At 59.3% G+C, this 40,519-nt stretch carries 39 protein-coding genes; 30 read left to right on the forward strand and 9 right to left on the reverse strand.

Translation table 11 applies throughout. The annotated features are described in order from the left end of the window. Positions 1–126 precede the first annotated feature (126 nt). The 6 genes from ASE71_RS04385 to ASE71_RS04410 all read left to right on the forward strand — a co-directional run bounded on the left by ASE71_RS04385 (position 127) and on the right by ASE71_RS04410 (position 3,197). Positions 127–729 (forward strand): amino acid synthesis family protein, encoded by a 603-nt coding sequence (locus ASE71_RS04385; RefSeq protein ID WP_060519031.1) that lies wholly within the window; start codon positions 127–129, stop codon positions 727–729. Between the two features lie 16 nt (positions 730–745). After that, the gene (locus ASE71_RS04390) at positions 746–1,243 is read left to right on the forward strand and encodes an Lrp/AsnC family transcriptional regulator (RefSeq protein ID WP_060519190.1); all 498 of its coding nucleotides are present in this window, start codon (positions 746–748) and stop codon (positions 1,241–1,243) included. 554 nt (positions 1,244–1,797) lie between these two features. Further along, complete coding sequence (locus tag ASE71_RS04395) at positions 1,798–1,980, forward strand: hypothetical protein (protein ID WP_034799928.1); 183 nt, start codon at positions 1,798–1,800, stop codon at positions 1,978–1,980. A 26-nt stretch (positions 1,981–2,006) separates the two neighbouring features. Beyond that, entirely contained in the window at positions 2,007–2,264 is a 258-nt protein-coding gene (locus ASE71_RS34795) for a hypothetical protein (RefSeq protein WP_034799927.1), read from the forward strand. Positions 2,265–2,365: 101 nt separating this feature from the next. Continuing rightward, the gene (locus tag ASE71_RS04405) at positions 2,366–2,626 is read left to right on the forward strand and encodes a hypothetical protein (RefSeq protein WP_234798879.1); all 261 of its coding nucleotides are present in this window, start codon (positions 2,366–2,368) and stop codon (positions 2,624–2,626) included. Between the two features lie 328 nt (positions 2,627–2,954). Further along, the gene (locus ASE71_RS04410) at positions 2,955–3,197 is read left to right on the forward strand and encodes a hypothetical protein (RefSeq protein ID WP_034799922.1); all 243 of its coding nucleotides are present in this window, start codon (positions 2,955–2,957) and stop codon (positions 3,195–3,197) included. Between the two features lie 88 nt (positions 3,198–3,285). On the opposite strand, the gene ASE71_RS37315 is transcribed toward ASE71_RS04410, so the two are convergent. Then, on the reverse strand, positions 3,286–3,414 hold the full coding sequence (locus ASE71_RS37315) for a hypothetical protein (protein ID WP_255382115.1): 129 nt from the start codon (positions 3,412–3,414) through the stop codon (positions 3,286–3,288). A gap of 221 nt (positions 3,415–3,635) precedes the next feature. Here ASE71_RS37315 and ASE71_RS04415 point away from each other — a divergent pair, with 221 nt between their 5' ends. The 3 genes from ASE71_RS04415 (at position 3,636) to ASE71_RS35570 (ending at position 5,196) form a co-directional block, all read left to right on the forward strand. Beyond that, positions 3,636–4,019 (forward strand): hypothetical protein, encoded by a 384-nt coding sequence (locus tag ASE71_RS04415; RefSeq protein WP_060519029.1) that lies wholly within the window; start codon positions 3,636–3,638, stop codon positions 4,017–4,019. Between the two features lie 91 nt (positions 4,020–4,110). After that, positions 4,111–4,632 (forward strand): hypothetical protein, encoded by a 522-nt coding sequence (locus ASE71_RS04420; protein WP_127890335.1) that lies wholly within the window; start codon positions 4,111–4,113, stop codon positions 4,630–4,632. Positions 4,633–4,671: 39 nt separating this feature from the next. After that, positions 4,672–5,196, forward strand: a complete 525-nt coding sequence (locus ASE71_RS35570; RefSeq protein ID WP_127890334.1) for a hypothetical protein — start codon at positions 4,672–4,674, stop codon at positions 5,194–5,196. Between the two features lie 527 nt (positions 5,197–5,723). Here the strand turns inward: ASE71_RS35570 and ASE71_RS04425 are convergent. Together ASE71_RS04425 and ASE71_RS04430 are read right to left on the reverse strand one after the other, a co-directional pair. Next, the gene (locus ASE71_RS04425; protein WP_034799920.1) at positions 5,724–5,915 is read right to left on the reverse strand and encodes a hypothetical protein; all 192 of its coding nucleotides are present in this window, start codon (positions 5,913–5,915) and stop codon (positions 5,724–5,726) included. A gap of 367 nt (positions 5,916–6,282) precedes the next feature. Further along, the gene (locus ASE71_RS04430; RefSeq protein WP_244496854.1) at positions 6,283–8,361 is read right to left on the reverse strand and encodes a methyl-accepting chemotaxis protein; all 2,079 of its coding nucleotides are present in this window, start codon (positions 8,359–8,361) and stop codon (positions 6,283–6,285) included. 708 nt (positions 8,362–9,069) lie between these two features. Here ASE71_RS04430 and ASE71_RS04435 point away from each other — a divergent pair. The 3 genes from ASE71_RS04435 to ASE71_RS04450 all read left to right on the forward strand — a co-directional run bounded on the left by ASE71_RS04435 (position 9,070) and on the right by ASE71_RS04450 (position 13,528). Next, positions 9,070–9,717, forward strand: a complete 648-nt coding sequence (locus tag ASE71_RS04435; protein ID WP_060519025.1) for an MOSC domain-containing protein — start codon at positions 9,070–9,072, stop codon at positions 9,715–9,717. Positions 9,718–11,019: 1,302 nt separating this feature from the next. Further along, entirely contained in the window at positions 11,020–11,322 is a 303-nt protein-coding gene (locus ASE71_RS34805; protein WP_082566340.1) for a DUF982 domain-containing protein, read from the forward strand. A gap of 463 nt (positions 11,323–11,785) precedes the next feature. After that, positions 11,786–13,528: an adenylate/guanylate cyclase domain-containing protein gene (locus ASE71_RS04450; RefSeq protein WP_060519021.1), complete on the forward strand. Its 1,743-nt coding sequence runs from the start codon at positions 11,786–11,788 to the stop codon at positions 13,526–13,528. Positions 13,529–13,917: 389 nt separating this feature from the next. Here the strand turns inward: ASE71_RS04450 and ASE71_RS04455 are convergent, their stop codons facing one another. The 3 genes from ASE71_RS04455 to ASE71_RS04465 all read right to left on the reverse strand — a co-directional run bounded on the left by ASE71_RS04455 (position 13,918) and on the right by ASE71_RS04465 (position 15,780). Continuing rightward, positions 13,918–14,325: an MgtC/SapB family protein gene (locus tag ASE71_RS04455; protein ID WP_210333294.1), complete on the reverse strand. Its 408-nt coding sequence runs from the start codon at positions 14,323–14,325 to the stop codon at positions 13,918–13,920. A gap of 334 nt (positions 14,326–14,659) precedes the next feature. Further along, positions 14,660–15,142 carry a pyridoxamine 5'-phosphate oxidase family protein gene (locus ASE71_RS04460; RefSeq protein WP_060519017.1) on the reverse strand — a complete coding sequence of 161 codons (483 nt, stop codon included), beginning with the start codon at positions 15,140–15,142 and terminating at the stop codon, positions 14,660–14,662. 143 nt (positions 15,143–15,285) lie between these two features. Next, on the reverse strand, positions 15,286–15,780 hold the full coding sequence (locus ASE71_RS04465; protein WP_034799916.1) for a ferritin-like domain-containing protein: 495 nt from the start codon (positions 15,778–15,780) through the stop codon (positions 15,286–15,288). 443 nt (positions 15,781–16,223) lie between these two features. Between ASE71_RS04465 and ASE71_RS04470 the strand changes: the two genes are divergently transcribed. The 3 genes from ASE71_RS04470 (at position 16,224) to ASE71_RS04480 (ending at position 21,383) form a co-directional block, all read left to right on the forward strand. Beyond that, positions 16,224–16,691 carry a low affinity iron permease family protein gene (locus ASE71_RS04470; protein WP_060519015.1) on the forward strand — a complete coding sequence of 156 codons (468 nt, stop codon included), beginning with the start codon at positions 16,224–16,226 and terminating at the stop codon, positions 16,689–16,691. Positions 16,692–17,385: 694 nt separating this feature from the next. Next, on the forward strand, positions 17,386–18,462 hold the full coding sequence (locus tag ASE71_RS04475; RefSeq protein WP_060519188.1) for a GSU2403 family nucleotidyltransferase fold protein: 1,077 nt from the start codon (positions 17,386–17,388) through the stop codon (positions 18,460–18,462). A gap of 1,838 nt (positions 18,463–20,300) precedes the next feature. Continuing rightward, positions 20,301–21,383 carry a fatty acid desaturase gene (locus ASE71_RS04480; protein ID WP_060519013.1) on the forward strand — a complete coding sequence of 361 codons (1,083 nt, stop codon included), beginning with the start codon at positions 20,301–20,303 and terminating at the stop codon, positions 21,381–21,383. A 310-nt stretch (positions 21,384–21,693) separates the two neighbouring features. On the opposite strand, the gene ASE71_RS04490 is transcribed toward ASE71_RS04480, so the two are convergent. After that, on the reverse strand, positions 21,694–22,560 hold the full coding sequence (locus tag ASE71_RS04490) for an NAD(P)-dependent oxidoreductase (protein WP_060519009.1): 867 nt from the start codon (positions 22,558–22,560) through the stop codon (positions 21,694–21,696). A gap of 70 nt (positions 22,561–22,630) precedes the next feature. Here ASE71_RS04490 and ASE71_RS04495 point away from each other — a divergent pair, with 70 nt between their 5' ends. The 10 genes from ASE71_RS04495 (at position 22,631) to ASE71_RS04540 (ending at position 31,376) form a co-directional block, all read left to right on the forward strand. Next, on the forward strand, positions 22,631–23,215 hold the full coding sequence (locus ASE71_RS04495) for a TetR/AcrR family transcriptional regulator (protein WP_234852818.1): 585 nt from the start codon (positions 22,631–22,633) through the stop codon (positions 23,213–23,215). A 496-nt stretch (positions 23,216–23,711) separates the two neighbouring features. Beyond that, on the forward strand, positions 23,712–24,065 hold the full coding sequence (locus ASE71_RS34815) for a hypothetical protein (RefSeq protein WP_060539234.1): 354 nt from the start codon (positions 23,712–23,714) through the stop codon (positions 24,063–24,065). A gap of 422 nt (positions 24,066–24,487) precedes the next feature. Then, on the forward strand, positions 24,488–25,501 hold the full coding sequence (locus ASE71_RS04505) for a methyltransferase (RefSeq protein ID WP_034803348.1): 1,014 nt from the start codon (positions 24,488–24,490) through the stop codon (positions 25,499–25,501). Between the two features lie 286 nt (positions 25,502–25,787). Next, entirely contained in the window at positions 25,788–26,714 is a 927-nt protein-coding gene (locus tag ASE71_RS04510; protein WP_034803346.1) for an amino acid ABC transporter permease, read from the forward strand. Then, positions 26,711–27,475 (forward strand): amino acid ABC transporter ATP-binding protein, encoded by a 765-nt coding sequence (locus ASE71_RS04515; protein ID WP_060519003.1) that lies wholly within the window; start codon positions 26,711–26,713, stop codon positions 27,473–27,475. The genes ASE71_RS04510 and ASE71_RS04515 overlap by 4 nt, the downstream gene beginning before the upstream one ends. Positions 27,476–27,506: 31 nt before the next feature. Then, on the forward strand, positions 27,507–28,367 hold the full coding sequence (locus tag ASE71_RS04520; RefSeq protein WP_060519001.1) for an ABC transporter substrate-binding protein: 861 nt from the start codon (positions 27,507–27,509) through the stop codon (positions 28,365–28,367). Positions 28,368–28,389: 22 nt separating this feature from the next. Next, a complete protein-coding gene (locus ASE71_RS04525) occupies positions 28,390–29,190 on the forward strand; it encodes a GntR family transcriptional regulator (RefSeq protein WP_127890328.1) in 801 nt (266 codons plus the stop codon). Position 29,191: 1 nt separating this feature from the next. Further along, positions 29,192–29,932, forward strand: a complete 741-nt coding sequence (locus tag ASE71_RS04530; protein ID WP_034803342.1) for a BtpA/SgcQ family protein — start codon at positions 29,192–29,194, stop codon at positions 29,930–29,932. After that, complete coding sequence (locus ASE71_RS04535; RefSeq protein WP_051659646.1) at positions 29,929–30,438, forward strand: ureidoglycolate lyase; 510 nt, start codon at positions 29,929–29,931, stop codon at positions 30,436–30,438. The genes ASE71_RS04530 and ASE71_RS04535 overlap by 4 nt, the downstream gene beginning before the upstream one ends. Next, positions 30,435–31,376, forward strand: a complete 942-nt coding sequence (locus tag ASE71_RS04540; protein ID WP_060518997.1) for a carbohydrate kinase family protein — start codon at positions 30,435–30,437, stop codon at positions 31,374–31,376. Before ASE71_RS04535 ends, ASE71_RS04540 begins: the two co-directional genes overlap by 4 nt. Positions 31,377–31,634: 258 nt before the next feature. On the opposite strand, the gene ASE71_RS04545 is transcribed toward ASE71_RS04540, so the two are convergent. Next, a complete protein-coding gene (locus tag ASE71_RS04545; RefSeq protein WP_060518995.1) occupies positions 31,635–32,963 on the reverse strand; it encodes an aminotransferase class III-fold pyridoxal phosphate-dependent enzyme in 1,329 nt (442 codons plus the stop codon). A 57-nt stretch (positions 32,964–33,020) separates the two neighbouring features. After that, positions 33,021–34,139, reverse strand: coding sequence for a C45 family autoproteolytic acyltransferase/hydolase (locus ASE71_RS04550; RefSeq protein WP_060518993.1), 1,119 nt, complete (start codon positions 34,137–34,139; stop codon positions 33,021–33,023). 131 nt (positions 34,140–34,270) lie between these two features. Between ASE71_RS04550 and ASE71_RS04555 the strand changes: the two genes are divergently transcribed. The 5 genes from ASE71_RS04555 to ASE71_RS04575 all read left to right on the forward strand — a co-directional run bounded on the left by ASE71_RS04555 (position 34,271) and on the right by ASE71_RS04575 (position 40,267). Continuing rightward, positions 34,271–35,182 carry a GntR family transcriptional regulator gene (locus ASE71_RS04555; protein ID WP_060518991.1) on the forward strand — a complete coding sequence of 304 codons (912 nt, stop codon included), beginning with the start codon at positions 34,271–34,273 and terminating at the stop codon, positions 35,180–35,182. A 137-nt stretch (positions 35,183–35,319) separates the two neighbouring features. Next, positions 35,320–36,879: an ABC transporter substrate-binding protein gene (locus tag ASE71_RS04560; protein WP_060518989.1), complete on the forward strand. Its 1,560-nt coding sequence runs from the start codon at positions 35,320–35,322 to the stop codon at positions 36,877–36,879. A 15-nt stretch (positions 36,880–36,894) separates the two neighbouring features. Beyond that, positions 36,895–37,839 (forward strand): ABC transporter permease, encoded by a 945-nt coding sequence (locus ASE71_RS04565; RefSeq protein ID WP_034803329.1) that lies wholly within the window; start codon positions 36,895–36,897, stop codon positions 37,837–37,839. Beyond that, positions 37,836–38,654, forward strand: coding sequence for an ABC transporter permease (locus tag ASE71_RS04570; RefSeq protein ID WP_060518987.1), 819 nt, complete (start codon positions 37,836–37,838; stop codon positions 38,652–38,654). Before ASE71_RS04565 ends, ASE71_RS04570 begins: the two co-directional genes overlap by 4 nt. After that, the gene (locus ASE71_RS04575; RefSeq protein ID WP_060518984.1) at positions 38,651–40,267 is read left to right on the forward strand and encodes a dipeptide ABC transporter ATP-binding protein; all 1,617 of its coding nucleotides are present in this window, start codon (positions 38,651–38,653) and stop codon (positions 40,265–40,267) included. The genes ASE71_RS04570 and ASE71_RS04575 overlap by 4 nt, the downstream gene beginning before the upstream one ends. The last annotated feature ends 252 nt before the right edge of the window (positions 40,268–40,519 follow it).

The following is a 40,519-nucleotide window of genomic DNA, read 5'->3' on the forward strand; positions in this document are numbered from 1 at the left end:
GTCGTTCAACGCAGGGATCTCCTTGTTTTTGCAGGAACAACCGGTGCCCACTTCCTCGAAACAGAGGAAGAAATGCCCAGGCGAGCCGGTAAGTTGTCGCAAGTTTCCACTATCAGCGGCGTCCCAATGACCCTCGGCATCCGAAAAATTTGCACCTTCCTGGAAGAAACCCTTATCGAAGGCGGCAAGATAGCGCCGCGCCCGGTCAACGTCGTCTTGGTGGCTGCAGTGATCCAGAACCCCTGGGCAGGGCGAGGCTTTGTCGAAGATCTGCGGCCGGAAATCACTCGCATCGCCGGTGAACTTAGCCAGGAGATGACGGGCCGGCTGCTCCGCCAGATGCCTGCGGATAAGGTCGAGGCTTGCGGCAAGGCCGCGGCCGTCGGCATCGCCGGTGAGATCGAACATGCCTCGGCGATGATCCACACGCTGCGCTTCGGCAACCCCTTCCGCGAAGCGATCGGCGGCACGAACTACCTCGAATTTGCCAACACTCGTAATGCGCCGGGCGCTCTGTTGTCGCTGCCGATGATGCACAAGAGTGAAAACGGCAAACGATCGCACTTCCTTACCGCCAACTTCCAGATCGCCGACGCCCCCGGCCCCGACGAGATCATCGTTGCTATCGGCGCTGCCGATAGCGGTCGCGCGCACGCGCGCATCGCCGACCGTTTTCAAGACATCGCGGAAATGGAAGCAGAAAAGGCGGCATTGCTCGGAAGCGCTTGACGCAGACCAGAGCGCGATACCGCCTCAGGAGTTTGCCAGGAGACTTGACGCGATCGACCTACGCATCCTCGACGCCATCCAACGGGATGGCCGCATCACCAAGCTTGCACTCGCAGAAAAGGCGGGCCTTTCTGCCACGCCCTGCTGGATGCGGCTACGCAGATTGGAAAAGGCCGGCATCATCAGCGGATATCACGCGCGCCTATCTCTTCGACGGGTAGCCCCCGTCGCAAGCGCCATGGTCGAATTGACACTTGCCAGCCACCGCCAAGTCGACTTCGACAGATTCGAGCGGGTTGTTCGCGACATTCCCGAAATCGTCTGCTGCTGGTCAGTCGGCGGTGGCGTTGACTATGTCCTGAAGATCGTCGCTGCCGACATCGACGCCTACCAGCGCCTGATCGACACGCTTCTCGACTGGGAACTCGGAATCGCCCGCTACTTCACCTACGTCGTCACGAGGACCGTCAAGGAAGACCCAGTTGTGCCAGTGTCGCTTCTCGTGGCGACTTGACCCTTTTGCGAATTGACTTCGCCTTTGCGCCGGCGCCTTCACCTTTTCGGAACAAGACGTTTCCTGCACCTCGCTCGAGGCCATCTTTTCTTGCTGAGATCCCGGAACGATTTCGCGATGCGGGCGTTTCCACGTTGTCTTGATTCTGTTTCCCCAATCAGGGTCAGGCACAAGGCTTCACCAATGTCCCCCAGTGAAGTCTCTTCGATAAGAGCCTCTGGCCTCGTCGTGCCCCCGACGGGGCCATACTTTTTAAGACAGCTCTTTATCGGAAAGCGCTTTGATAGGGCGAGTGCGGCTTCCAGGCTTTGCGACGAAAATTGCAGAAAACGCGCATGGAAACGTAGGGTGCGGGAAAATGTTCCGCCATGGGACTTCAGTCTGATAATCCCTCCGCAATGGTCCTAATACCGTAGCTGCCAGCGCCAGCCGCCCTAGATTTTCTTTTAGCCCATGGCCAGCTCCCCTGCGCGCTGCGGGCGAACAACGACACCAGGGCGGCCTATCGTCCCTTCGGTTCGCCCTGGTGTCGCTGATGATCGAAGGAACTCAGGATGTACGAGCAATACCGCTATAACCAACCAGAGCGAAAATTCTCGACAGGGCTTCCGATCGGAGTGATGCTCCTGGCGATGGTCGTCATCGGCGGCTACCTGTTCGTGGGCAGCGCGCTCTCGAACACCCCTCGCCAGCAAGTCGCCACTGTCCTTCCAACGTCGGTCGCACCCTCGAATTAGGCTCTGGCGGAAACGGGGGACCAGCCATGAGACTCATGCACCTGGGACGAGCCCGCCTGGAGATGGCTTTACCCCGCCATCGCCCCCAGCTGCGCCTTGCGAAAGACCCTGATCTGCTCGATCTCTTCGAGGCTTACGCGCTCGCCGCCTCGGCTCTCGACGATCTTTTGCAGGAGTACCCGGCTCGCATCCAGCTGATCACCGAATATCAACAGATCTGCGCCGACTTGCAGACAGAGGTCGTGGTCCTGCTCACTCTCACGGATGAGCGACTGTTTCCATGATCGACCGCGGCCCAAGCCCATGCCTTTACGAAGGGACAGGGTTCTCCCTGTCGCACAAAGGGATCGAACCCTGACAAACGAGTACAGCGGAGGGTCGAGCCATGACCGAACGACGCCAGATGGACGCCAGCGAAATACCGGCATTTGTGTTCGACGTCCTCGAAGTAGGCTGCGACATTTGCGCTGTCGGCCACGACAGCTACGTAATTGGCGAAATCGACGAGCAGACCCAAGCGAGCAGAACCCTTGATCGGATACTAGAGAAATACGGAAACCGCGACCCTCTGAGATGGCAAATTGTTGCCTATCTTTGGTCAATCGGCCGCTTCGTGGAGCTTACGTCGGAGCCCACACGGCATTGATTGCACGTAGAGCCAACCACGCTGCCGGCATGTCCCAATGAAAACATGTATCGCCGCGGTCGGCTGGTCCGACCACAGCCCGGGGATAGCCGAGAGGGCGGCGTCCAAGCCGTATCCGTCAGGCAATCTCTTAGAACCACGTGCCGACAGCCGGTTCTTGCGCGAGAAGCTTCTCTTCGAATGGTTACCGCCGACGGATGCCGTCAATTGCTTCGCACCGACAAGAGTTCCGCTGTCGGGTAAATGAGCCGTTGGAGCAATTGTTCAACTCGGTGGGAACAGGCGCCATGAAAGCTCGTTATATCGGTGAGATACAGAGGAGTCTTTCATGTCCGGTTTCGCAGACCTGCCTCCCCTTGCTGATGACATCGAAGCCGGGCTCGCGGCCTACATGACCGACCCGGAGCTTTCACCGTCCCCTGCCGGTCGAGCCGCCGCAATTGAGACTATTTTGCGCGACTGGCTTGTCGCACATAGTTACATGGGCGCCCCCCCGGATCCCGCCCCCATTCGGTTAGATTCCGAAGGTGTGAATCGAGAAGAAGTCCAGTATCCAGGTTTTATCAAATAGCACCCTGACGCAGGTTCGCCTCCCGCCGGCCCAAGTCAAGCAATCGAGCCTAGTCCCGAGCAGGTCCAACTCGCTGGATGCATGCTCCTTACCAGGCGCTATCGAGGCGTTTGCGCACGCGCCAGCGATCGGGCAATGTCGACGATGTCTTTTCCACCACGCGAGGCGTCACATCCGGATCGCCCTTCTCGATAAGCGCGCCGATCTCATCAAGCACTGCAGAGCCCTAACCAGCGGATAGGCTCCCCACTCATGATTGACGGGCAGACTTGACTTCCTTCCGACAACGTCGCCACATCTTCGTCGCTGGCAAACTTGCCTCGGTCGGCCTCGCGCAATGTAGCACTGATATCGTTGATGTCTCGACCGCGGGTGGTGTGGCTGTCATATTTCGCGCGTCGGACAAATGCTTTCGATCCGCAGAGAGGAAATAGACTTATGGCAGATGAGGTCAAATTGGACGACAACCAGGTTACTGCGACCGCTCCGGCGGAAGTGGCAGCGCCTAAGAAGCGCGGACCACGAGCAAAAAAAGTGGACGCTGCCACGGCAGAGTCAAGCCCCGCACCGAGCGCCGGGAAAGGCCGGAAGCGCAAGGAAACTTCGGCCGAGGCGAAAACTGCAAGTCAACCGAAGCGCGCCGCAAGGGCAAACGCCGCAAGGAAGAACGACGACAAGAGGACGGCCGCGCAATCGCAAGTACATGACGAGATCGCGGATCTTCTTCAGCTGGAGAAAGAGAATTCGCGGCTTCGCCGGGAGCTCGGCGATAAGTTGCGGGCCGAGAATGCTGAGTTGCGCAAGCGGCTCGGGCTCAGCTGAGTGTTAATGAAAGACCGATCGTCTACGCGATCGGTCTTCGTCAAAGCATCCTTCGGAGATGGCATGGCGCAATCCTGGATGACGAGATATCATGAAATCACCATGGAAGTTCTTACTTGATCTGACCTCAAGAGGCAGAGCTGTCGAGCCCCGGGAATCTATATCGGAGCCCGTGAGCGAAAGCTCGGATGCGCCCTTGGCAGGAATGGATCCTCCTGCAAGCACTCAAACGACGGATGCGGTCACAAACGCTGCCGACCCGGAGCCGAGCGAAGTCAAAAACAATGTCCGGACCGGCGGAGCAAATGCGGTTGATTTCGAGACCGCCAGCCACAGCACAAACCTTTTGGGCGGTCAGGCGCCCGAGCAGGCGGATCGACCCGCACGCAAACCACACCGACGGCAAACAAGAGACAAGAGATCAAGCGCCTCCGTTGCGGTGGATCCTCGGGTCGAGTATGGCTCACCGAGCCTCCGTGCTCCCAAGCAGCCGATCTCTTTAGCCGATGACGTGGCCGCCCTGGATGAGGAAATAAGAATGCTAAGGCGTCAGCTTTCGGAGAAGCTGGTGCTACAGAACGCCCAACTCAAGAAGATGCTAGAGCGATTTTGACGCTTTACGCGCTGAACCAGCTTTGGTCCCTGGATATCGATGAAGCCACAACAGCGAAAGTTCATTGTCGAAGTGAAATCGGCGCGCCGACGTTCGACAGGTCGACCAGCCTCTATTTGGGGCGACACCGATCTGAAGGCATTTGTGCGTGAGGCGGAGGCCGAAGTCCCACATCTGTTTCTTGCTGAAGCTCGAATTGGTGACCAGCCACCGGAGGTTACGGAACCGCTCAATTCAGTGGCTGCGGCGGTCGATGATGCCCCAACAACCGCTAGTCAACCAGAAGTGCCAGAAGAGAGTGTCGTCCCCAAGACAAGCTCGGCAGATGCGTCAGCCAACGCCACCTTCCCGGTAAAGCCGCCCGAGCGTTCGAAGCGTCCTCGTTCGACGGGTTTGGCGCGGCGCGTGCCAACAAAGTCAGTGCACATTGCAATTGCAGTCACTGTTGACGAGCTGGCGTCACTCCAGGATGCAAACCTCCGGCTGAAAAAGCGTCTGGTTCGGAAGCTTCGACAGGAAAATGCGGTACTTCAGAGTATGCTGGATCGGTTTGAGGCGCATTAAATGCGAGCTGGATCGCCCCCATCTTGGTCCCGCTTTAAGGAGCGTCGCGATCGACATCTTGCGTCGGTTTAACGGCTTCCTATCTCTGTGGCGTCTTCGACATGGAGCCCCGAGATGAATCGACAGACAACCCGTGCCAGTTCTGACCGACAGATCGAAATTCTTCCGCCTGAACGCGAGCCACGAAACACGTCCGATACCGTAGTGTGCCTCTGTTGCCAACAGAAGCACCTCGCCTCACTGATGGATGTCGACGGTTGCGGCATTTGTGAGGACTGCCTCGCACCTCGTTAATCCTGAACCCCACTCGGCGACCTCTGTGCAAGTGGCTGGGAGGCAGGAAGTACTTCGCAGCGCTATTGGACGCGGCCCGTCAGAGGGCGACGTCCGCGGGCAGACTGCTCCAACTTCGATGTTGCAGCAATCCGGTGGAACGATGACGGCTTGCGAAGGGTCCAAAAGCTGATGGCGCCGATGCACCCTCAGCAACTGTTCCCGCGAAATGGCCGATGGGAAGCCATCGGCTCCTACTGCTGCTTGGCGAGCGCGTCGATCAACCCGATCTGAGAACGAACGCCTCTTCGATACTCGTTGATGAGGATTTTCGCTTCCGCTGTGGCGTCTTTTCGGCTGATCTTTTGATGACGGCACCATGCGTCAAGCACGCTTTGGAGCAGCGCAACGTCGTTCGGTGCGATGCTCGAATTCTCCAGGTTCATTTGTTGCTCTCCCAAGACGACAAATTGCCCCGAATGACGCCGCCCCCGGCATCAAGGCGATGATACTCATGGAGCAGCCGTTAGGAAGTAAACGATTGGTGAGGAGCAAACTAAATTCAGTGGCATCGGATCGCGGGTTTCCCGCAAGTCGATTTCCTGTGACTGAGCAGTGCTGCAGGTGCCCGCATGCGTTGTGTTCCGCCATACCGAGACCTAGCTGCGATCCAAATTGAACGACGTTGACCATGGATCCTGAAATGGTCAACGTCGCACCTTGGAACCACAGAAGGGCGCCAGCTAAAAGCAGCCAGCAAACCTGGCAAACTTGCCAGGCCCGTATTTCTACCTGCTTTGACGGCCGGGCGGCTCAGAACTCCTGCCAGTCGCTGCTGACATCGAGTGCTGCATTGCCGTGGTAGGCTGCCGTCCTACGCGTCGACCGATGCGGCTGAGAGCTGTCGTTTCTTGTGGTCGTTCGCCCGTTCGCCAAGGGACTCTGAGTTGCGCCTTGGAGTTTGAATTGGCTGACAAGTCCTCTGAGGCGCACCGCCTCATTCGCAAGTGTGTTGGAAGCCGCATTGGACTGCTCCACCATTGCCGCATTCTGCTGCGTCGTCTGATCCATCGCGTTAACTGCGGTGTTGACTTCGGCAAGCCCGGCGGACTGCTCTTTCGCAGATGTGGCGATCGATTCCATGTGGGTGTTGATTTCAACAATGAAGCCACTGATCGTTTTCAACGCAGAGCCTGCGTCACGGACGAGTTTCACACCGTTGTCCACCTCTGCGGAAGAGTTGTCGATCAGGCCTTTGATTTCCTTGGCAGCCTGTGCAGAACGCTGGGCGAGTTCTCGAACTTCCTGGGCAACGACCGCAAAGCCCTTGCCGGCTTCTCCCGCCCGGGCCGCCTCAACGCCGGCGTTGAGAGCGAGGAGGTTCGTCTGAAAAGCGATCTCGTCGATAACGCCGATGATGTTGGAAATCTGCTGTGAGCTTTCCTCGATCTTTCGCATGGCCTCTTCGGCGTGGGATACGACCTGGGCGGATTCGGCTGCCGAACGGTTGGCGCGGCTTGCAACCCCCTTTGCCTCCTCAGTTCGCTTGGAGGAATTGGCGACGTTGACTGTAATCTGGTCAAGCGCCGCCGCGGTCTCTTCGAGCGACGCAGCCTGTTGCTCGGTCCGTTTCGAAAGGTCGTCGGTTCCGACCGCGATCTCGCGCGTGCCGGTATCGAGGGTCGAAATTGACCCGGAAATCTGCACAAGGGTCGTGCCGAGTTGAGCAACGGACTGATTGAAATCGTGGCGAAGTGTCTCAAAATCCTGCGCGAAGGCATCGTTAATCTGGAAGGCCAGATCGCCTGATGCCAGTCTCTTGAGGCCGGCTGCAAGGCCCGACGTTGCGACGCGCAAGCGTTCAGCGGCATCATTTTCGGCCTTTTCCTGCATCGCAATGCGCTCGACTTCGGCGCGTTTGCGGCTTTCCTGAGCTTCCTGCTCAAGCCGCCGGTTGGTGATCGCGCCCTGGCGGAAGACTTCGAGGGCCTTGCCCATGTCGCCGATTTCGTCGGCATTGCGAGCAAGTTCGATCTGCGCGTCCAGTTGACCCTCAGCAACGAGGCCCATGGAAGTCCCAAGCTTGTACATGCCCCCGATAATTCGTTTGAAGGTGACGAATCCGACGATGAAAAGCATGAGCGCCAAAGCGGACATGGCGATGGTGATGAGCATCCAATAGAACGATGCCTTGACACTGGCCTCGTCGACGGCCGCTTGCGTGCGATGCTCCAGTTTCACATAGAAGGCATCCACCGGCTTCATGATCTCGGCCTTGAATCGGTGATAGTCCGGCGAGTTCAGCATTTTCGTCGCCTTGCTCTTGGCTTCGGGGCCAAGTTTGGCGGCGTTGTCAACGAGCGCCATCGCCTCGGTTTCAAGCTTGATCAGCGCATCAGAGCGCTTTCCCGCCTCGCCGAGGAGGGCGAATTCCTCTTTGGTGAAACCAGCCTGCTGCATCAGATCTTGCATAGAAACAGCCGTTGCGTCAGGACGCGGCTTTGCGTCCCCGCCTGCGACGAAATCCCAATAGATGCGGTGATAGTCTTCGGGCCGCGGTCGCGTTCCATTGCGGATTTCAACGACCGCATTGTATTGGTCCTTGAAGGAAGGGTCCCCCGTCTCGGCGTAGGTACGCACGAGGCGAGTCAAATCATCCGACGATTGCCGGAAGTTGTCAGCCAGCATGTACGAGTGATATTTCTGGTCGTAAGCCCGCGTAACATCAGCTGCTGCACCCGCGTAGCCCCAAAGACTGGTGATGAGGCCAGCCATGGTCATACCGGTGACCGATGCCAGAACGATAAATTGGCTCTTAATTCTCATGAAGACGATTCCTGATGTGGATATCGCTGCTGGCGTGCCGAACTCATTTCTATCGCCAGTGGCCATACCTCACATGAAAGCAGGTGGACCGGGCTGCATTGCCCGAAGCAAGTATCCTATAGAATAAATTGGTTATTGAACGGATAATGGGGTCACTGATACGAGACGGCATCAGCATAGTCAGCAACCTCACCTTTGAGTTGCAATAATTATCAAGTGAATTTGTAGTTTATTCGATTGTGTTAACCGGGACAATTTCCACCCACAAACGGCGAGGAACGCAGATTTTGGTTTCACCGATGGAAAATACAATTTTCGGGCGAGACCTTGTTCTTATGCCCCCCGCAAATATAAACTTGCGCAGCACCGCTCCCCTGGGGCGCCCGCAGGTCGTGGCGCCCATCTTCAAATCGCTCAATTCGAGCGCAAGCGAAGCCGAACGCTTACGCAACCGGCGGCACGCTCATTGCGAGGATAGGAACTGGCGGCGGTTCCAACTGTTTAGTGGAGCGAGCGAGAAACGTTCGCCTTTCGAAGACTGCGTCGTTCTCCCCCTCCCCTAGATTTGATACCGACCCTGCCGCCTTCGTGTAGAGATGAAGTGGGCGTCGCGCCAAACACTCGCCTACCTCGCTATGAGGATCGATGGTCGATGTTGCGCCCGTTGAAGAAAGGAGGTTCCATAACAACCGTGAAAGGTGGCAGGCACAAAGCGCGCTCGCGGATGAGGCACCGCTGGGAGAGCAAGCGCATCATTGAGGAGGTTGGCTGTACATGAAGGCCGCAACGCGAGATCTGAAGGTGTTGGCGGTGTGCATTGGCAAACCCGAAGAAAGACCCGGCAAGAAGATGAAAACCGGGATCAACAAGCACCCAACAGGCGAAACGGTCTTCGTTGGGTTCGAGGGTCTTGCAGACGACGCCGTTTGTAATGGAAAATACCACGGCGGTCCCGAGCAGGCGGTTTACGTTGAAGGAAACCTAACCCGCCTTTGGTGGCAAAGGGCGCTCAACAAGCCTATCAATCACGGGCTATTTGGCGAAAATCTGTGTATTGCAGGTTTGGACAACCAGATCGTGTCGGTGGGCGACCGTCTCCTAATAGGCGATCTCGTGATGGAAGTAACAGCGCCCCGGATGCCGTGCCGAGTACTTGCGGATAGAATGGGAGATCATGGCTTTCCCAAACTATACAAAAAGGTCGCTCGCCCCGGCTTTTACTGCCGTGTTATTCACCCCGGCTACGTCACCGCAGGAGCGCTCGTGCGGTACGTGCCTTACGCCGGAGAGCGCGTCTCGATGACAGAGATGGCAAGACACCATGGCAAGAGGGGGTCGCCAGAACTAATTGCCCTCTATCAGTCCGTGCCGGTGCACGCCAAGCTGCGGGCCTTTCTTTCGAACGGCCTGATCAAGTTTTAGGATGGTACGCAGTGTGGCCTGGTATCCGTCTCTTGGTCGCCCATAGTGCCGCCGGAGGCTCATCCACACTTGCCTCCGACCCCATCCCCCTCCGCTTAACGAGCGCCGGCGCGGTTGAGTCGTTCAGACGGAGCACTTGCTGATCGCGGTCGTCACACCGAACGATCGAGGACGTGGGCGACTTTTGACTACTTCTGGGCCTGAACGCGAAGCTCATTCATGTATGCGTCGAGCTTCGTCCGTGAGGGGCCTATGCGTTCCAGGATCTCGCGGGCTTCCAAAGGTTGTAACTTGTAGATGGCAATAAATTCCGTGAGATCGTAGTGGCCGTTGTAGACTGTCTCGAAAGGTTCGACTGAGCGCGCGCGAGTGGGTTTTGGAGTGACGCATGTTTTCCCAGCGATTGCCTCTTGATTGCCGTGTGTCATCGTTAACTACCGTCCTGCATGTGCTGGTCGCCTCACGCGTCCTATAAGGCCGTGGAAGCCGACGAATGTCGCTCAACGTCGAACAGGCAGCACTTGTTCCGAGAAAATGGCAACGTTGATCCGACAGATTTTTGAACACACCTGCCGCAGTCACGGCGTCTATCGATCCCGTGTTTATTTGGTCGTATTTCCACGGGTGGGGCAATGCGTGAGATGGAAACGGCCACCATCCGATCGCCTGACGAAAGGGGTGATCTGGTGCGGGCTCGCCGACGCAGAAAGACTGGCCGCCCATGTCCATCTGGCACTGTACAAGGGTCGTCGACCCTCATAATGCCGACGCGGGCGTTTTTTTTTACAGCGCTGAACGTGCTGAAGATTGCGCCCCAGTCCGGACGAGTACAGGAAAAAGAGTGGGGTACGCTGAGCCGCTGGAAGGGCCCAAGCAAATCCAGCTGTCGTACTACCTTTTGGACGGCTTCGGACATGGTTTGCCCGTGCGGTGGGACAGACCAAAAGGAACTCGGCCGACCCATCCGTCCGCAACGCCGGCATTTCAGGGCCGAATGAACTCATGCGTATCTGGGGGCTCAAGCGGGCGGCCAACTGACAGTGATGTCTCCGTGGAGGCCCCAGACGCCATAACTCTTTGTCTATCGATTTTGAGACGACGAAGGTGGCGCTTTGAAGGGCCCTTGGCCGGTAGCTGATACCTCCAGAACGGAGTTCTCGCCACCCCGTACGGCGAACGTACTAGGTTGCCGCCCGAGATGACTAGTGCATGGGCGTTGAAGAACGAAGCCCCTACCTGTATAGTGTCATCTATAGTTTATTTCTATTTTATCAAACTGTTAGGATACGGAAGGGGGACATCATGCGCCTTCCTGAGGTACTTTGGGCGGTTCCATTATCTGTTCGCTTACAGTCAGGAACGAACCGCCTATTCGCATCAGTTTACGACGCGCTGGATTTTCTAGAGCATGAATGGCCGATAAGGCACGGACAGGGCTATGAACGAGCCGTGACGACATGCCGGGGCGCGCTGAACCGTTCGGTTCCCTCTGCAGTCGCGCGCGAGGCCTTCATTGGTGCGTGCATGGAGGCTAATATGCAAACGTCAGGCGTCGCTGCCCACTATCATGCGCGTTCGGGACCTCACGGCAAGCCACTGGCCTGACCAGGAGTACCGCTTCGGAACTAGTTCCGCGAATCTCTGTAGGCGAGGTCCCGGACGATATCCCAGGTGAAAATCCCGGAGTCCACGGCATCCGTACCGGCGAGATCGACCACGAACGTGCGCTCTCCGCTTGCTTCATTGTGGGTCTTCGCCTCTACCCCTTGCAATCGCCCTCCCGAACTTGTCGCTCGTTTTTCTTCTCCGCGCAACTGTCGCTGAACGGGCCGACGCGGCCATTTGTTCGCCGGCTTGTCGCAAGAACACGCGATCAATAGGTGCAGCACATCCCTCCTCTGCGTCTTTGTCACGTGTTGCGGCTTGAAGAAGCCGGGCACGTCAGCATGCGCCTGTCGTGCCGATTGCAACAGGCGTATGCTTCCAAACGGGGTCATCGTGGCCGAAAATCTCAGGCCGCAAAGATAACCGCGTTGCACTTTGCAACTAGTGAGGAACCTTCTGCTCAATGGCCGAAAAACACATTCATCGCCGCCTCGCCGCTATCGTCGTCGCGGACGTTGTTGGCTACTCCCGATTGATGGAGGAGGATGAAATCGCCACGCTCGCAGCGCTGAAGGAGCGTCGGACGACAATCCTCCAGCCTATCGTAGGTGCGCATGGCGGCCGCATCGTCAAATTGATGGGTGACGGTGTTCTCATTGAGTTTCCAAGCGCGGTCAATGCCTTGGCCGGAGCGATTGAGTTGCAGCGGAAGATGCAGGCCGCCAATGCTGCCTTGCCCGAGACGCGCCATGTCGTCTTGCGCATCGGAATCAATCTCGGCGATGTCCTGATAGATGGCAGCGACCTTTATGGCGATGGCGTCAACATCGCCGCCCGGCTACAAAGCCTTGCCGACCCAGGCGCCATCTACCTGTCCGCGGCGATCCACGACCAAGTCAAGCGGAAGCTCGCGCTCAGCTTCGATGATCTCGGCCCGAAATCCCTGAAAAATATCGCCGAGGAAGTTCATGTATATCGTGTGCTCTACGACCCCGCAGCCTTGAAGGTCTACGGACAAGATACAGAGTTGTCTCTGCCTGCGCGGCCGTCCCTCGCCGTGCTACCGTTCACCAACTTCAGCGGTCAGCCCGAACAGGACGTGTTCACGGATGGTTTGACAGAAGACCTGATCACCGACCTTTCCAGAAATCCCGGCTTGTTCGTCATTGCCCGGCATTCGACGTTTGCTTACAAGGGAAAATCACCTGACGTTCGAGCAGTCGCACGCGAACTGGGTGTTCGCTACATCTTGGAAGGCAGCGCTCGTCGCGCCGGCGGTCGCGTGCGCATCAACGTCCAACTCATCGATGCCGCTTGCGGCGATCACATCTGGGCCGAACGTTTCGACCGAAATCTCGAAGACATTTTCGGTCTCCAGGACGAAGTCACAGACAAGATTGTCGAGGCCCTCGTTGGACGCTTGGCGCGACCACCGTCACGCAAACGTCCGAAGAGCTTGGAAGCATATGATCTTTGTGTCAGGGGGCGAATTCTGATCTCAGCGTTCAACAGTTCCCCAGAAGCGCTGCGCGAGGCCAAGATACTCTTGAACCACGCAGTCTCCATCGATGCCGAGTATGGAGAGGCATTTCGTTGTCTGGCTTTTGTTTATTGGCAATTATGGGCGCAAGGCATCGAACCCACCCAAGAGAACCGCTCAAGGGCCTTTGAGCTAGCTCACAAAGCAGTTGCGTTGGACGAAGGCGATGCTGCCAGTCACTGGTTCGTCGGATATCTATGGGCTTACGAAAAACGCTGGTCCGAATCTGATCAAGCCTTCGCAACCACCTTTACGCTGGAACCAAACAATGCAGATGCCCTAGCCATCCGTTCAGAACTTGTGGCCTTCGCTGGGCGCGGATCGGAAGCGGTCGAACTGGCCCAAAGGGCGCTTCGGCTCAACCCGCACCCGCCAGGCTGGTACTATTGGCAACTTGGATTCGCCCATTACGCTGCTTGCCAATATGAAGAAGCCGTCAAGATCTTGCGCATGGAGGCGATTTACCGCAGCCCCTCACGCCGCATACTGGCGGCCAGCCTTGCCCAACTCGGTCGCACAGACGAGGCAATGCGGGAAGCAGCACTTTTCATGGCAATGGCTCCGAAATTCACCATCTCCCACTGGGCCGCGGCCCAACCTGCTCGCGATCCACAAACAGTCCAGCGCTTTATCGAAGGCTATCGCATGGCCGGATTGCCAGAGTGAAGAAAGCCGAGGTTTCGCGGCGGATCGAGCGGCAAACACCGAACGTCGAGCATTACCAGGAGGAAGACCGGTGCGCGCGAGATTTGCGGTCGCCTGATCGAACGTGCGCCGCCTAGGCACAACGCTCTCGAGCCATGAGAGCGCGTCCGCAGCAGGTAACGTTAGTCAGACTATCTTGGCCGGTGCCAATAGCTTGGCTTGCTCCGGCCGCGCTGAGGTGGTCCAGCATTGCTTGCACGAGAGGTTGGGACGCGGGACGGTTGGATCGACCGTCCTAAACGCTTGCTCGTAGCCGCAGGAAATTCAGCCTCGCGCCGGTGGTAAGCTGGGAATCCGGACATGCGATGATTAGGGCTGGATCTCTCGTGCCATATGACAATGGCGCTAACTCAATCCTTTTCCCGCGGTGCCAGGGCTTCGTTTCTCGGTGACTTGAAATTTGTCATAACTTTCAACGTTGCGAACGTGACGATCGATAGAACGATGGCGGTATCGTAGGATCCGAGCCCCACGGCGACGCCGATTGCGCCGGTCGCCCAGATGCTCGCCGCCGTGGCGGTCCCGCGAGTGCCGAGCTTGCCGACAAGGATTGCGCCGCCACCGATGAAACCGACACCGTTGATCAGACCTTCAACCACGCGCGCGGTGGCCTCGGCGTTGCCAAGTATGACCGTCTCTGCAGCCTGTATAAACCCACATGCGGCGATGGCGACCAACGGAAATGTGCGAAGACCAGCGCTTCGTTCGTTTTGTTCGCGATCCCAGCCGATCGGCAGAGCAAGGATGTAGGCCACCATCAAAGCTGCCAGATGCGGAAAAATGTCGAGTTTCACACCAACAGATAAAAGCCAATCCGTCACACGTACTTCCCCTTAAATGTCGCAGCCGATCAATTGAAGCGCCGACGAGAATGGCCTGCGCAACGGCTGTTTTCGCCAGGTCTCGACCTGAGGTTCAATTGCCGTGGCGGCGGATAACGCCAGCAGCGCGTCTGGAATTATGAGGCGATCAGCGGAAAGACGTTTTCCTGCCCGTTGAAAAGATGAGCGATCGCGCCAAGCCGCCGCATCACCGATTTCATGAGGTAATCTCAGGCGACAAAGATGACAGGCCACGTCGGCCCGCCAATACCTACATCCGCACTTTGGCGTTTTCGCCCATGTCCGGTTTGGCGCTGGTGACGGCTGCCGCTACCATCTTGATGTAGCTGATCACAGTGCCGGGACTGTCCCAGTATTCTGCCGAGCTTGGCGTAACTTTGAGAATGCGAATGGAGGGATCGTCGGGGCTGTCCCACCATGCCTTGGCAGGAGTTGACCAGAGATCCCGGATCTTCTCGCGGTCGTTCTGTACCTCGGCTACGCCCGAAATCGACACATACTTTTGCTTCTTCGTGTCGGCGAAAGCCAGGCAGACATTTGGATGGCGCGCGACCTCGTCATCTTTGTGGCTCTTGACGTCGGTCAAGAAATACAGGGCGTTCTCAACCCGCTCGATGTAGGCCGACATTGGCCTGGCCTTAAGGTCCGCGCCGGATTGAGTGGTGAGCATGCAGAACCCGATCTTTTCGGCAAGGTCCCAGACCTCGCCGTTGTCGTCCTCGATGTAAGTCATACGCTTTTCTCCTTTGAGCCAAAGAAAACGACGGCTCTGGAATGACAATCCACGAAACCGGCTCACCTTGCCGGAGCGACAACTGCAGAGGTTGCGCCGCGGCCAGCCGCGCCGTTTTAAAGGGCGCGGCCGCCCCTTGGCGATTAGGCCGCCTTGGATCGCTTCGATGTTTTGTTGATCGACGTCACGGCGAGGTTGGTGAGCTTGTTGTTCGTAGCCTTCTCCTGGTCGAGAATCTCGCTCAGAAGTTTGTGCGCCTCATCATGACCAAGATCCTTGGCCCACTCACGAAGAGAGCCATAGCGCGCGATCTCGTAGTGCTCGACAGCTTGGCAAGCGGCCAGTAGTCCGGCATCGAGAGCTGTTCCTTCGGCCTCTTTCATCAAACCGTCGGCCTCCTTGATCAGCCCTTCGATGGCATCGCATTTTTCACCAGACGCCGTCTTGCCGATCGACTTGAAAACCTGCTCCAATTTCTTGATTTGGTCTTTGGTTTCCGAGAGGTGTTCTTCGGCCGCTTTTTTCAGTTCAGCGCTGTTGGCTGCCTTAGCAACCTTTGGAAGTGCCTTGGTGATGGCGTTCTCAGCGAAATAGATATCCTGCAGTGTATGCTCGAAAATTTCAGCCAGCGATTTCAATGGTTCTCTCCTTGGCAGGTGAATGCAGGAGAGAAAGCATTTTACGGAGGAATCGTTCCACTTCTCGTCGCCAAACCATACCATCCGTACGATCGGCACATTTAATCGCGGCGGGCGATCAGACGCCTCGACACCTACAAACTTGGAAAGAAGCACTGATGATGAGGGCTCACGCACGACCCTTTCAGAGCGCAAACCGCCGGGATCGTTCATGAGACGATGGGGTAGCGCAATTCGCTCACCTGGTCGGTAGGATAAATTCATGCCTTGGAGAACACTACGAACTCGGCGTGAAGAGTTCAGTTGTTCGCACCCGCAAAGACCAGAACACTGGAAGCAATTAAGAACATCTCAAATCTTCGCAGCATCGGGAACAAGCATGGCTGTGCCCCGTTTTGTCGTAAACCCGCTGTAGGCCAACGACATCGCACGCAGGCCTGACCATGGATCGTTTCTTTGCAAGGTTCGCCACCGCAACCGCACACGCAACAGGCAGCCCGCTTGCCTTCATCGTCTGTGTGATCACGGTTCTTGCTTGGGCACTGTCGGGCCCCTTCTTTGGCTTCTCCGAGACGTGGCAACTAGTGATAAACACGGGAACAACGATCGTCACGTTCCTCATGGTGTTTCTCATTCAAAATACCCAAAATCGAGATGGGGCGGCGCTGCAGGCCAAACTCGACGAAATCATATTGTTTACGGATGCCGAAAACGAATTCGTCGGTATCGAGAAACTGACGGACAAGGAGCTACAGGAGCTGCATGCTCGATGCGAGAAGGCTGCCCAGCGCTCGCATGCAATGCTTCAGAGCGCCCATGCCGAACGAAACGCAAGAGAAAATCGGTCGAAGCCGGCCTTCAATCGAGAGGATATCGAGAATCCGTCTCAAGCAAGCACCTCGGGTCGTTGATAAATGTGGCCCAGTGTCGGACGCCGACAGGCGCGAGTTGTTCTCCATGATCCATGGCGGTCGTAGATGTTCATCCAAGCGACCATTGCGAACGCGATAGCTATCGTGCGGAGGGCAGTAAATTCGGCTTGTTGATCATTATCCCGAAGCCGCCATCATCGTCTGAAAGGAACTCTAAGGAAAACCGATCACGACTATCTCGTTCGTTGTCAAAGGGGCAGAGGACGGCTTCTCAGTCCCGCAATATGCAGCCGTCTTCAGCTGCGAGCTAGACGGCCTCAAGGCCACCGAACCGGAACGAACGAAAATCTACTACCTGAATTGAGCAATCAGATGAAAACGTTAGCGATCACCACGGCCGCCATCCTGATGAGCGCTGCATCCAGCTTTGCGCAGTGCAAAGCGAAAGTCGGCACCACAGTCAGCATCGTCAGTGCTCGAAACAGAACACAACGTGCATCACTCTAACCCCGGTCTTCCGGGGTTTTTTCGTAGCAGCCAACCCGTTATAAGGTTTTGGCAAAGACTTATAACGTTGACAAAGCCGCGCATCGTTATAAGGTCTTGGCAGAGACTTATAACAGCGGTGTGAGATGAGCGAAGATTATTCATCAGCAGAAGGAAACGGAGCTTCGACCAAGTGATGGCCGAACTTGTCGCCGAGAGGGCCGCCGCACTCGAGAAGGAAACACCAATGATGAAAGAGATCGACATCAGCTATCGGACGATGTTCGCGGAGCTGGCGCAACGGACGCTCGATGCTCAATTCGTGGCGGACTTCCCCTTGGAGGGATGGTTCGTGAGCGTGACCGTCAAAGATCGCGATTACTGGTATTTTGATCTCCCTACCCCCGAGGGCAAAGACAAGCGAAGCTACGTCGGTCCCGCGAGCGACGAAGCGATCACGGAGCGGGTGAAGGCCCACAAGGAAATCAAGGACAATATCCGGGAGCGGAGGCGCATGGTGAGCACGCTGCGCCGCGCTGGCCTCCCCGGTCCCGATCAGTTTGCGGGCGACGTCACGAAAGCCCTAGCCGACGCCGGATTGTTTCGGTTGCGGGCCGTGCTTATCGGGTCAGTCGCATTCAGCACCTATGCGGGGATGCTAGGCGTCCGCCTTCCCTCGGCGGTTATGCAGACAGGCGACGCGGACTTCGCGCAGGACTTCGCAATCTCGGCTGGGGTCCAAGACAGCCTGCCGCCTATCCTCGAAATCCTCAAGTCGGTCGATCCCGACTTCCGAGCGGTTCCGCACCAGGCTGACAAAGCCAAGGTGGTGGCCTTCCAGAACGCCAAGGGTTATCGGGTGGAGTTCCCGACTGGAAACCGAGGATCGGACGAATATACTGGCAAGCCGTCGCCCATGCCCGCCCTCGGCGGCGCGTCGGCGGAAAACCTCCGGTTCTTGGACTATCTCATCTACGAGCCCGTCCGGACGGTGCTTCTCTTCCGCGAGGGCGTGAACGTCCTTGTCCCCGCTCCCGAGAGGTATGCCGTCCACAAGCTGATCGTGTCTTCGCGTAGGCTGACGGACACGCTAGGACGCGTGAAGGCGGACAAAGACCTGTCGCAGGCCGCCTTGCTCTTCGAAGCGCTTGTGGAGACGCGCCACGGGGACGAACTGGCCGATGCGTGGGAGGAAGCATGGGAACGTGGAGATGCGTGGAAAGAGGGCATTGTCAGCGGCCTATCGAGACTGCCCAAGAACGGAGTGAAAGCCCTCGAAAAGGTTCTCGGTCCCGAGGTGGTGGAAAGCCTGCTGAAAAGGTGATCGACAGATGAACGCGAACCTTAGCCCTTACGACCCCGGCCCTCGCCAGCGTTGCGGCAAGCCGTCGGAAGTCGTCCTGAAGGTCAGCCAGCAAGTCGTGAACGGCGAGGACAAGCATCTGCCGGATCGCCGGCTGTGCCTCGGTCTGCTGCGAGATCGAGAGGAAAGAGCTTTGGGAAGCGGGAGTAGGGCCTCGAGAACCTCTCAAGGCCGCCGACGCATGCGGGCGCGGTTTCGTACGACAGACAAAAGCACGGTTGATTGCCGGCGATGGTTCAGACCGCCTCATCATCCCTTGCCGTCAGAGTTTATCCCTTTTCAAGCAAGCGAGCTGTGCGGTTACGAGCAAAGACATTAGCGATCGGATGTGAGTTATCGGGATGGGCGAGAGTTGCTTGAGTTGCGAGATTACGTCGGGAAGACGAACAGTCCCTGGAGGCGCGGTCCAAGAAACACGCTTTTTCCATGCTCACCAGGACGTCGCCTATCCAATCCCCGGGCAAATCGTCGTCACCGCAAAGAGGCATTTTTGCTTTTTGACGGAAATGAGCTAAGCCGAAACATCGGAATTTCCGCCACTGGTCCAACGCATTAGACGTGAGCAGGAGCGCCAACTGGGTATCGAGCACGTGTATTACATCTACAATGAAGACACGACACACCACTTCCATCTTTGGATGGTGCCGCGCTACCCATGGATGGCACGTTTTGGAAAATCGATCGAGGCGGTGCGACCCGCCTTGCGCCACGCGCGTGAGCAAATGAGTTCTGAACACCACTTGGCCGCAGTAGCAGAAGCGGCCGCAAAGCTGAGGGAAAGCTTGGCCCGAGAGGTGGAAGGTGACTGACAAAGCGAACGACGCGCAGTTAGCCCCAACCGACGTGCGCCGTCCTTGGGCGGTCGTCAAGTTAGTCCCTTGGGATCAGAAACAGACGCCGACCTCACTCAACCAATCCCGATGGACACTATGACCGGTATTTAAGGCCTGAAACGACCGCTTCGGTCGCACGCGAAGCCCTTCCGCCACGTCATCGCTCCCAACCAAAATCCCGCACGTTTCCTAGATCGTCCGCAATCCAAGGATGTTTCTAATTCAGATATAGACAACCCCAGGTGCAGATGATTATATCTTTGAAGGTTGTATTCTTCGTTTTCTCTACTAATAGGAGCATTCTTTGGAAGATGCAAGTTTAATCATCAAGATCATATTGGGGTTCAGCGTGATAATAGCGGCGGTTCTGGTTCTCTTGATGCTAGCCCCTGCTTAAGCCCCTTCCCCAACGAATAGCGGCGTCGAAACCAAAATCCGACAACTTAAAAGCCGAGTTTCAGGTCAGGGTCCGCCGTTCCGCGGATTTTGCGAAAGGCAGACCCGAAATCGTCGTCGAGTGCGGAGACCTCGCATCGCGCTGCAGACAACGCGAACAACCGATTGACGCCTAGGTGAAGATATCGATAAAACGCCCCATCGAATTTGCTCGCTAGCTTTGGTTATAGCGCAATTGGCTTCGCGCTCTGAACGAACCTTCCTTTCAAAATCGCTATCAGGCCTCAAGTTTCGCGCGGAGGCTCCCAGTATCCTACGGAAGGGCTCGTCATGATTGCCGGCACAGTCAAATGCTCCAGATAAGGCCTTGGCGTCATCCAACATGCAACGGCGGCGTCGGCCGGTCTGCCGCTATTCCGCCGGCGAACGCGCTGCTATGAGCGATCACGTCGAAGGCCGAAACATGATTTCGAAGGCGAGCGAGATCTCGGCCCAAAATCCCAGTTTGCCTGTTGCGTCCATAGCAATGTCTCAAGGCGACTATGTCACACAATCAACTAGGAAGACGCCTTGAAGAATTCCAGAGTCAGCCCGCTTTCCGGCCACGGCGCGGCAGCAACCGTCGACCGTGAAAAAGCCTGGCTAAAGATCCTGTCCACCTATCGACAGCCGCATATCGGCCGCAGCACCTTCGAGCTGACGGCGACCCTTGTGCCATTTGTTCTGCTGTGGGCAGGAGCTTGGGTCTGTTTGCACTTCGAGTACTGGCTCGGCGTGGTCCTTATCGTCCCTGTTGCGGCGGGATTTCTCCTGCGCTTGTTCATGCTGCAACATGACTGCGGACATGGTTCGTTTTTCGGGCGGCGCAGCCTGGATGACTGGACGGGCCGAATGATCAGCGTTTTGACACTAACGCCTTATGACTACTGGCGCCGCGCCCATGCCGTACACCATGCTTCGGCAGGCAACCTCGACGAGCGAGGTGTCGGTGACATCACCACGCTTACCGTTGCCGAATACGACGCCCTCACGCCAGGAGGACGGGTTCGTTACCGCCTCTACCGGCATCCGCTCGTGATGTTCGGCATCGGTCCCGCCTGGCTCTTCCTGTTCAAGCAAAGGTTGCCGTTCGGAATGATGCGCTCTGGCGCTCTTCCGTGGGTTTCCACCATGGCAACGAATGTGGCGATTGCCGCACTCTCGGGCATTCTTATCTGGGCAGTGGGTGTCGCACCGTTCCTCCTGATCCATCTGCCGATCGTCCTTCTTGCTGGGGCTGCAGGTGTCTGGTTGTTTTATGTCCAGCACCAGTTCGAAGACACGCACTGGTCAAGGCCACCCGAGTGGACGTTCCAATACGCGGCCATGCATGGCGCCTCGCACTACGATCTGCCGCAGCCCTTGCGCTGGATCACCGGCAATATCGGCATGCACCATCTCCATCACCTGTCGAGCCGAGTTCCCTTCTACAGGCTTCCTGAGGTCATACGTGATCATCCTGAACTGGGAGATATGGGCCGCATCACCATCAGGCAAAGCCTGGGCTTGGTGAAGCTCGTCCTTTGGGACGAGGCCTCCCACCGACTGATATCATTTCGAGAAGCAGACGCGCGCGAAACTGTGGCACGATCGGCTTTGCCGACACCTGCTTGAGCGCACCAGGCGCCGGCCGCGGCACGCGGCCAGCCCCCGTTCTCCCCCGGCTTGACCCGTCAAAAGAGCCGCTCGCCAAGAGGTTCAGCGTAGCGCCCGCCAGCGTCCAGGAACGTTATCCAACTAGCCGCTCCGGTCGCTTTCATCGCACCATCGTCGCGCCCAGGCTCCATCGCCTGCTTGCAACGGGTCGACCTCACGGTTTTTTTGCTGATCGACAAAGCAAGACCGCTCGAAATGTTAATTTGGACAGCTCCGTCTAGCTGCACAGCGTATTGCGGCAGCACGCCTGCAGTTTAGAGAACCGTTTTCACCAAGCGCGGATCACTTTAACAATCGCACAATGCTCCTCGGCGCCGTACCCCGCGTCTGTAGCGTTGCGAAAGAGATCAGAGGCAAAGGCGGGAAACGCGGTGTTGATGTTCAAATCATCCGCTATCTCGACGAGCCGCGTGATATCCACGCCGACCGACCTGATGGTGCTTTGGGGATCAGCAAATCGGTTTCCTTCGATGGCTCGACCCATGTGGCGCAGGTCGTCCGCAAACATCGGTGACAGGCTAGCTATTGTTTCGCCAAATTCCGCGACATCCATTCCTTCCGCAGCACACATCGCCGCCCCGTGGCTGAAGCCAATCCAGTGCCCGGCAAAATAGGCAAGAGCCGCATTAAAGAGAACCTTTGCGCGGCTTATATCGTTTCCGACGTGAGTAAGATTTGGAGCGAGCAGCCTTAAGCTCGCTTCGAGCGAGGTGAAGACACTTTCTCGTCCGGCGATAACGATCGAGGCCTCAGGTCCACCGATCTGACTTGGCCAGGCAGAAATCGCGCCGTCAAGATAGCTTCCTCCGCGGTTCGCCACCCATTCTTCAAGCTGACGCGCTTGCTTCGGCGTGCCCGACGTGAGTTGCACGACGGTCTTTCCTTGGAGCAAGTCTGTCGCGCATGCGTCGAGGACCATCGAGGTTGCCGCGTAGTCTGACAGGCAGACGATAAGTGCGCTGCTGGCGGCAATAGCAGCGGACGGCGTTTCCGCCCTCGACGCGCCGAGGTGCTCCAAGGCCTCTGCCTTGCCTGGAGTTCGGTTCCAGACTGTAACGCTCCTTCCCGAAGTTATAAGCGCTTTGGCGAGCGCGCTGCCCATGCGCCCCAGCCCGATGACAGCTACTTCACTCATCACTTCACCCTTGACCGGTTAGTTACACTATGTAACTTACATATTGTAACTTTAGGTGCAAGGGGCAACCGTGAAGCTCAAGAAAGATATGCGTCGCGAACAAATGCTTGATGTCGCGATGCAAATTGTCCGGGATCAGGGCGCGGATGAACTGACGCTCGGGACCTTGGCTGCAAAAGCAGGGGTCAGTCGTCCGATCGCTTACGGACACTTTTCTACCCGGTCCGGACTTTTGCTGGCACTGTTCAAGCGGCTGGAGGAAAACTATGTCCACCGTCTCCGCTCCGCGCTTTGCGAAGCGCCAAAGGAGCTCACCGCCGTAGCTGACATTATCAGCAAAGCATACTTCAATTGCCTTGCCGATTTTGGCCCAGAAGGTCTCGCAATATCCGCGGCGCTCAAAGGGACAGAAGAGATGGCCGCGCAGCAACGGCTCATGATTCGCGCATACATAGATTTGATGTGTAATGCCCTTCGGCCATTCTCAGAGCTGGAAGTTGGCCATATCCATCCTGTGTGCGTCGGTCTGTTAGGTGCAGCGGAGGCGCTTGCTTCCGAAACGCAAACCGGCGCGATATCTGAGCGGGTCGCCACGGCCGTTCTGGCGGCGCTCATCATCAAAGGGGTCGCAAGTGAGCCGAGCAAGGTTGGGTGAATTTTACCCATGAGGCTTGAAGCCTCAAAATCCTAAACCGGCTGGCCGACGCAGGATGCATCGTCAGGCGTCAGCAGTCTTTCGCAGCCGCTACGGTCATACGGCCGATTGATGCACGACGGCTCGTATCATCCACCGAACCACCCGCGATTGCCCTCTACAGAAACGCTGCTTCGTCTATCAGCGAGCGGGTGCTGCGGCACAACAATCGACGCGGAAAGGCCAGCGTCAATAACGACTAAGCGAAGCCCCGCGCGACAGGTCGGCTGTGCACTTTTACGATGGAGCGCATGGCCCGTTGTGCATTTCCAAGGAAACCGCCCTCGCGACAGTACCCACCTTGTCCCTTGGTGTTTCCTTGGCCGTTGGTCCGAGGAGCATATTTCAGGTTTCACGCCAAGCACCCGGGAGTATGCTGACAACAGACAATTCGTACTTGCCAATCAGCAAGCAACCTCTCGGCGTTTTCGAAGGGCTGCCTCCAAGGAGGTGCACAATGAGAGCCGCGCCATCATCCATTTATCTGATTATTCTTGCGACAATCTCAGTCGGAGTCGTCCGAACGGACGCTCACCAGGCAAAGACCGGCTGGACCTATCCTCTGGCGTGCTGCAAGGCCCATGAGGCAGGTGGCGATTGTGCTGCCATCCCCGCGCCCGACATTTTGCGAGGGGCTCGTGGTTTTTCCGTTTTCTTGCATGCCGGCGACCACCACATGGCAAGACGACCGCACGTGTTCTTTATCCCCTATGGCGATGAGATCCCCTCGGGCGATGGGCAGTATCATATTTGCCTTCATCCGACGGAAGACGACGTGAACTGTTTCTTTGCCCCACCTGACAGCAGCTAATGCGAATACGCCACCCCGGAGTTCAACCGCTCGAGGTCGCCCGCGTCCGTCATTCGCGGGCGCGATATCGAGGCGGTCCTCGCTGCCGTGACCGAAACATCGATCCGAGGTTTCGGCAAATAAAGCGCGAGTATCGCAACCTCATAGCTCGTGCGACGATCAAGGTAGCTGCTGAAGTTGACTTCGTACCAGCAAGACCCAGGCTCATCACACGACGCGAACAATTCCACCTGAAGTCACGCAACGGGATCTTTGATTGCGGTCCTTGCTAGTGATTCTTGATTAATTGCACCCCATCGCAGAACGCAATATTTTATTGCGTCGATGAGACGGGACGTCCACGGCCAGCGCTGCCGAACAGTTTCGGGTTCCGCACCAATCCCAGATGCCGTTCGACGACACGATCCACGAGGAGACGAGCGATGGGCACAACGACACCGAACAACATCATGCAGGTCGGCATGGGGTTCTGGGCGTCCAAGGCCCTGCTCAGTGCGGTTGAACTCGGCGTCTTCACCGAGCTTGCGACTGGCCCGGCCGAACTGCCGGATCTGCAGGCCAGGCTGAAACTGCATCCCCGCTCGGCCCGCGACTTTCTCGACACCCTGGTCGCGCTGAAGCTGCTCGAACGCGAGGACGGCCGCTATCGTAATGCCCCTGACACGGACCTCTTCCTCGATAAGGCGAAGCCATCCTATATCGGCGGCATCCTCGAAATGGCCAATGCCCGGCTCTACGGTTTCTGGGGTTCGCTGACCGAAGCCCTGCACACCGGAGAACCACAGAACGAAGCCAAGCACAGCGAAGATTTCTTCGCCGCGATCTATGCGGAACCGGCACGGCTGCGCGGGTTCCTCGAGGCGATGAGCGGGATCAGCGCCGGCGCGGCGCAGGCGATCGCCGCCAGGTTCGACTGGTCGAAATACACGACCTTCGCCGATGTGGGCGCGGCGCAGGGGATGGTGCCGGTGGTGATCGCGCGAGCGCATCCGCATCTCAAGGCCATCGGCTTCGATCTGCCCGCCGTGCAGCCGATATTCGACGACTTCGTCGCCCGGCAGGGCCTTACCGACCGCATCACCTTCCAAAGCGGCAACTTCTTCGACGGCCCAATGCCCAATGCGGACGTGATCGTGATGGGGCACATCCTGCACGACTGGGATCTTGCCGAAAAAAGGAAGCTCTTGGAAAAAGCGTTCGCTGCGCTGCCGAAAGGCGGAGCCGTGATCGTCTACGACGCCGTCATTGACGACGAGCGCCGCTTGAACGCCTTCGGCCTGTTGATGAGCCTGAACATGCTGATCGAGACCCGCGGCGGTTTCGATTATACCGGCGCCGACTGCCAAGCCTGGATGCGCGACGCCGGTTTTGTGTCCACGCGCGTCGAGCCGTTGCTGGGGCCGGACTCGATGGTGATCGGCTTCAAGCCCGGTTGATCGGAAACCAAACCCCGACCGTTGTTCCGAAAGACCGACCACTGGAGCAATTTCGATTGCCGGCAGCTGACAACGCCGTTGCTCAATCTGACTTTTGAACAGTCGCCGCAAAAGCGCCGCTACCAGCAGCCGACGTTTCTTGAAGTGCCGTCGGGAAAACCGAACCGCCTGCGCAATTCCCCAAGCAGCTAAACATGCAAACCCTCAAATATACCCGAGGGGGCCGCTTGACTCCCTCAGGCCGCGCCAGTATCAAGTTGTAGGCCTAACCCTACAATTGGATGCCATGCACCAGTCTCAGTCAAAACCAAGTCCCGCACTGTCGTTGTCGGATCTTCCCGCTCCCGATGTCGTCATTCGCCGGCTGAAACACCCCGGACGCTGGATCAGTGGCGGTCTCGTCATCCTGCTTCTGGCGGTGATCGGACGCGCCTTCGCCGTCGGGCAGATCCAGTGGACGGTGGTCGGCGAGTTTCTGACGGCCGGTGTCATCATCACCGGTTTCGGCTGGACGCTGCTCATTTCGGCCTGCGCGCTGGTGCTCGGCGTGCTGCTCGGCTTTGCCTTCGGCATCATGCGGCTCTCGGAAAACCCGATCCTGCGTTTTGCCGCCTGGCTCTATGTCTGGATCTTCCGCGGTACACCGGTGCTGCTCCAGCTTCTCATCTGGTTCAACATCGCGCTGATCTTTCCGAAGCTCTACATCCCAGGTCTTATTGACGCCCGCATGGTCGATGTGGTGACACCCTTCGTCGCCGCGGTTCTCGGTCTCGGCGTCAATGAAGGGTCGTACCTCACGGAAGTCGTGCGCGGCGGTATCGGTTCGGTCGACAAGGGTCAGAAGGAGGCGGCCCACACTCTCGGCATGACGCCCGGGCAGACGATGCGGCGCATCATCCTGCCGCAGACCCTTCGGCTGATCCTGCCCGTGCTCGGCAACAGCGCGATCGGCATGCTGAAGTTCTCTTCGCTCGCCGCCACCATCGCCATGGGCGAGATGCTGAACGCGGCCCAGCGCATCTACTTCATCAACGGCGCCGTCATCGAACTGCTGTTTGTCTGCGCCGTCTGGTATCTGGCCGGAACCACGGTTCTGTCCATCGGCCAGTATTATCTCGAACGCCACTTCGGCCGCGATGCCGCAACGACAACCACCGAACGCCGCTGGTTCAAAGCCTGGGCGCGTCGTCCGGCCGTCACGGGTGAAGCATGACACTTGCAGTTAAAGCGGTCGGTATCCGCAAGAGTTTTGGCAATCACGAGGTGCTGAAGGGTCTCGACCTGGACGTCGCCTATGGCGAGGTTCTCTGCATCCTCGGACCCTCGGGCAGCGGCAAGAGCACGTTCCTGCGCTGCATCAATCACCTGGAAACACCGAATGGCGGCTACGTGTGGGTGGACGGCGCGATCATGGGCTACGAGCTCAACCGCGGCGCGCTGCAGGAATTGCCGGTCAAGCGACTGCGCGCCCAGCAGAGCCAGCTCGGCATGGTGTTCCAGCACTTCAATCTGTTTGCGCACCGCACCGTGCTCGGCAACGTCACCGAGGGACCGATGGTGGTGCGCGGTCTCAGCCGCGCCGAGGCCGAAGCCCGCGCCATGGCCCTGCTCGAGCAGGTCGGCATGGCGGCCAAGGCATCGAGCTACCCGTCGCAGCTTTCCGGTGGCCAAAAACAGCGCGTGGCAATCGCGCGGGCGCTCGCCATGGAACCGCGCGTCATGCTCTTCGACGAGCCGACCAGCGCGCTCGATCCGGAGCTCGTCGGTGAGGTGCTGGAGGTGATGCGCAATCTGGCGCGCGGCGGCACGACGATGATCGTCGTCACCCACGAAATCGGCTTCGCAAGAGAAGTCGCCGACCGCGTCGTGGTGATGATCGACGGCGAAATCCGCGAGAACGGCGCACCTCAACAGGTCCTTAGCAATCCCGGTGATGCGCGTGTGCGCAGTTTTCTGAGCCGCGTGCTTGCCTGACGACAAGAGTTCAAAAAAGGGAGAACAGGAAATGAAACGATTGCTGCCGATGGCTCTGGCGCTTGCCTCCGCCACCTTCATCAGCCTTGCCGCAGGGGCTGCTGCCCATGCCGCCGACGAGAAGCTGGCCGCCGCCCTGCCGGATGCCGTGCGCGACACCGGCAAGCTGAACGTCACGATCAGCCTTGCCTATCCGCCGATGGAATACAGCGACGCCGGCTCGACCGAACTGAAAGGCTTCGACATCGATCTTGCCAAGGCGATCGCCGAGCGCCTCGGCCTGACGGCGGAATTCCAGAACGTCGAGTTCCCGCAATTGATCCCGCAAGTGGTCACCGGCCGCTCCGACCTGATTATGACCGCCTTCTCCGACAAGGTGGAACGCCAGACGCAACTGGACTTCATCGACTACTTCAAGACCGGCAACGTCTTCTATTCGACCGCCGACCACCAGGGTGAGATCAAGGCCGAGGCCGACCTCTGCGGCAAGACGGTTGCGGTCGCGACCGGAACCAGCTGGGTCACCTGGGCGGAAAACCTTGGCAAATCCATCTGCCCGGCCGACAAGCTGATCACCGTCATTCAGATCCCGACCCAGGCCGAACACATCATGCAGATCCGCCAGGGGCGTGCCCAGGCTTCCGTCATCGGCCTTGAAGGACTGCTCGACCTGATGAAGCAGGAGCCGGACAAATTCTACCAGATCGGTGAGGTTGGCGAGATCAACCACTACGGCATTGCCCTTGCAAAGGCCAACACGCAACTGCGCGATGCAATCAAGGGCGCGCTCGACGCCATGAAAGCCGACGGCACTTATGCACAGATCCTCGACCGCTACGGCTTGAAACAGGCGGGTGTCGAGGAGTTCAAGATAAACGGAGCCACGAAGTAACAGAACCGCGCCGGAGCCTGCCTTGACCCATCCCCCTATGCCAGACGCCTCAACCGCAACGGGCGAACGCCCTGACGATCGACTGTCGCGGCTGCGCCTCGATCTCTATTCGAGCGAGCAGCTTTACCGGCAGCTCTATCGGGCGCTGCGCGCCGCGATCCTGAGCGGCGACTTTTCCGAAGGTGAAGCCATTCCCTCGGAGAACCAGTTGCGCGACCAGTTCGGCATTGCCCGCACGACTGTGCGCAATGCGATGGCGCTTCTGGTTTCGGAGGGCCTCGTCCAGCAGGTTCGCGGCCGCGGCACAATCGTCTCGCACCGACCGATCAGCCACAACATCTGGAACTTCGGCAGCTTCACGGAGCTTGCCCGAAAACAGGGCCAGCGCCCGGTGACGCAGGTGCTGGAGCACCGGGCAGACAACGGCCAACTCGTGCTGGTGCGCGCCCGCGGGCTTGCCAACGGCGACAGCGTGACATGGCTGAACGTCGACACGTCCGAGCTCGATCTCGCCCTTTATCCCGGGCTTGATCGATACGACTTCGCGTCGCAATCCCTCTACGAGGTGTTGCGCCGCGACTATGACCGTCACCCCCTGCGTTCGGAACTGCTGTTGACCGTCGTGCCGGCTTCCGATCGCCTGCGGGAGGTCTTTGCCCCGGCGCAGGACGTGCCGGGCTACCTTTGCGCCAGCGGGGATGTGCTCGACGCGGACGACCGGTTGGTCGAGCGCACGTCGATCGTCTACTCGCCGGCAGTCCAGATGAAATTTGCAACGCGCTGGGGCCGCGAGACCGCGCCGCACGGCGTGCAGGAGACATGACATGAGCCGCTTCGGCGACACCTTTACCATCCAAAAACCGATCCTCGGCATGCTGCACCTTGCCGGTGACGGCGCTCAGGCCAAGCTTGCCCAGGCCGAAGAGGAAGCCCGCATCATGGCCGGCGAAGGCGTCGATGGGCTGGTGGTCGAGAACTATTTCGGCGATGCCGAGGATGTCGAACGGGTGCTAGAGCGGATCTTCCACCTCGACCTCGGAACGCGCATCGGTGTCAACGTCTTGCGCGACGACTCCCGCGCCTTCGCGCTCGCGCGGACCTATCCGGTCTCGTTCATCCAGGTGGATTCCGTCGCTGGCCACCTGCCGCCCGAAGCAGACGTCCCCTTTGCGACCGAACTTCAGACCCGCCGCGACGGTGTGACGGCCCTGCTCCTCGGTGGTGTCCGGTTCAAGTACCAGCCGGTCCTATCAGGCCGGCTGGAGGAGGAAGACGTGCGCATCGGTGCGTCGCGCTGCGACGGGCTGGTCGTCACCTCGGACGCGACCGGCCAGCCGACCGACTTGGAGAAGGTGGCGCGATTCCGCGCTGCGACCGGTGGCGAGACGCCGCTCCTGATCGGCGCCGGCCTCACCGAAGCCAACGCCACCGAGCAATTGGCTCAGGCCGACGGCGCCGTCGTCGGCAGCTGGTTCAAGCACGATCACAAGGACACCGGCCGGGTCGAAGCCGCCCATGTCGCAGGCTTGATGCGTGTCGTGCGCGCGATCAGGAGTGCGGCATGAACGTCGTCCACGCCCGGCCGGTGACCCCGGACAATTTTTCCCGCTACGGCCGGGTGTACGACCTGACCGGTGACACGGACGGCAAGGTCGTCTGGACTGTCGGCGACGGCTGGAACGACGGCTTTACGAAAACGCCGTTGATCGACGGCCGCGGTCATCTCGGCATCACCCGTGGCGGACAAGCGCCCTGGGACTGCCGCGCGATGGAGCGGCACCCGCTCACCGAAGAGGCGATCTTCTGTCTCGCTGAACCGGTTGTCCTTGCGGTTGCGCCGGCGTCGGATGGCGAAGCACCTGATCGCGACGAGATCGAAGCCTTCGTCATCGCGCCCGGGCAGGCTGTCGTCATGGATCGCAATGTCTGGCACGATGCCTGCCGCGGCGTTTCCGGCCCCGCACCCTATTACTGGATGGCCGTCTGCGGCCTCGGCGAAAGCCCATGGGTAGCAGTTTCGGGCGGTCCGATAAAGGTGTCGGCGGCAGCGGGCACGGGACTAACCTTATGACTGCATTCTTCATTGGCGATGTCGCCCTCGACGAATACTACACCGCCGACCGCTGGCCCGGCCGCGCCGACAAGGGCATGGTCAAGGAGCTTCCGGCCGAAGCCGGCGGCTCCATCGCCAACGCCGCCGTCGTGCACGCCGGTCTTGGCGGCGATACGCAGTTCATATCGCTGCTCAACGACAGCCCATTGTCCGAGCGCCTGATCGCCGATCTCAGGCAAAATGGCGTCGGCGTCGATCACATGCTGATCGATCCGGCCATTCCGGAATCGCGCAACTTCATCTTCCTCGTCGAGGGCGAGCACATCGTGCTCACCGTCGAGATGGGCGAGCAGCCGATGTGGCTTTCAGGCGCCAGTCTGAAAGCGTTGCGCCAGCCGGGTTACCTCTACACCACGCTCTATCGCGTCCGCCGTCTGCACGCCAAGACGCAAAACGGCGTTCTGAAGCAAGCCGATCTCCTCAGGGACCTGCATTCCAACGGGCGCCGGGCGATCTTCGATCTCGACGTCGGCGGCTGCACGCCCGAGGACATGCCCTATCTGACCGGCGCGGCTGTCGTCATCTTCAACCAGATCGGTTTCCACACCGCTTTCGGCCACGACGACATCAACCTCATCGGCGACTGGATGCGAGAGCACCAAATCGACCGAGTGGTGCGGACGCTGGCCGCCGACGGCGCGGAGGCTCGCAACCATGAAACGGTCTTGCGCGTGCCCGGCTTTACTTTGAAAGTCGTCGACGTGACTGGTGCCGGCGACACCTTTGGTGGAACGCTCACCTGGTGCCTGTCGCAGGACCAGAGCTTCGAGGAGGCGCTCGACTTCGCAGTCGCGGCCGCTTCGCGCGCCGTCACCATCCGTGGCCCGCGCGCAGGCAAGGCGACACCCGAAGATGTCCTTGCCTGGCGCCGGCGGCACCGCCACCAGGATCGCTGAACTGGCCTCATGGAGCGCACACGAACCGCAGGCCCTGCGGTTCTCCCGAACCATGACAAACACAAGCGTTTGGCCGATCACGGGGCGCACCTACCCGGATTTCCCGTCGCCGTTTGCATCGATCACGACGCGTACCGGCCCACCGTCTGGTCGTGCGGCATCGGCGGGAGGCCGGGCGCAGAAGGCCATCGAAGGTAGCACGCGGCGATCGAGCCGCAGGACACTCCTCGAGCCCGTTGGTGTGTCAGCTTTGCGATATCAGTTTGCTCGAAGGGCTGCGGCGATGGTCGCATATATCGTTTCGACCTCGTCCTTGCCGATCGTCAGAGGCGGCGACAAGACGATCGTGTTTGCGACCGGACGAATGAGCACGCCGCGTTCGAAGCAGAATTCATAGACCTTCTTGGCGAGTGTCTTGCCGACGGCGGCGTTTTCGCCAAGCTCGATGCCCGCAAGCAGACCGAGGTTGCGGATGTCGACGACACCGGGCAGCCCCTTCAGGCTGTGCGCACATTGCTCCCAGTGCGGTTCGAGCCTCGCTGCCCGCTCGAAAATCCCCTCGGAAACATAAACGTCCAACGCCGCCAATCCGGCGGCGGCCGCCAGCGGATGGCCGGAATAGGTATAACCGTGGGAGAGTTCGACCGTACCTGGTGCCGCCTTTGAGGTAATCGCATCGTAGATGCGATCGCTGGCAATGACGCCGCCCATCGGAACCGCGCCATTGGTCATGCCCTTTGCCACCATCAGTAGATCGGGCTTTACCGAAAAGCGGTCGGCCGCGAAAGCATGGCCGAGCCGACCGAAACCGGTGACGACCTCGTCGAAGATCAACAGGATGCCGTGGCGCGTGCAGAGTTCGCGCAGCCGCTCGAGATAGCCGACCGGCGGAACGAGAACACCGGTCGATCCCGCGACCGGCTCAACGATGACGGCAGCAATCGTCGATGCATCGTAGGTCGCGATCATCTGCTCAAGCGCATCGGCCAGCTCTGCCCCGTGCGGCGGCTGACCGCGGCTGAAGGCGTTCTTCGCCGGATCATGCGTGTGCGGCAAATGCACCGTGCCGGGCAAGAGCATGCCGAACTGCTTCTTGTGCGGGCCCATGCCCGCAGCCGACAGGCCGCCGAAACCGACGCCGTGATAACCGCGCTGACGCCCGACGATGCGCTGGCGCTGCCCTTCACCCCTCGCATGATGGTAGGCAAGCGCGATCTTGAGCGCGGTATCGGCCGCTTCCGAGCCGGAATTGGTGAAGAACACGCGGTTCATGCCTTCTGGCGCAATCGACGTTAGCCGGTTGGCATATTCGAAGACCAGCGGATGCCCGAGGCCGAACGAGGATGCGAAGTCCAGCCGCGCCGCCTGTTTCTGGATCGCCTCCACGATGCGCGGATGGCCATGGCCAACGTTGACGCACCAAAGCCCGGCGATAGCGTCCAGCAGGCGGTGGCCGCCGCTGGTGAAGTAGTAGAGCCCTTCGGCACGGGAGATGAATTCAGCATTCACCTTGAAGTCCCGGTTGGCCGTAAATGGCATCCAGTAGGCATCAAGGTTGTTCGGGCCGGGCGTGGTGAGCGTATCCATGGCATGTGGACCTTCTGTGAATGGGCAGGGCGCGCGCGAGGCGACGGCGACCAAGGTTCAAGCGGCAATTTCGTCGCGATAGGTCGGGTAGCTCTTGAAGCTCGGATTGTCGGCCGGCAGCACCGCGAGTTCCATTTCACCTGCCGCCGGCCGCATCACGATGGTCGCGACTGTCGCCGAGACATGGCCGCGGGACGAACGATGCGGCGGACGGCAGACGGCGTAGGGATAACCAAACTTGTCAGAAAGCGCGGCTTTGACCTCGGCGACGCCGATCTTGTCGGACTTTTCGAGAATGCGGCGAACGCGCCAGTCGCGGTAAAAACTGTCCGACCAGCTTGAATGAGCCTGCTCACGCAATTTCAGAAGCGCCGTTTGGCTCTGCCAATGGTTGGCATGCACGATGAGATCGTTTTCCGGATAGATGTTGAACGCTTCGTCCGGTGCGCATTCGAAGCTGACGGCAAAGCCATCCTTGTGGCTCACGATGATGTTGTTCGACGCCGACTTCCTCGTTCCGGCAACGGCACGCATGGCCATCGCCAGATGTTCCTGTTGCAGGACCATGCGCCGGATGAGTGCTAGCGGCACGCCGTCGCCGGCAAAGTCGCGGTCGCTCTCGAGATAATTTGCCGTGACGGCGATGCCCTTGTCGTTCATGCCGCTGCGTGCAAGGCCACCGGCCTCCGTGAACGTCTGATAGGACGGACCTTCATCCGGCTTGACGCGCAAGACGATCGCCGTCTCCGCGCATTCTGCCATCCAGTCCCAGTTCTGCGCGTGCACGAGCTCTCCCGTGGCGCTGCGCTCAGGCAGGACAACGACACCGGTGCAGCCGTCGCCGGAATGCTCAGCCCTCGCAGCCTGGGTCCTTCGTGCCCTCGCAAGGATCTCAGTACGGGCATTGATGAGGACGACGTGCTCGAACGGCAAGTCCGCACCTTCGGAGATACCCTTCATCTCCACCACGAAGTTTGGGTCGAATGCCTCGATGAGCGGTACATAGCCGGCAACGATCGACTTCAGGTCGTCGGGCAAGACCCCGAGCGTCGCAAGCCGACCAGCATACAGTTCGACGCTGCGACGCACACGGTCCTTCGCCTGCTGCCCATACTGACGCCCGCGCTCGAGCGGAGTTCCTGAGATCGAAACGAACGGAAACGGTGCGGCGGTCATCTGTCTTCTCTTTCACTCTATGTTGCGTTTTGTATGGTTAAAATGCACTATCACAAGGAATTGTCCAGAGGAAATCGAACAGCTATGTCAGAAGCGCACCCCAAAGACCGACCAGACCCTGGAGCCAGTTGATGAGCACGGTAAGCACCCCGAGCGCTTTGCAGATCGACATTGCCCGGCAGATCCTGCTTCAGGCACAAAAAGAAGGCTGGCGGGCAGGTCATCCGATTGTCGAGAAGACCCTGGCAACAATGTTTGGCGTATCGCGCACACCGATGCGGGCCGCTCTCGAAATCCTTGCGACCAAGGATCTCGTGCGCCTCATCCCCAACAAAGGCTTTGTCGCCGCCACCGATCTCGGCAACGGCACCTACATCGAGACATTCAGTGAGAGCGAAACGGAGCGCCTCAAGCAGCAGATCCTGCGCGACCGCTCTGTCGGCACCATTCCGCAGGAAGTGTCGGAAAATGAGCTGACGGAACGCTACGGCATTGCGCGCGGGACGATCCGCAAGGCGTTGACGCAATTATCCTCCCAGGGCCTCATTCACCGCCAGCGCGGCCACGGATGGGCGTTTGTCGATTCGCTCGACAGCGCAGAAAGCCTGGCCGAAAGCTATCGTTTTCGCATCGCGATCGAGCTTGCAGGCCTTGCCGAGCCGAACTACCGCGCCGATCCGGATGCGCTCAAGGCCCTCATTGCCGAACATGAAAGCATGTTCGACCAGATCAATGCCGCCGGCAGCATCAGCCGCGACAGCTGGTTAAAACTGAACGCCTCCTTCCACGAGACACTCGCCACCTGGTCCGGCAACCGCTTCATCCTGCAATCCGTGCGCATGCAGAACGACCTCAGACTGCTGCGCGAGTCCTCGGTATTCGATCGGCTCCGGCCCGAGCGCATGGAGAGGTCGCTGAAGGAGCACATCCAGATCCTCCGGTATATTGGCTCCGGCGAGATCGAATTCGCCCAGCTTGCGCTGCGGCGCCACCTTGAATCGACGCTGCAGAAAGTCGAGGACCGGATCCGCAGCGAAAGATAACGCCTGTCGAGAGCGCATTTACCCCCCTTTTGGGGAGGCCGAGAAGGTTTGCGATTTTTCGTATTGCATTATGATCAAACAAAAGGCACAGTTCGCTCAACCGGAAAACCGGGCAGACCACAAAGAGGAGAACTGAGGTGAACCGTAGACAGAGACTGGCCGCGTCGGCCGCAGCACTAGCGCTGACCTTGGCCTGCGGCCCGGCCGCAGCAGAAACGCTGAAAATCGCACTCAATGCCGACATCCGCAGCCTTGATCCGGGCGTCAACCGAGACGCCAACAGCGACGCCGTCGTGTTGCACATAGTCGAGGGTCTCGTTGCATATAGCGAGGACGCCTCGGTAAAGCCGCTGCTTGCCAAGGAGGTCGCTGTCTCGGACGACGACCTGACCTACACGTTTAAGCTCAGGGATGGCGTCAAGTTCCATAATGGCAACGTGCTGACTTCGGCCGACGTCGTCTGGAACTGGAACCGCTACATGGACGAAGCTACAAAATGGCGATGCCGCAACGACTTTGCCGCGGGCGGCGCCGCCCATGTCGTATCGGTCACGGCACCCGACGACAAAACCGTCGTCTTCAAGCTCGAAAAGCCGAACGCCCTCTTTCAGGCAACGCTTGCCAGAACCGACTGCGGCATGACCGGCATACTCGACAAATCATCGTTTAACGCCGACGGCTCGTTCAACGTGCCTGTCGGCACCGGTCCCTTCCGGTACAAAGAATGGCGTAAGGGCGAATTCATCGACCTCGAAGCCTTTGCCGACTACGCGGTACGCAGCGAAGAAAAGCGGGACGGCTACACCGGCGCCAAGCGTCCGCTTGTCGAGGCCGTCCGCTTCGCCGTCATTCCCGACCGCTCCTCCGCCAAGGCTGCGTTGCTCAATGGCGACATCGATATCGTACCGGACGTTCCCTATGCCGATGTCGAGGAGTTCAAGCAGAACGCCGATACCGCCGTTTCGCTGGCGACCAATCCCGGCATCGTCGCGCTCCTGTTGCAGACGCGCGATCCGCTGCTCAAGGACATGCGCATCCGCAAGGCCATCGCCATGGCTCTTGACACCAAGACCATGGTCGAGGGAATTACGCTCGGTCTCGGCAAGGCCAACAACTCGCTGATACCGCCGACCTCAAAATACCACTCCCCAGCCCAGACCCAGGGCTACAGCTACGATCCCGCGGCGGCAAAGGCGCTGCTGCAGGAAGCCGGTTACAACGGCCAGCCGATCAAACTCATCGCCAATACGCGCTACTCCAACACCTACGATGCGGCAATCGTGGCACAGGCAATGCTGCAGCAGGTCGGAATATCCGCGGAACTCGAAGTGCTGGAGTGGGCGGCACAACTCGACCGATATCAGAGCGGCAACTATACGGCGATGGTGTTTCCCTATTCGGGACGCTACGACCCCGCACTGACCATGGACTCCGTCATGGGCAACAAGGACAAGGAGCCGCGCAAGGTCTGGGACGATCCGGACGCGCAGGCCATGCTCGCCGACGCCGTGCGTTATTCCGACCCGGCCAAGCGCCAGGAGCTTTTCGACAAGCTACATGCGCGCTTCCTGGAAACCGTGCCCTTCATCATGCTCTATAACGGGCTCGAGGCTTCGGCCTACCAGAAACACGTCCAGAACTACGCGGCCTCGATCTTCTCCATGCCGAGGGCGTGGGAAGTCACGATCGCCGAGTAAGAGAGTTCGCTCGAGATGCTGCGCTTCATCCTTTCGCGGATAGGAATGGCCGTTCCGACGGTTTTCCTCGTCGCCGTCGTCGTCTTCTTCCTGATACGCCTTGTTCCGGGCGACCCGGCAGCATTGCTGCTCGGCGACATGGCGTCGCCGGAAAGTGTCGCTGCCTTGCGCTCGGACCTTGGACTCGACAAGAACATCCTGACGCAGTTTGCGATCTGGCTGACCAGCGTCCTGCAGGGCGATTTCGGGACGTCGATCACTACGAAGGAGCCGGTGACCCATCTCATCATCGAGCGTTTCAAGGTCAGCGCCGGCATCGTCCTCGTTGCCGTCGCCCTTGCCTCGCTGGTCGCCGTTCCGGCCGGCTTCATCGCCGCCCTCCGCCAGAACTCCAGACTTGATTTCACCCTTGTGTCGATCGCCGCGTTGCTTCTGTCGATCCCGACCTTCTGGCTCGGTCTCGTCATTCTGCTCATCTTCGGCCTCAAGCTCGGATGGTTGCCGGTGGTCGGCTACGTCTCCGTCGCCGAAGACCCGAGCCGCGGGCTGCTCTATGTGCTGATGCCGATCCTCACGCTCTTCCTACACGAGATCGGCGTGCTTCTGCGCATGGCCCGCGCCTCGGCGCTCGAAGTTCTCAGGCTCGACTACATCACTCATGCGCGCGCCAAGGGCCTGCCCGAGCGAACGGTGCTGTGGCGCCATGTGTTCCCCAACGCCTTTGCGCCGACGCTGACGCTGATCGGCCTGGTGCTTGGCAACATGCTCGGCGGTATCGCCGTCGTCGAAACCGTGTTCACTATCCCGGGTCTCGGGCGGCTCCTCGTCGATGCGATCTTCGGCCGCGACTATCCGGTCATTCAGGGATGCCTGCTCTTCATCGCGGTCATCTACGTGCTGGTCAACCTGATCGTCGACCTGTGCTACCCGCTCTTTGATCCGCGAGTGAAAATCACATGAAGACCCTTTCTGCCAATGCGCTGGTTGGCGGCCTGTTCGTCGGCGCCTTCGTGATCGTCGCCTGCCTGGGCTCCGTCTGGACGCCCTATGATCCGATGGCGCTCGACATGAAGGCACGCCTCGCCGGCCCCTCGGCCCGGCATCTGCTCGGCGCCGACGAATTCGGACGCGACGTGCTTTCCCGCTTGATGCTCGGCGCGTCGGCGAGCGGCATCGTCAGCCTTGCCACGGTCGCGATCGCAACTGTGCTCGGCACCGCGCTTGGCGCCATCTCAGGCTATGTCGGCGGTTGGACCGATCGGGTGCTCGTCGCCGTCACCAATGCCCTGCTCGCCTTTCCCGGCATCCTGCTTGCGCTTGGGCTGCTTGCGATCTTCGGCGCCAACAAATTCGGCATCGTGCTGGCGCTTGGCATTGCCTACACGCCGTCCGTAGCAAGGATCGTTCGGGGCACAGTGCTTTCGTTGCGGGAGAAGGAATTCATTGACGCCTCCCGGATTGCAGGCGATTCCGAGATCTACACGCTGCTGCGCCATATCCTGCCGAATTGCATCGCGCCGCTGACGGTCCTGACAACGTCGATGTTCGGGTGGACACTTTTATCTGAAAGCGCGCTTTCCTTCCTCGGCCTCGGCGTGCCGCCACCGGCCCCGACCTGGGGCAACATGCTGGCCGCTGCCCGCCCCTACCTCGCCCAGGCGACCTGGCTTGCAATCTTTCCGGGCCTTTGCATCTCCGTTGCGTTGCTCGGGATCAATCTGCTTGGCGATGCGCTGCGGGATAGGCTCGATCCGAAAATGAGAGGCACGCAATGACCCAGCTAGCACTCCTGACCGTCGAGCAACTCGTGCTCGGCACCTCGGCTGCGATGGCACCACCCGTCGTCGATTGCGTCAGCCTCACTCTTCGCGCTGGCGAACGCATTGGCATCGTCGGCGAATCCGGTTCGGGCAAGTCGATGTTGATGCGCGCTGTCATCGGCCTTCTGCCGCCCGGGATCGTCAGGCGCGGGGGCTGCGTCCGGTTTGCCGGCCGCGATATGAGCGGGCTTGCGCCGGACGACCTGCGTAAGCTGCGCGGCAAGAGCATCGGGCTCATCTTCCAGGAGCCGATGACCTCGCTCAATCCGGCGCTCACCATCGGCCGCCAGATGGAGGAAGGTCTGGCGCTGCACACGACAATGGACGCGTCAGCGCGTCAAAGCGCAATCCTGGCGATGCTGAAACGTGTCGGAATTGCCGATCCGGACGCAGCCGTCCGTGCCTTCCCGCATGAGTTTTCCGGTGGCATGCGGCAGCGCATCATGATTGCCTCCGTCATGCTGCTCGAACCGGCGCTCTTGATCGCGGACGAGCCGACGACCGCACTCGACGCCGTCGTGCAACGTGACGTGCTGGAACTGCTGCATGCGCTGGTCGAAGAGAAAGGCACCGCGATGGTGCTGATCAGCCACGACATGGCGATGGTGGCGCAATATACCGATCGCGTGCTGGTCATGCAGAAGGGTGTCTGCGTCGAGGAAGGGACAACGGCCGAACTCCTCCGCATGCCGCGGCACGACTACACCCGGAAACTTCTTTCGGCCCTGCCGCGCCGCGCGCCGGCGCGTGCAGTCGCACCGAATGCTCCGCTCGCCAGCGTCAGAAATATGAAGCTTGCCTACGGCAGCGGCACGGGCGCAAAGCCTGTCTTGCATGGCATCGATCTCGATATCCATCCTGGAGAGATCGTCGCGCTGGTCGGGGGGTCCGGCTCCGGGAAGACGACGCTTGGCCGCATCATCGCCGGGCTGCTGCAACCGGATGAGGGCACGCTTACCTTCCGCGGACAGGTGGTCAATCGCAAAAGCAGCGGCTTCGCCGACTACCGCGCCAATTGCCAGATGGTGTTTCAGGATCCCTACTCTTCGCTCGATCCGCGCATGCGGATCCGCGACATCGTGGCAGCGCCGCTCCGGCACGAAAAATCGATGCGCGCCGCAGACCGCCGTGCGCGGGTCGATGAGGTGCTCGCCGAAGTGGGTCTCGCTCCGCAATTCGCCGAGCGATTTCCGCATCAACTCTCCGGTGGGCAAAGGCAACGTGCCGCCATCGCCCGCGCGCTTGCTCGCTGGCCCGACCTTGTCATCGCCGACGAGGCGGTCTCAGCGCTCGACCTGACCGTAAAGGCCCAGATCCTCACCCTTTTGAGCAAACTGCAGCGAGAACAAGGTTTTGCATGCCTCTTCATCTCCCATGACCTGGGCGTCGTAGAGCAGATCGCCGATAGAGTTGTGGTCATGCACAAGGGCGTTATCGAAGAACAGGGCAGCCGCGACGAGATCTTCGACCGCCCATCCTCGGCCTATACGCGCAAGCTCCTGTCTGCCGTACCGATGCTGACCCCGGCGGCCGGCGGAGGCATCGATCTCGTCTGGCGCGCCGCTTGACGGGAGCTGCTCGCGCCACAAAAACTTAAGTCGTCGCGCCTGGCGCCTTCGGCTTGGGACCCGGTGGCCGCATCGCTTTCCAGTCAAGGTCGCCTGGCCAGGCGACCTGTTCCCCATTGACCTGATCCTACGGCATCGCGCTCAAAGCGGCGAACTTCATTCAGTAAAGGGTTTCCCATGGCTCACTATCCAGACATCCTGCTTCATATCGACGGCGCCTGGCGGCCGGCGCGTTCCGGCAAGACCATTCCC

Origin of the sequence: Ensifer sp. Root954, assembly GCF_001429005.1 — a bacterium.
GTDB lineage: Bacteria > Pseudomonadota > Alphaproteobacteria > Rhizobiales > Rhizobiaceae > Ensifer > Ensifer adhaerens.

Excerpts from the sequence above, each read along its gene's own strand:
- ASE71_RS04385 (WP_060519031.1), top strand. The coding sequence starts at position 127 with ATGACCCTCGGCATCCGAAAAATTTGCACCTTCCTGGAAGAAACCCTT.
- ASE71_RS04395 (WP_034799928.1), top strand. The coding sequence starts at position 1,798 with ATGTACGAGCAATACCGCTATAACCAACCAGAGCGAAAATTCTCGACA.
- ASE71_RS34795 (WP_034799927.1), top strand. The coding sequence starts at position 2,007 with ATGAGACTCATGCACCTGGGACGAGCCCGCCTGGAGATGGCTTTACCC.
- ASE71_RS04405 (WP_234798879.1), top strand. The coding sequence starts at position 2,366 with ATGACCGAACGACGCCAGATGGACGCCAGCGAAATACCGGCATTTGTG.
- ASE71_RS04410 (WP_034799922.1), top strand. The coding sequence starts at position 2,955 with ATGTCCGGTTTCGCAGACCTGCCTCCCCTTGCTGATGACATCGAAGCC.
- ASE71_RS04415 (WP_060519029.1), top strand. The coding sequence starts at position 3,636 with ATGGCAGATGAGGTCAAATTGGACGACAACCAGGTTACTGCGACCGCT.
- ASE71_RS04420 (WP_127890335.1), top strand. The coding sequence starts at position 4,111 with ATGAAATCACCATGGAAGTTCTTACTTGATCTGACCTCAAGAGGCAGA.
- ASE71_RS35570 (WP_127890334.1), top strand. The coding sequence starts at position 4,672 with ATGAAGCCACAACAGCGAAAGTTCATTGTCGAAGTGAAATCGGCGCGC.
- ASE71_RS04425 (WP_034799920.1), bottom strand. The coding sequence starts at position 5,915 with ATGAACCTGGAGAATTCGAGCATCGCACCGAACGACGTTGCGCTGCTC.
- ASE71_RS04430 (WP_244496854.1), bottom strand. The coding sequence starts at position 8,361 with ATGGCCACTGGCGATAGAAATGAGTTCGGCACGCCAGCAGCGATATCC.
- ASE71_RS04435 (WP_060519025.1), top strand. The coding sequence starts at position 9,070 with ATGAAGGCCGCAACGCGAGATCTGAAGGTGTTGGCGGTGTGCATTGGC.
- ASE71_RS34805 (WP_082566340.1), top strand. The coding sequence starts at position 11,020 with ATGCGCCTTCCTGAGGTACTTTGGGCGGTTCCATTATCTGTTCGCTTA.
- ASE71_RS04450 (WP_060519021.1), top strand. The coding sequence starts at position 11,786 with ATGGCCGAAAAACACATTCATCGCCGCCTCGCCGCTATCGTCGTCGCG.
- ASE71_RS04455 (WP_210333294.1), bottom strand. The coding sequence starts at position 14,325 with ATGGTGGCCTACATCCTTGCTCTGCCGATCGGCTGGGATCGCGAACAA.
- ASE71_RS04460 (WP_060519017.1), bottom strand. The coding sequence starts at position 15,142 with ATGACTTACATCGAGGACGACAACGGCGAGGTCTGGGACCTTGCCGAA.
- ASE71_RS04470 (WP_060519015.1), top strand. The coding sequence starts at position 16,224 with ATGGATCGTTTCTTTGCAAGGTTCGCCACCGCAACCGCACACGCAACA.
- ASE71_RS04475 (WP_060519188.1), top strand. The coding sequence starts at position 17,386 with ATGATGAAAGAGATCGACATCAGCTATCGGACGATGTTCGCGGAGCTG.
- ASE71_RS04490 (WP_060519009.1), bottom strand. The coding sequence starts at position 22,560 with ATGAGTGAAGTAGCTGTCATCGGGCTGGGGCGCATGGGCAGCGCGCTC.
- ASE71_RS34815 (WP_060539234.1), top strand. The coding sequence starts at position 23,712 with ATGAGAGCCGCGCCATCATCCATTTATCTGATTATTCTTGCGACAATC.
- ASE71_RS04505 (WP_034803348.1), top strand. The coding sequence starts at position 24,488 with ATGGGCACAACGACACCGAACAACATCATGCAGGTCGGCATGGGGTTC.
- ASE71_RS04510 (WP_034803346.1), top strand. The coding sequence starts at position 25,788 with ATGCACCAGTCTCAGTCAAAACCAAGTCCCGCACTGTCGTTGTCGGAT.
- ASE71_RS04515 (WP_060519003.1), top strand. The coding sequence starts at position 26,711 with ATGACACTTGCAGTTAAAGCGGTCGGTATCCGCAAGAGTTTTGGCAAT.
- ASE71_RS04520 (WP_060519001.1), top strand. The coding sequence starts at position 27,507 with ATGAAACGATTGCTGCCGATGGCTCTGGCGCTTGCCTCCGCCACCTTC.
- ASE71_RS04530 (WP_034803342.1), top strand. The coding sequence starts at position 29,192 with ATGAGCCGCTTCGGCGACACCTTTACCATCCAAAAACCGATCCTCGGC.
- ASE71_RS04535 (WP_051659646.1), top strand. The coding sequence starts at position 29,929 with ATGAACGTCGTCCACGCCCGGCCGGTGACCCCGGACAATTTTTCCCGC.
- ASE71_RS04540 (WP_060518997.1), top strand. The coding sequence starts at position 30,435 with ATGACTGCATTCTTCATTGGCGATGTCGCCCTCGACGAATACTACACC.
- ASE71_RS04545 (WP_060518995.1), bottom strand. The coding sequence starts at position 32,963 with ATGGATACGCTCACCACGCCCGGCCCGAACAACCTTGATGCCTACTGG.
- ASE71_RS04550 (WP_060518993.1), bottom strand. The coding sequence starts at position 34,139 with ATGACCGCCGCACCGTTTCCGTTCGTTTCGATCTCAGGAACTCCGCTC.
- ASE71_RS04555 (WP_060518991.1), top strand. The coding sequence starts at position 34,271 with ATGAGCACGGTAAGCACCCCGAGCGCTTTGCAGATCGACATTGCCCGG.
- ASE71_RS04565 (WP_034803329.1), top strand. The coding sequence starts at position 36,895 with ATGCTGCGCTTCATCCTTTCGCGGATAGGAATGGCCGTTCCGACGGTT.
- ASE71_RS04570 (WP_060518987.1), top strand. The coding sequence starts at position 37,836 with ATGAAGACCCTTTCTGCCAATGCGCTGGTTGGCGGCCTGTTCGTCGGC.
- ASE71_RS04575 (WP_060518984.1), top strand. The coding sequence starts at position 38,651 with ATGACCCAGCTAGCACTCCTGACCGTCGAGCAACTCGTGCTCGGCACC.